This is a genomic window from Magnetospirillum gryphiswaldense MSR-1 v2 (assembly GCF_000513295.1).
GTDB classification, from domain to species: domain Bacteria; phylum Pseudomonadota; class Alphaproteobacteria; order Rhodospirillales; family Magnetospirillaceae; genus Magnetospirillum; species Magnetospirillum gryphiswaldense.
This window is the reverse complement of record NC_023065.1, coordinates 2206835-2261405: the sequence shown is the minus strand read 5'-3', so window position 1 is coordinate 2261405 and position 54571 is coordinate 2206835. Positions and strand designations below refer to the sequence as shown.

Here is a 54571-nt window from a genome sequence, read left to right as displayed (position 1 = left end):
CTTGGGCAAGGCGGCGCCGCCCACGGTTTACCGGGCGTTGGAGTTCCTGCTGGCCCATGGGCTGATCCACCGCATCGAAAAGCTCAACGCCTTTGTCGGCTGTGCTCATCCCGGTCACGATCAGGCCGGTCAATTCCTGCTGTGCCGGCAATGCGGGCGTGCCGCCGAGTTGAATGACGCCGGCATCGAGGCGGCGGTACGCGATGCCGCCCGGCGTCATGGCTTCGAGATCGCCACCTTGACCGTCGAGGCCGAGGGCTTGTGTCCCGCCTGCCGGGGGGAAAGCCCATGAGCGCGCTGGTCCGCCTGGACGACGTCAGCGTCAGCCATGACGGCGTTCTGGCCCTGTCGGGCATCACGCTGACGGTGGAACCGGGCAAGATCGTCACCGTTATCGGCCCCAATGGCGCCGGCAAATCCACCCTGGTCAAGGTCGCCCTGGGGCTTTTGGTGCCGCAATCGGGCACGGTGACGCGGCGGACTGGATTGGTGGCCGGTTATGTGCCGCAGCGCCTGGACATCCCCGCCTCCTTGCCGCTGTCGGTACGGCGTTTCCTGCGCATGGCGGCAGGCAAGGGCGATGTGGCGGCGGCGCTCGACCGGGTGGCCGCCGGTCATGTGATGGGCCGGCAGGTGCGCGATCTGTCGGGCGGCGAATTGCAACGGGTGATGCTGGCCCGCGCCTTGCTGCGCCAGCCCGATCTGTTGGTGTTGGACGAGCCGGTGGGCGGCGTCGACATGGCCGGGCAGGCGGAAATCTACGACCTGATCGCCGGTCTGGCCCGCGACGAGGGGCGCGGCGTGCTGATGGTCAGTCACGATCTGCACGTGGTCATGGCCGCCACCAACGAGGTGGTGTGCCTGAACCGCCACGTCTGCTGCGCCGGCCACCCGGAAAACGTCGCCCGTCACCCGGAATATCTGGCCCTGTTCGGGCCGCGCGTCGCCGCCTCGCTGGCGGTCTATACCCATGTGCATGACCACGCCCATCGTCCCGACGGCACGGTCGAGCACATCCACGTTCACGGACCGGATTGCCGCCATGGATGAGTTTCTGCTGCGCGCCTTGGCCGCTGGACTGGGCTTGGCCCTGGTGGCCGGGCCGTTCGGCTGTTTCGTCGTCTGGCGGCGCATGGCCTATTTCGGCGATACCTTGGCCCATTCCGCCTTGCTCGGCGTGGTGCTGGGCATGGTGGCGGGCCTGTCGCCGTCCCTGGGCATCGCCGTGCTGGCCGTGGCTCTGGCCGTGGTACTGGGGCTCAGCCAGGGGCAAAAGAAACTGGCCTCCGACACGGTGCTGGGCATCGTCTCGCACGGGGCGTTGGCTGCCGGTCTGGTGGCGCTGTCGCTGCTGGACGATGTGCGCGTCAATCTGGTGGGCTGGCTGTTGGGCGATATCCTGGCGGTGGGCTGGATCGACGTGGCGGTGATCTGGGGCGGCGGTGCCGTCGCTCTGCTGGCCCTGTGGAAGCTGTGGCCGTCCTTGCTGGCCACCACCATCGATGAGGATCTAGCCGCCGCCGAGGGCCACGACGTCACCCGTGCCCGTCTGGGTTTGATGCTGCTGATCGCCCTGGTGGTGGCCGGGGCCATGAAGGTGGTGGGCGTGTTGCTGGTCACCGCACTGCTGATCGTCCCCGCCGCCGCCGCGCGGGCCTTGGCGCGGACACCGGAACAGATGGCGCTGTGGGCCTCGGCCCTGGGCATGGTGGCGGTGGTTTGCGGTCTGGGCGGAAGCTGGCGCTTCGACACGCCGTCCGGCCCCTCGGTGGTGCTGGCGGCGGTGGTGCTGTTCGGGCTGGTGCGCCTCAGCCGGCGGTAACCTTTTGCCGGTTCAACCGGCGCTAACCTTCTGCCGGCTCAGCCGGCGATGACCCGCTTCAGCATGGTGAAGTCGTCAACCACCAGATCGGCGCCCAATTCATTGGGCGGCACGCGGGAATAGCCGAAACTCAACACCACCACCGGCACCTTGGCGCCCTTGGCCGCCAGCACGTCGTTGATGGAATCGCCCACCATCACCGCGTCCTCGTGGTTGATGCCTAGGCGGTCGAGCACGGCATTGATATGGGCCGGGTTGGGTTTCAGCGCCGGGGCGTCGTCGCCGCCGACCACCACGGCGAAGAAATGATCCAGGCCCAGAGCACTCAGGATATCGTGGGTGGCCTTGGTTGGCTTGTTGGTGCATATGGCCAGGATCAGCCCCTTGGACCGCAGATATTCCAAGGTTTCGATGACGCCGGGCCAGGGCTTGGTTAGGTCGGTGGCATGGGGCTCGTAATGATCGAGGAAGCGTTGCAGATAGGGGCCGACATCGGGGCCGGGCAGGCCGCCGCGGGCATTGAAGGCCCGTGTCACCAAGGTACCAGCGCCATCGCCGACCATGGGGCCGACCTCGGTGTCGGGCAAAGCCGCACGATCCCAATCGGCGAGAGTCTTGTTCACCGCCACCGTTAAATCGGGCAACGAATGGATAAGAGTGCCGTCCAAATCGAAAATCGCCGCCCGTCTGACCCGGTTCATTGAAACCTTCCGCAATAAAGATTGACTGGCCCATACCGTTCCTTTGTGGCACTTTCCGGCGATCACCGCAACCGCTTGGGTATTGATCGCTTTGGACCAGGGCACATCCGAACTCGCTGTCATCGTCCTTGCCGCCGGCATGGGCACGCGCATGAAATCCGACCTGCCCAAGGTCATGCATCCCCTGGCCGGACGGCCGATGATCCAGCATCTGATGGAAACCGTGTCGGGGCTCGACCCGGACAAGGTGGTGGTGGTGGTCGGCCCCGGCATGGACGTGGTGGCGCAAGCGGTGGCTCCGGCCCAGACCGTGGTGCAGACTGAGCGTCTGGGCACCGGCCATGCGGTCATGCAGGCGCGCGACCTGCTCAAGGATTTCCACGGCGACGTCCTGGTGCTGTATGGCGACACGCCGTTGATCACCAAGGCCACCTTGCAGCGCATGCTGGCCGAGCGCCGCAATGCCGACAAGAATCCGGCGGTGGTGGTGTTGGGCTTCAAGCCCGTCGATCCCGGTCATTACGGGCGTCTGGTGGTCGGCGCCGAGGGGCTGAAGGCCATCGTCGAGTTCAAGGACGCCAATCACGACCAGCGCGAAATCCCGTTGTGCAATTCCGGCGTCATGGCCTTTGACGGCGCCTGCCTGTGGGACCGACTGGCGCGCATCGGCAACGACAACGCCAAGGGCGAGTATTATCTGACCGACGTGGTCGGTCTGGCCCGCGGTGACGGTGCCAATTGTTCCTTTGTCTTGGGCGACGAGCAGGAATTGCTGGGCGTCAATTCGCGCGCCGAACTGGCCGGGGCCGAGGCCATCATCCAGGGCGAATTGCGTCGTGCCGCCATGGATGACGGCGCCACCTTGATCGATCCGGCCAGCGTGTGGTTTTCCTGGGATACCCGCCTGGGCCGCGACGTGATGGTGTGGCCGCACGTGGTGTTCGGCCCCGGCGTCACCATCGGCGATCATGTGGTGATCAAGGGCTTCTGTCATTTCGAGGGCTGCACCATCGCCGACGGCGCCGATGTCGGCCCCTATGCCCGTCTGCGCCCCGGTGCCGAGATCGGTGCCGCCGCCCATATCGGCAATTTCGTCGAGGTGAAGAAATCGGTGATCGAGGCCGGCGCCAAGGTCAACCACCTGTCCTATATCGGCGACGCCCAGGTGGGGGCGGATGCCAATGTGGGGGCGGGGACCATCACCTGCAATTACGACGGTTTCACCAAGTCGTGCACTGAAATCGGCGCTGGCGCCTTCATCGGTTCCAATTCGTCGTTGGTCGCCCCGGTCAAGGTCGGCGCCCGCGCCATGATCGGCGCCGGTTCGGTGATCACCAAGGATGTATCCGATGGCGCCCTGGCCGTGGGCCGTGGCGCTCAGATGGAGGTGGCCGGCTGGGCCGACCGCTTCCGCGCCGCTAAGGCGGCGGAAAAGGCCAAGAAGCAAGGGAAGTGATCCATGTGCGGCATCGTCGGTATCATCGGTAAGGATCTGGTCGCGCCGCATCTGGTGGAGGGCCTGAAGCGGCTGGAATATCGCGGTTACGATTCCGCCGGCATCGCCACCTTGGTCGCGGGCAAGATCGAGCGCCGCCGGGCCGAGGGCAAGCTGATCAACCTGGAACGCCTGCTGGTGACCCAGCCCCTGGGCGGCATCATCGGCATCGGCCATACCCGCTGGGCCACTCACGGCGTGCCGACCGAACGCAATGCCCACCCGCACGCCACCGCGCGGGTGGCGGTGGTCCATAACGGCATCATCGAGAATTACGCCGAGCTCAAGGCAGAACTGACCGCCTGCGGCCATGTGTTCGAGAGCGACACCGACACCGAGGCGGTGGCGCAACTGATCGACTTCTACCTGGGCCAAGGCAAATCGCCCGAGGATGCCACCAGCGCGGCGCTGAAGCGCCTGCACGGCGCCTTTGCCCTCGGCATCATCTTCGCCGACCGCCCCGATCTGCTGATCGCCGCGCGTGAAGGCAGCCCGCTGGCCATCGGCTATGGCGACGGCGAGATGTTCCTGGGCTCCGACGCCCTGGCCCTGGCGCCCTTGACCCAGAAGATCAGCTATCTCGCCGATGGCGATTGGGCGGTGTTGACGCCCTCCAGCGTGGTCATCCGCGACCGTGAGGACAAGGTGGTCAAGCGCGAGGTGCGGTTGACCCAATTGTCCGGCGCCCTGATCGGCAAGGGCCAGCACCGCCATTTCATGATCAAGGAAATCTACGAGCAGCCGCAGGTGATCGGCGACACGCTGAACACCATGCTCAACCCGGCCAGCCGCACCATTACCTTGCCGGATTTGCCGTTTGATCTGGCCTCGGTCAAGCGGGTGACCATCGTCGCCTGCGGCACCTCGTACTACGCTGGTTCGGTGGCCAAATACTGGATCGAGAAACTGGGGCGGGTGCCGGTGGAAGTGGAAATCGCCTCGGAATTCCGCTATCGCCAGCCGGTGCTGGTGCCCGGCGACATGGCGGTGTTCATCTCGCAATCGGGCGAAACCGCCGATACCCTGGCGGCGCTCAGGTATTGCCGCGATGCCGGCCTGCACACCGTGGCCCTGGTCAACGTGGCGGAAAGCACCATCGCGCGTGAAGCGACCACCGCGCTGTTGACCCAGGCTGGACCGGAAATCGGCGTCGCCTCGACCAAGGCCTTCACCACCCAATTGGTGGTGCTGGCCTGCCTGGCCATGGGCATGGCGCGGGCCAACAACCGCCTGGACGCGGCCGAGGAAGCGCGATTGTCGCAGGCCCTGGCCGAAGTGCCGGCGCGCATCGCCGAGATGCTGCGCGGCGAGGACAATATCCGCCAGATCGCCGAAGACGTGGCCCAGGCCCGCGACGTGCTATATCTGGGCCGTGGCCCCTGCTACCCCATCGCCCTGGAAGGGGCGCTGAAGCTGAAGGAAGTCAGCTATATCCACGCCGAAGGCTATGCGGCGGGCGAGTTGAAGCACGGCCCCATCGCGCTGATCGACGATCACGTGCCGGTGGTGGTGCTGTGCCCGTCGGACGATCTGTACGACAAGACGGCGTCGAACGTGCAGGAAGTGATCGCGCGTGGCGCCAAAGTAATCTTCATCTCCGACGCCGAAGGCCTGAGCAAGCTGGCGGTCAAGCCCATGGCTTCGTTCCAGATGCCCCCGGTCGATCCCTTCGTCGCCCCCATCCTGTACGCGGTGCCGGTACAGGTGCTGGCCTATCACGTCGCTTTGGCGCGCGGCACCGACGTGGATCAGCCGCGCAATCTGGCCAAGTCGGTGACGGTGGAATAGTCCGCCAACCGGATCAGTGCCCCACCTTCCGCCCTGATGTCGAAGGCGTGGCCGGACAGGGCCCAGCGGATGGCGATGCCCTGGACCAGGGATAGCATCATCCATGCCCGTTGATCGGCATTGTCGGGCGGGGTGTTGCCGGCGCTGATCGTTTGGCGCAGTTCGGAATGGAACAGCCCCATCAGCCGCATGATGGTCTGGCGCAAGGGCGGGTGGCGGGCCTGCAATTCCGGCGACAGCAGCACCAGCGGCACGGCGGGGTGGGCGGCGATAAAGGCGAAATGGGCGTCAAGCAAGGCGAACAGGCGCTGTTCGGGCGGCTTGTCGGTGGTGCTTTCCCTCCAGACCCGGCTCAGGGATTGCACCAGTTGGTCGATCACCGCGTCCCAGATATCACCCTTGCGCGGGAAGTGCTTGAAGATGGCCGGCTGGCTGATCCCCAGCCTATTGGCGATGGCTTCGGCGGTGATGCGGTCGGGGCCCAGTTCGGCGGCCAGCAGCAGGGCGGTTTCGATGATTTCCGCCCTGCGTTGTTCGCCGGTCTTGCGCGGCGTCATGATGGTTCCACCAATATTCCGTCGCGCAGGACGTGCAGGGCGTCGAAGCGGGCCATGATCTTTTCGTCATGGGTGACGACGATGACGCTGGCCCCTTGCTCCCGCGCCACCTTGCGCAGCAGGTCCATGACGATGCCGGCGCGTTCCGAATCCAGGGCGGCGGTGGGTTCATCGGCCAGGATGATGCGCGGGCTGTTGGCCAAGGCACGGGCGATGGCCACCCGCTGGGCCTGTCCGCCCGATACCTGCGACGGCATGGCCTGCGGGCGTTCCACCTGAAGATAGTCCAGCAATTCGGCGGCGCGGCGGCGTGCTTGGGCCTTGGTCCGGCCTGCCAGGGTCAGCACCACCTCGATATTTTCGCTGATGGTCAAAAACGGAATGAGGTTGTGGAACTGGAAGATGAAGCCGATCTTTTCCAGCCGCAAGCGTCGCAGGTCGCGGCGCCGCCAGCCGCCGTCATAGACGGTTTCGCCGTCAAGGATGATGCGGCCCTGATCGGGCTCGACGATGGCGCCGATCAGGTTGAGAACCGTGCTTTTGCCCGAGCCGCTGGGACCAAGCAGGCCGATCACGGTTCCGGCCTGGATGTCCATATCCAGCGGCTTCAGGGCATCGACGCGGGCGCTGCCCTCGCCGTAATGTTTGGCGACACCGCGCAGACTGACCAACGGAGCGGGAGATGCGGTCATGGTCAGCCCCCCAAGGCTCGGGCCGGGTCGATGCGCAAGGCCTGACGGACCCCCAACAGGCTGGCCAGGGCGCAGACCACCACGACCACCGCCGCCAGAACGGCGATATCGCCGGCCTCGACGATGACCCGGCGGGGGAAATAGCCGGCGACGGCGGTGATCAGGCCGGCACCGGTGACGAAACTGATGCCGCCCATCAGCAAGGCTTGCTGCACGATCAGCGCCAAGATGGTGCGGTCGGGGGCGCCGATCAGTTTCAAGGTGGCGATCTCGCGTATTTTATCCATGGTCATGGTGTGGATGATCAGGGCGATGATCACCGTCGATACCGTCAGCAGGACCACGGTGAACATGCCGATCTGTTTGCGGGCTTTATCGACCACCGCGCCCAGCAACAGGTTTTCCTGGTCTTGTTGCGACAGGGCGGACAGATGCTTCCAGCGTTCGACGGCGGCGACGGTGGCGGCGACGTCGCCATCGGGGGTCAGGCGGGCCAGGATGGCGTTGACCTGATTGCGGTTGGCGGTTTCGCCCCGCGCCGCCTGTTGACGGGCGGCGCCGCCCAACAGTTGGAATTGCAGCTTCTGCGCATCCTTCAAGGTCATGTAGATCACTGGGTTGCCGGCGGAATCCACGTGGCCGGCGGTGCGACCGACAATTGTGAAATCGTCGCCGCCCAGGCGCAGGGTGCTGCCCAGTGCCAGTCCCGAGCGACGGTCCGCGATCAGCTGGAAATGGCTGCGGTCGATGGGCTGGCCTTCGATCACCCCTTGCGGTTGCCCCGGTCGCCCGGGTTCATAGCCGATGACGAACAATCGCTGCCGTCGGCCATCGGTTTCGATCTGCACCGATTGATAGGTGACGGCCCCGGCCTCGGCGATGCCGGCTATTCTGGCGATGGCGTTGCGGGTGTCATAGGTCAGGCGCGACGATTCGGCAAAGGGGCCGCGGGTGCCGCCCTCGACCACCCACAGATCGGCCTGGGGGGCGCGGACCAGGACCAGGGCATCGGCCACCAGACCGCGATAGATGCCGATCATGGAGATGACCACGCCCAACAACAGCGCCAATCCCAGACAGGTCAGGATGAAGCGGCCCAGATGATGGCGGATATCGCGAACAGCCAAATTCATGGCCGATCGCCTTCGGTGCTGACCAGGATTTCCGCCTGTTCGCCCAGATGGAAGCCAGCGGGGAGGGAATCGAAGGCGACGTGAACCTTGCGTTCTTCCGAGACACGGTCGTTCTCGATGTCGATGCGGGCGATCCGCCCGCTCAGGGGCTGACCGGGGCGCGAGCGCAGGGTTATGGTCGTCTTCTGGCCGATGGCCAGCCGTCCGGCCAGGGATTCGTCGACAAAGGCGCGGACCCAGACGGTGGACGGATCGATAACGGTGAGCGCGATCCCGCCAGGGGCCACCGTCGCCCCCTTTTCCAGCAGGCGTTCAACCACCAGGGCCGGGAACGGGGCGGTCAGCGTGAACTTGTCGAGCACCGCGCGCTCAAGCTGGATGCGGGCTTTCGCCGCCTCGGCGGCGCCGCGGGCGGCTTCCACGTCGCTGGCGGCAACGGCGACGTCGGCGGCGGCGACGGCTGATCCGGCCTCGGCGTCTTCTGCCGCTTCCTGCGACACCGTGCCGCGCCGTACCAGGGTCTGGCGGCGGTCATTGATGCTGCGTCGCTGGGCCAGCAGCGCCTTGGCCCGGTCCAGTCGAGCCTTGGCTTGGCCCTGGGCGGCTTCGGCCTGCCGCAAATCGGCTTCGGCCTGGGCCAGCCGTGCCGATTGCTCGGACGCATCGAGACTGGCCAGAACCCGTCCGGCCTCCACCGTCTGCCCTTGGTCGACGGCCATGTCGGTCAGGCGTCCGGCCACCTCGAATCCCAGGCGGGCCAAAACCTTGGCCTCTACCGTTCCCAGCCCGTAGACCTGCGTGCGGATGTCGCCGGCGGCTTGGGCCGCCGAGGGAAAGCCGCTCTCCGCCATCAACAGGGATGTCAGGATGATGGCGATAAAGGGGGAGGCGGTGGTCGAAGGCCGCTTTTTCATGGCATGATCCGCTGGTAAGTAAGTGCTAACTTACTAACACCCGACCGCTGCTCGGGTCAAGGCCCGACATTCTGATGTATGCTGGATGCATCAATGGGAAAGGCGCTATTTTCTCTGTAAAGATCAAGGGGGTAGGTCATGGATAAAATCAGCGCCACTGCGGTTCCGGCCTCGCTTTCCGATCGCGTCAGGCGGATCAATCAGCATCTTCATCGCTTCGATTCGGCCCGCGACGAGTTCCGCGCCCGCCTGGATGCCCTGGCTCGGGTGGTCGAGGCGGTGGCGGCTTAATCCTTGTCGCAAGCCCCATCTTTTCCCAGCCCCACCTGATCGGCGCGGACGTCGATCAGCGCGGCACGGCGGGCGACATAAGACGATGGTTTCGCGGCCGAGCGTTCCAGCGGGTTGGGCAGCACGGCGGCCAGCAGCGCCGCCTCGCGCGCGGTCAGGGCGGCGGCAGGTTTGCCGAAATGGCGGCGTGATGCCGCCTCGGCTCCATACAGGCCGGGGCCGAATTCAGCGATGTTGAGATAGACTTCCAAAATCCGCCGCTTGGGCCACAGGGCTTCCAGATACAGCGTCAGATAGGCTTCCAGCCCCTTGCGGATGAAGGTGCGGCTGGGCCACAGATACAGGTTCTTGGCCGTCTGCATGGAAATGGTGCTGGCCCCCAGCACCGTGCCGCCTTCGCCATATTTTTCGATGGCGTTGTCGATGGCGTGCCAGTCAAAGCCCCAATGGGTGCAGAATTTGCCGTCCTCGGAACCGATCACCGCCCGGCGCAGATGCGGCGAGATGGCCTCAAGGGGCTGCCAATCCTTGTTCAAATCGTGCCCCTGGGCCAGACGGATCAGCATCAGCGGCGTCACCGGCGGCGGCACGAAGCGATAGACCAGGGTCAGGCCCAGCGGTGCCGCCACCAACACGACGAAGACAGCCTTGGCCAGCAGCGGCCATAATCGGGAGACGGAAAAGCGCGGCACGGCGCCAGCCTATGGTGGTCGGCGGGCGTCAGGCCCGCCAGGGGATCAATACCGTACGCTTCGACAAATCCCGCGTCACCTTTTGGATGAAGGGGATTTCGTACTGTCCGCGCAGGGCCAGCACCGGGTCGGTGGTGCCGCTGGCCAGCAGGCTTTGGTTGATGACCCAGGCGAACGGGGTAATGCCGGCGCGGGCGAGGTCGGCTTGCAGGCGTTCGGCCTCGTGCACCGGGGTGGCCTCGGCCAGGGTGACGATGATGGTCTTGGTATACTCGGCATCGCGCAGGCGCGGCAGCAGGTCGCGCACCGCCTCGGGTATTTCCGCCTGGGTACGCAGCACCTCGCGGTGATAGGCCTGGGCGGCGTCCAACAGCAAGATGGTGTGGCCGGTGGGCGCGGTGTCGAGGACGACGAAGCGGTCGCGGCCCTGATCGACGGTGCGGGCGAAGGCGCGGAAGACGGCGATTTCCTCGGTGCAGGGCGAGCGCAGATCCTCTTCCAGCATGGCACGGCCGGCGGTATCCAGGTCGGCGCCGGCCTTGGCCAGCACCTCGTCGCGATAAAGGGCGACCTCGGCTTCCGGGTCGATGCGGGTGACGCTCAGGCCAGGGATATCGGCCGCCACCGCGTCCGCCACATGGGCGGCGGGGTCGGTGGTCGACAAGGTGACGGCGTGGCCGGCCCGGGCCAGGGCGGTGGCGATGGCGGCGGCGATGCTGGTCTTGCCGACGCCGCCCTTGCCCATGGTCATGATGATGCCGTGGCCGGTGGCAGCGATCTCGGCGATCAGGCCGTCGAGGCCGGGCGGCAATGCGGGGTAGGCCGCGTTCAGGGGCGCGGCGGCGGGCGGAAGGGGATGGCCCAGGGCGCGCAACGAGTCGAGGCCGACCGTGCCCTTGGCGACATAGCCGATTTCATGGCGCGGCAACGCGGCCAGGGCCGGGGGCATGGCGGCCAGGGAAAGGGCGGCGCGCGCGGTCATGGCATCGGCGATGGCATCGCCGGAGTGAAGGGCGGTGAAGATGCCGTTGACGGCCAGCCGCAGATTGCTCACCCCCAGCTCGGCCAGTTCGCCCCGGGTCCGCTCGGCCTCGCGCAGCGCTGACTTTTCCGGGCGACTGACCAGGATGATGGTGGTGGAGGCCGCGTCGGATAATTGCGCCACGGTAGCGGCATAAAGCGCCTTTTGCTTTTCCAGCCCGGCCAGCGGCCCCAGGCACGAGGCGCCGCCGGTGGACGAGGCGATGAACTCGGTCCACGCCGACGGCAGGGTCAGCAGGCGCAAAGTATGGCCGGTGGGGGCGGTGTCGAAGATGACGTGGTCGAAGGTGCTGGTGGCCGAGGCATCGCCCAGCAGCTTGGCGAATTCGTCGAAGGCGGCGATTTCCACCGTGCAGGCGCCGGAAAATTGCTCTTCCATGCTGGCGATGGCGGCTGGCGGCAGGATACCGCGATAGGGGCCGACCATGCGTTCCTTGTAGTCGCGGGCGGCGGCTTCGGGGTCGATGTTGAGCGCGAACAGACCCGGGGCCCCGGCGATGGCGGTGGGCACACCGGTAAGCTGGGTGCCCAACACTTCATCCAGGTTCGAGGCCGGGTCGGTGCTGACGATCAGCACCCGCTTGCCGGCCTCGGCCAGGGCCAGGCCGCAGGCGCAGGACAACGAGGTCTTGCCGACACCGCCCTTGCCGGTGAAGAAAGCGTGGCGGGTGGCGATGATCGGCAAGGCGTTCATGATGGCGTCCTTAACAGCACCCGGATTTGGGCGAGCAGCACGAGGCGGTTTCCTTGACGGTGATCTTGGGCTGGGCGGTGCCCAGGCCCAGCTTGGCCGCCAATTGCGCCCGGGTCGGATAAAGGCCGGTGGAAATGATGTGGCCGTCCAGGACGATGACCGGCAGGCGATCCATGCCGGCCTCCATTTCCTTGACCACGTCAGGATTGGCGGCGAAGGCCTGGGGCTCTTGGCCCAGATTGTAGCGCACCACCTCGATGCCGTGTTCCGCCGCCCATTTCAGATCGGCGGCGAAGGCCACCAGGGCCGGATCGACTTCGGGGCCGCACACGCCGGTGGAACAGCACATGGCGGGGTCATAGACTTCAAGCTTGGTCATGATGATTTCCCTTCATACCAATCCTTCGAGGAATTGACGATTTTCACCACCGACAGCATGACCGGCACCTCGATCAGCACGCCGACCACGGTGGCCAGCGCCGCCCCCGAATGGAAACCGAACAGCGAGATGGCGGCGGCCACCGCCAGTTCGAAGAAATTACTGGCGCCGATCAGCGCCGACGGGCCGGCGACGCAATGGGCGACGCCCAGCTTTTTCGACAGCAGATAGGCGAGGCCGGAATTGAAATAGACCTGGATGGTGATGGGCACCGCCAGCATCAGGATGACCAGCGGCTGGGCGATGATCTGTTCGCCCTGGAACCCGAACAAAAGCACCAAGGTGGTCAGCAGCGCCGCCAGCGACACCGGCCCCAGCACCGCCAAGGTGGCGGCCAGTGCCTGCGGACCACGGGCCAGCAGCGCCTTACGCCAGATTTGGGCGATGATCACCGGGATGACGATGTAAAGCACCACCGACAGCAAAAGCGTGTCCCATGGCACGGTGATGGAGGACAACCCCAGCAGCAGGCCGACGATGGGGGCGAAGGCGAAGACCATGATCAGGTCGTTGAGCGCCACCTGCGACAAGGTGAAATGGGGCTCGCCCTTGGTCAGGTTGGACCAGACGAAGACCATGGCGGTGCACGGTGCCGCCGCCAGCAGGATCAGACCGGCGATGTAGCTGTCGATCTGCTCGGGCGGCAGCCAGGGCCGGAACAGGGTGCTGATGAAGATATAGCCCAACAGCGCCATGGAAAACGGCTTCACCGCCCAATTGATGAACAAGGTGACGCCGATGCCTTTCCAGTGCTCCTTGACCTGATGCAGGGCGCCGAAATCGATCTTCAGCAGCATGGGGATGACCATTAGCCAGATCAGTACCGCCACCGGCAGGTTGACCTGGGCGATTTCCATGCGGCCGATGGCCTGGAACGGCGCCGGGATGAAATGCCCCAGCGCCACCCCGACGACGATGCACAAGGCCACCCACAGCGTCAGGTAACGCTCGAACACATTCATGGGGGCTTTGGCCGCGGCTTTACCGGCCACTTCGCATTGGGCGGACATCTTACACCTCTGCCGCGCGGTCGGGGCCAAGGGCGATCAGGCGTTCGATCTTGGCTTTGATCATGTCGTAGACCTGACGGAACACCGTCAATTTCTCCTCGTGGCTGCCTTCGGCCGCCGCCGGGTCAGGGAAACCCACATGGACCTTGGACGGATGACCCGGCCAGATCGGGCACACCTCGCCGGCGGCGTTGTCGCAGACGGTGATGACCAGATTCATTTGCGGCGCGTCGGGCAGCGCGAATTCGTCCCACGACTTCGACCGCAAACCATCGACGGCATGGCCTTTTTCCCGCAGCACTTCGATCGATAACGGATTGACCACGCCGGTGGGCTTGCTGCCGGCGCTATAGGCCTTCCAGGCGCTGCCGCCCAGATCGTTGATCAGGCATTCGGCCAGGACCGAACGGGCGGAATTTCCGGTACACAGCACCAGAACATTAATGGTCATGGTCAGCTCCCCTTGCCGATGTCGTTCAGGCGCTTTTGCAGTGTCAGCTTGTCGAGGCCGCGCATGGGCAGGGCGGCGAAAATCTGGATGCGGCTGGCCAGCATGCGCATGACTTCCGCCGTATGGGCGGCTTTTTCCACCTCGGTGCCGACAAAGCCCACCGGGTCGGGCACGCCCCAATGGGCGGTCATCGGCTGGCCCGGCCAGATCGGGCAAACCTCGCCGGCGGCGTTGTCGCAGACGGTGAAGACGAAATCCAGGGCCGGCGCCCCCGCTTGGGCGAACTCGTCCCAGGATTTCGAGCGCAAACCGTCGGTGGGATAATTGGTCTTCTTCAGCAGGGCCAGCACGGTCGGGTCGATCTCACCCTTGGGGTGGCTGCCGGCGCTGAAGGCCTTGAACTTGCCCGACAGATCGGCGTTCAAGATGGCCTCGGCCATGATCGAACGGGCGGAATTGCCGGTGCACAGGAACAGGACGTTATAGACGTGGTCGGTCATGGCGATGCCCCGCAACAAGTGGTTGGGGCCTGAGACGTCAAGTCCAGGGCCGCCCGGCCCTGGTCGCACAGCACCTGCAACGGCACGGCATTGACCTGGACCAGCAGGCGGCGGTCGGCGGCGATAGTGGGATCGTCGTCGAGAGAGGCCGCCAGCAGGGTCAGGAAACCACGGGCATGGGCATTGAAGTCACGTTCGGCCAAGCGGTAATAGACCCACTTGCCGTCGCGGCGACTTTGCACTAGGCCGGCGGTCTTCAGTGCCGACAGGTGTTTGGACACCGTGGCCACCGCCAGCCCCAGCACCGTGGTGATCTGGCAGACGCACAGCTCGCCGTTTTCCAGCAGTTTGACAATGCGCGCCCGGCTGGGATCGGCGATGGCTTTGGCGGTGATCTCGAAGGTCTCAAGCATGACGCCACGCTAGTATCATTTCGTTGTTATGGAAAATGATACATTTATTACGCCGTCAAGGCAAGCGCAACCGCTCACGGCCAAGGCCGTGCCGGTTGCGCGGCCTGCTATTTAGGGGGTCAGCAATCCCTGCCGTTGGACCGCTTCCACTGGGCCACCGGTTTGGCGGCGGGGTCGGTCATGTAGGGGACGTATTTGCGGTCCTCGCCCAGGATGTGAGTGACCAGCCAGTCCTGGATCAACTGGAACAGGCGCTGGGCGTCGACGTTTTCGCCGTTCTGAATGTCGGATTTCAGGGCGAAGACCACGTCGTACATGCTGTCATGCAGGGCTTTGTGCGCTTGCCAGTCGGGGTAGCCGGCCCGCTTCATGTCCTGTTCTTCCTGGCTGAAGTGGACCAGGACGAAGTCTTCCAGCTTGGCCATCACCGCCAATACCTTGTCTTCCGGCGCGTGGGTTTCCAGCAGTGGATGAAGATCGTTCAGGCAGTCGATGATCATCTTGTGATGATCGTCCAATGCGTCCGAACCCACCGACATTTCGGCGGTCCATTCAACGAAGTTCATGATCTAGCCTTCCATCAGCACACGAAGATGAGCGGCCACACAGGCCGCCAGGGCGCGGGTTTCATAGCCGCCTTCCAACACCGAGACCACCCGGCGTTGGGCATGGGTACGGGCGATGCCCAGAAGTTTTTGCGTCAGCCACTCGAAATCGGCCACCTGTAGGCGCAAATGGGCCATGGGGTCGGCGGCGTGGGCGTCGAAGCCGGCGGAAATGATCAGGAAGTCGGGGGCGAAGGCCTCGAGCTTGGGCAGAATGATGTCGGTGTAGGCGGCGCGGAAGACATTCGACGCGGTGCCCGCCGGCAAGGGCACGTTGACCACGGTGCAGCCGCCGGGCGGCCCCACTTCCTCGACCTTGCCGGTATAGGGGAAGGCGTCGTCCTGATGCGACGAGGCATAGAAGGTGCCGGGCTCGTTCCACAGCACGTCCTGGGTACCGTTGCCGTGGTGGACGTCGAAATCGACCACCGCCACCCGTTTGAAGCCGTGCTGGTCGCGGGCGTGCAAGGCGGCGATGGCGGCGTTGGAAAACAGGCAAAAGCCCATGATGGCGTTGCGTTCGGCGTGGTGGCCGGGCGGGCGGGTGGCGCAAAAGGCGTTGCGGCTGCGCCCGGTCGCCACTTCGTCGACGGCGGCGATGGCGGCGCCGGCGGAATGAAGCGCGGCCTCGCCCGAGCGCGGCGAGACGAAGGTGTCGCCGTCCAGCTCCACCGATCCCTCGGCCGGGATCGAGTCCATCACCTGATCGTAATGGTCCTGGGTGTGGGCGCGCAGAATCTGCGCCAAGGTGGCCTTGGGCGCCTCTTCACGCGGGACATACATGAACTCCTCGCGGTCGAGGATGTGGCCGATGGCCCGAAGCCGGTCGGCACATTCCGGGTGGAACTCGCCGGTGTCATGCTCCAGGCAGATGGGGTGCGTATAGATGACGGTGGAGGACAAAAGCGGATGCTCCCTCGGTCTGGCGGCTTGGCGCCGCTCGGGGCCCGGCATCGGGACCGGACGATATACCTTAGAATAAGAAAAGGCGGAAAGGGAGTCGATATGGATTGTTGCCGGCGCAACGGTAATTGCGGGGCATTTCATTGGTTGCCGTCGCCGAAATTGAGTGCGGGTGGGAAAAATCACCTGTCAGGAGATATCCGCACGGCCCTACAAGGTTGTGGATGGATTTTTTGTTCCATTCAAACGACTGATTGTGGGTGTGCAGTGTCTAATGGACGTTTTTGCTTAACATTGATATGGTGATGCTGATATATTATTTATAATCATTTGTTTACAAAATATTTAAATGTTTATATGTTTTGTTTTTATTTTGTAGATTATTGCTGGTTGGTGAGGCGTGTAATGATTGGCTTATTGTATTTCAGTCACGCGCACAACGATATGTCTTCCGCTGACCTGACGGCTTTGGTCCGGGGGGCTCATGCCCGTAACCAGGGGATTCATGTGACGGGTATCCTGATGTATCACCAGCGTATGTTCATGCAATATCTGGAGGGTGAAGAGGCTGTGGTTCGCGCTCTTCTGGACCGAATCCGTCACGATGAACGCCACCACGACGTGCGGGTGGCATTCGAGGATTTCATCGAGGAACGCCTCTTTCCTGATTGGGCCATGGCCCTGGTCGATTCCCAGCGGCTTGGTGAAGAGGAGCGGACATTGTGCCGCAATCTGATCGATGCCGTGCCCGGCAATGATGTGCCCTTGCGCCTGTTATTGCGCGATATGGTCAGTGATTTTCAGAGAATCGCCGAAACCTCACCCTGATTCATCGGGTGTGGTGGGGTTTGGCGTGTTCGAAATTTAAAATAAATCTAATAATTATATTTCATCGCTCTATCTATTATGGCGTATTCGTCTGTATGTGTTGGTTGTTTGTGTGGCGTATTGGTATTTTGTGGGGTGAATACTTTTTTATTTTTGAGGACAGATTGTGAATTCTGGTAGTCATACCTGGGTTGCCGTGGCCGTCCTGATGGTGGCCGTGGGCCATGCCGTCTTTCAGTATCTGCGCTGAACGCCAAGGCCCGGCCGCGCATCGCGTGGCCGGGCCTGTATCCGTGTCCGAGGCTGATCGGACTTAATTCAGGAAGTTGATCAGCGACATCTCGCGAACCTTGGACAAGGCCTGATAGCCGGCTTCCAAGGCGCGCTGGTCGTCCAGCAGCAAGGTGATGGCTTCATTCTTATCGACGTTTTCCATGGAGATGATGCGGTCGTCGAGGAAGCCGATATAGGATTGATGCTTTTCCGTCTTGGTCTTGATCAGGTTTTGCGTCACCCCCAATTGCGACCGCACCGATTCCAGATCGCTGGATTCTTCCGTGCCGAAGGGGGCGCTGTTGCCGGCGGGATGCAGCATGGAATCGCGGATCAGGTAGCGAGCCTGCTCGACCCGTTCCATGTTGTTTTCCAGGCCGCCGGCGGTACCGTAATTGCCCTGGGCGATCAGGCCCATGGCGCGGAAGGCTTTTTCAAAGGCCGGATCAGAGGCGAAGATGCCGATGGCGACGGTGCGGTCCTGGTCGATGCGCTGCTCGATGGAGATGTTGTCGCCCTTGTACCAGGATTCCGAGGACAAGGTGGCGGCGACCGTTTCGGTGGCGCCGACCTTGACGCTTTCCACCGTGATGGTGTCGGGCGGGCCGGCGGCGATGGACGACACCTTGTAGCTGCCGTCGTTGCTGGTGGTGCCGGCGACGGTGAACACCTGTCCGACGGCGAAGCCGGTGGTGCTGGACACCTGGATGGTGTCGGTACCGGGGGTAAAGGTCAGGTTGCCGTTCAGGACGTTGGGGGTGGTGGTGTTGCCAGCCGGGTAATAGCTGATGGTGGCGGCGCTCGGCCCCTCGGTGGTCAGCTGCGACACCTTGATCTGGGTGCCGGTATTGGCCACCACCGTATAGGACTGGTTGTTGGCGCCCGAGGCACCGGCGGCGGTGATCTTGCTGCCCACCGGGAATTGCGACAAGGTGCCGGCATTGGCGGCGGTGATGGTGCCGTTGGCGGCATTGAAGGTCAAATTGCCGGTGGTCGCCGTCTTGGTGACGGTGTCCACCATGTGGGCGTCACGGGTGGTCGGATAGGTGACGCTGAAACCGTCGTAGATATCCTTGAAGGCGTCGTGGGTGGCGGCGGGCAATTGCACCGGTTCCTGCGATACCAGGCCGCCCGAGAACAGGTATTTGCCGTCAGCGCTGCTGGACAGATACGACTGCATGTCGATCATCGACTGGAAAGCCAGGGTCTGGATCGATTCGATGTCTTGTTGGGTGCGGTTCTTGTTGGTGTAGAAGGTTTCCAACCGGTCGCGGAAGGTCTTCATGGTCTTTTCCACCGCCGTCAACGACACGTCGGCTAGACCGATGGTGGTTTGCAGCGAGGCGTTGTTGTTGATGAAGGCCTGCGAGCGCGCCTTTTCGTTCTCGAAATTGATCAGCCGGTTGGCATCGGCGGAAATGCCGGTGTAGTTGGGCGACTTCTTCTCGGTGACCACCTGAAGGGTGCGCATGTTGACGCGTTCCTGCACGGCGGTGATGCGTGACAGGTAAAGCTGATTGGAGCCATAGGTTGCGACGCGGGTCATGGCATCCTCCGTCAGTTAATCATCGCGGTGAGCGTTTCCAGCATTTCCTGGAGTACGGTGATCACCTTGGCGGTCGCCGAATATGCCTGTTGGAAGTCAATCATAGCCGACACCTCTTCGTCCAGATTAACCCCGCTGAACGAGGTATTTTGGAAGTCCAGCGACTGGCTTAGGGCGGTTTGGTATTCAAGCTGCTTGGACGAATGTTCGGCATCGCGGGTGACCAGAGAGATGGTCGCGGCGCCGTATTCGCTCAGGGAATAATTGCCGGCATAAAGCCCGCCGGCGCTTTGCATGGCCCGCTTGTTGCCCATGGCGTCGGCCATGGCCAGGGCGGTGCTGTTGTCGCCTTCCGAGATATAATAGCCGTTGAGGTCGGCATTCCACTGCACGGCGCCGCGGCCCATCTTCTCCGGCCCCGACATCAGATCGGCGCGGACGCTGATGGTACCGGCGGTACGGGTGGCCGCCGGCTTCATCTCAAGCTCGGTCAACAGGTTGTTGTTGGAAATATCCAGCGTCGACGACAGGAAGACTTCCTTGTTTTCCGCCTGGACCACGCGCAGGCGATAGCCCGAACCCTCGGGGATGACCGAGGCGCTGACCCGTTCCACCTTGTTCATGCCCAGGCTCGCCTCGAGCGAGCCGCTGGCCATGGCGCCGCCGGTGATGGAAACGGTCAGTTCCGCCCCGGCGGTGCTGTGCAGGCGCAGGCGATAGCCGTCGCCGTCCTGGATCACCGAGCCGACCACCGTTCCGGAAGTCAGCTTGCCGGCGATTTCCTCCATGGTGACGGCGCCGGGGCCGACGGTGGCGGTGGAAACCTGGCCGCTGGTATTGGTGACGCTGATGGTGGCGGCGCTGGTCAGGGTGAAAGTGGTCTGGGCCAAGCTCAACGGCGCCGATTCGGTGGTGCGACCGTAGCTGTTGATGATGTCGGCGATGTCTTCCAGGCTGGACCCCGCCGGAATGGACATGTTGGGGCCCAACTGGCCGGTGCCGTCCAGGATCTTCAGATCCCGCGTGGTGCTGGTCTTGAAGGTGGACGGCAGGATGTTGGAATCCTGGATGGAGTTCTGGTTGGAATTGGAGAAGAAGTCGTTGAGGCCGAAGAAATTAGCGAAGCCCTTGACGGTCTGGTCAACGGCGCCGTCGCCGTCGACGTCGAAGGAAATGGTGGCGTCGGTGGCGGCGGAGCCGTCGGCGGTGGCGGTCTGGTCGCGGAAGGCCAGGGATTTGTTGGTTACCCCCAGGTCGATGACCATCTTGCCTTCACTGTTGAGGTTGACCGAGGCGGTGCTGTAACCCTGCGCGCTCAGCCATGCCTCGACGTGGGCGCTGACCTCGTTGACGCTCCACTGGTCGTGGTCGCCCTTGGCTTGGAAATCGGACAGTGACCGACCGGTGCCGACGGTGGCGGCGGTATAGGAACCGGAATAATTGGTCTGCATGATGGTGTTGAGCGTGGTCTGCTGGGCTTCCTTGCCGTCGCTGCCGAACACGGCGATGACCACATCCTCGGTGCCCGACAATTGGATGGTCTGGCGCGGATTGACCTTTTCCACCGTGATGTTGGCACCGCCACCGCCGACGCTGACCACCCGATAGGTGCCGTTGTTGCTGCTGTCCTCGGCGCTGTCGACGCTGAAGGTAGTTCCGGCGCTCATGGTGGAAAACGGCGTGCCGGCACTGGCGGTCATGGTCGTCTGCCACGGATTGGTGCCGCTGGCGGCGATGGACAGGCTGGTATAGCCGGCGCTGGTCACGGTGGTGCTGCCGAACATGAAGCGGGCGGCGGTGTCGGCGGCGTTGGGGACGACCTGGCCTTGCTTGGCGAAAGTACGGCTGCCTTCGTAGCGATAGGACGGATTGGGGTAGGAGGTGCCGCGGTTGTGCGCCTTGTTGACCTCTTCCAGCATGGTCTGGGCCGCCTCGTCCAGGCTGGCTTGCAGATCGGTCACCGTCTTGTCGCGCATGTCCAACAGCGCGCGCAATTTGCCGCCCTTGACCAGCGGGGCCAGATCGTCGGTACCGCCATCCACCGAAATCTTGTTGAACTGGCCGCCGGCGGCGGTCATCCAGGTGTCGATGCGGGTGTTGGCGGTATAGGAGAGCGGTTGGTCCTGGTTGTCGACCAGCATCTCGCCCGAATTGGTGTAGACGATCATCGAGCCGTCCTGGCGATGGTAGTACTGGACGTCGATGTACTGGGCCAGATCGGTCAGAGCTTGGTCGCGCTTGTCTTCCAGGTCGGTGGTGCCGGTGGCGACGGCGGAGTTCTTGACGATCTTCTGGTTGAGGTCGTGGATGTCGGACAGTTTGTCGTTGATCAGTTGGACGGTGGTCTCGATTTCGCGGTCGGCTTCCAGGCGCAGGCTCTGCAATTGGTCGGTCATGCGGTCGAACAGATCGGCCACGTCCTGGCCGGTCTGGACCGAGGACCATTGGATGGACGGCTTGTCCACCTGGGTGCCCAGCAATTCGAAGGCTTCGTACAGGTCGTTGAGCTTGTGCGAGATGGACGAATTATCGGCGACGTTGCCGAACAGATCGTCGATACGCGGATAATAGCTGCTTTCCACCTGCAGCTTGCCCAGTTCGGCGGTCTGCTTGCGGATGTCCTTCAGCAGGCCTTCATTGATCTGACGGGTGACCGAGCCCACCTGCACGCCGGCGCCGAAGCCGTTGAGAACCCGGGATTCCTGGTTCATCACCTTGCGGACGTAACCCTTGGTGTTCACGTTGGTGACGTTCTGGGCGACGGTGTCCAGGGCGCGCTGGTTGGTGAGCAGACCGGAGAGTGCCGTGTTCAGTCCGAGGGTGAGTGCCATGGCCGGTCCTCCCGTTACAGGGTCTGGTTGAAGGCCAGCGAATTCTGCTCGCCGGTGCCCTGGTTGCCGTACTGGCCGGCAGGGCCGTAATGGACGGAATTGGTGGTGTTGGCCTTGACGGCGTTGACCATGGCGTCCATCAGCATCTGGGTGGCGTCGATCTCGGCCCGCAGACGCAGGGCATTTTCTTCCACCAAAGCCTTCAGCCGCAGGCCCAGGGCGGTCAATTCTTCCTTCTGCTCGGGCTCCAGCGTCTCGGCCAGATGCGGGTCGTCGGCCAGGGGGGCGATGGCGTTTTCATAGATGCGGGCCAGGGCCGTCTTGTTGTCGGTCAGTTCGCGCACGGTGCGGGAATCGTGACGTATCAGTGCCTCGTTTTCGAATTCCAGCAATTCGCACAGGTTGGTGCAGGCCCAAACGATGTCGTCGATGTTAAGAACGGTCTCGGTCATCGCTTAAACCTCCTGAGTCTGCAACATCGACCGGGTGACCTGATCGGCCAGGCCGATGCCACCGGGGCGGTTGGAGACCATTTTCGCATATTCGTCCAGCAACATGGGGCGAAACATGGCTTCGGCATGGCCACCGCCGAACGGGCCTTCTTCGGTTTTGATACCGCTGAACATGTGTTGCAGCATCTGGCTCATGAACATGGTTTCGAATTGCTTACCCACGGCCTCGGCCTGTTCGCGGCTGGCGGCATTGGTGTTGACGGGGCGCGGGGCGCTGGCGGCCAGTTGGGCGGTGTCGGTGTTGATATTCATCACATCACCTCGATGTCGGCCTGGATGGCCCCGGCGGCCTTGATGGTCTGCAAGATGGCGATCAGGTCGCGCGGGCTGATGCCCAGGGCGTTCAGACCGGTCACCAGATCTTGCAGGGTGACGCCGTGGGGGACGACCATCAGCTTCTTGCCCTGGCCCTCGTCCACTTCGATGTCGGTGCGGTCGACCACGGTGGTGGTGCCGGTGGTCGAGAACGGCGACGGCTGCGACACCTGCGGGGTTTCGGTGATGCGCACGGTCAGCTGGCCCTGGGCGACGGCGACGGTGCTGATGCGCACGTTCTCGCCCATGACGATGGTGCCGGTGGCGTCATCGATGACGATCTTGGCCACCTGATCGGGCTCGACCTTCAATTGTTCGATGTCGGTCAACAAGCCGACCACGTTGCCGCGATAATCGGGGGGGACGACGATCTGCACGGTGCTGGGATCGGTGGGCCGCGCCACCGTGCTGCCCAAGAAGGCGTTGACGGCCTGGGCGGTGCGGTTGGCGGTGGTGAAATCGGGGTTCCTCAGCGACAGCTTGACCGATTCCAGGTGGGCCATTTCAAACGGCAATTCGCGTTCGATGATGGCGCCGTTGGCGATCTTGCCGGTGGTGGGGATGCCCTTGCGCACCGAGGTGGTGCCGCCGCCGCCGGCACCGCCGCCCGAGGCGGTGAAGCCGACGCCGGCCAGACCGCCCTGGGCCACGGCATAGATTTCGCCGTCGGCGCCGACCAACGGGGTGACCAGAAGGGTGCCGCCTTCCAGCGACTTGGCATCGCCCATGGCGGCAACCGACACGTCAAGACGGGTGCCCTGGCGGGAAAAGGCCGGCAAGGTGGCGGTGACCATGACGGCGGCCACGTTCTTGGGCTTGACGGTGGCGATGGTGCCACCCTGTTCGCGGATGTTGACGCCCAGGCGTTCCAGCATGGCGACCAGGGATTCCTTGGTGAACGGCGCGTTGGTCAGGTCGTCACCGGTGCCGGCCAAGCCGACCACCAGGCCGTACCCGACCAAAAGGTTGTCGCGGACGCCTTCGTAATCGGCGATATCCTTGATACGTGAGGCGCCGTAAGCGACGGGCGGCATGGCCAGGATGGTCGCCGCCACCAGACCGGCAGCCAGGACAAAGGCCCGGATGGCGGTGGTGGAAGCGGCTTTGGTTTTGGCGATACGGCTCATGACGACCTCGATGGCAACGCGACGGATAAAATGGTCGCGTTTATCAATGCGAAGTCCGTGCCAAACATTTTATCTATTAAAAACAATTGATTATGTGGTGGCGAGCGGGTTTTTAACCGGGTTTGCCCGGCAAAACTTGCCGCGCACCCGGCAGAAATAGCGGCTTTCACCGCAGCGCCAGGAAAGCTACACTGACGGGGTATCCAACCAACCCACAGCCATTGGGGTTCCATGAAGGTTTCTGGGGTCGGTTCGGGAGCCGCCGCGTCCGGCGGTGCCCGGCGCGTCGGTAAGGCCGACGGCAAGAAAGGCGAATTCAAGCAAGCCCTGGTCAACGCCATGGAAACCATGGATGACGTCTACGCGGCGGAAGCGCCGGCGGCCATCGGTGCCGTCGACGCATTGCTGGTGGCTCAGGCGGTGGGCGATTCGACCGATCGCGAGGCCCGCCAGCGCCACATCCGCCATGCCGAGGACATCTTGGATAAGCTGGAAGAGTTGCGCCACGGCCTGTTGCTGGGCACGGTGCCGGAATCCAAGCTGGTGAACTTGGCCGACATGGTGCGCTCGCGCAAGGAATCCTGTCCCGATCCGCGTCTGGCCGCCCTTCTTGACGAGATCGAATTGCGGGCCGAAGTGGAAATCGCCAAGCTCAGCCGCGGTCGCTGAAGCCCCGGTTTGATCCGGCATCGAACCCAACCTGAACATCGGCGCTTGCGGTAGGGTGGGTCACCCCATATATTGCGTCCCGACTTGACCGAACCGACATCAAATCGGGGGATTGGATGACCGTGACGCTGCCGCCGGATTACCGCCCGTCCGAGGACGAGCCCTTCATGAACGAATCCATGAAGGAATATTTTCGCCAGAAGTTGCTTGCCTGGCGCTCGGAACTGCTGCGCGAATCCGATGAAACGCTGGCCCACCTGCAAGAAGGTGGCTTGCAGGAACCTGACATCGCCGACCGTGCCTCGGCCGAAACCGACCGGGCGCTGGAATTGCGCACCCGTGACCGCGAGCGCAAGCTGATCGCCAAGATCGATGCGGCGATCGAGCGTATCAACGACGGTTCTTACGGCTATTGCGAGGAAAGTGGTGAGCCCATCACCATTCGCCGCCTGGAGGCTCGCCCCATCGCCACCTTGTCCATCGAGGCGCAGGAACGGCACGAACGGATGGAGCGGACCCACCGCGAGGACTGATTTTTATCGTCTTTAATCGCCCTGGTTTTAAAAAGGCCCCGCATTGCGGGGCTTTTTTCGTTTTTGCCAGACATTTCGATCCAACATGCGGGTGGTTGTTGAAACACAAACATAATGCCTATAAATTGACCTGAGTGTCGGGGTGTGCACAAAAAATAGACTTTGGGGGATGCGATGTCTGAGCCGGAACGAATTCTTGAGCTGACCCGTGCGGTCCACGATGTGGCCAACGATAAGATTCAAGCCATCAAGAAAGTCACTGGCACCACCCGTATCCTGTCGCTGAACGCGCTGATCGAGGCGACTCGGGCCGGTGAGGCGGGCAAGGGCTTCGCCGTCGTCGCCAATGAAGTCAAGAACGTCTCGCAAAGCATCGACACCATCACCCAGGCGCTAGAGGGTGAGTTGTCGTCCACCATCCGCGACCTGATGAGTCTGGGGCAGACTCTGATCAGCCAGTTGCGCGGTTCGCGTTTGGCCGATCTGGCGCTGAACATGATCGAGATCATCGACCGCAACCTGTATGAGCGTTCGTGCGACGTGCGCTGGTGGGCGACCGATTCGGCCATGGTCGATTGTCTGGCCCGCCGTGATGCCGGCACGGCTGCTTTTGCCTCGCGTCGGTTGGGGGTTATCTTGGATTCCTACACCGTCTATCTGGACCTCTGGGTGGCCGATGCCGATGGCCGGGTGGTGGCCAATGGTCGGCCTGGACGCTATCCCAATGTGGTCGGTACCGACGTGTCGGGACAAAAGTGGTTCTCCGATTCCATGAATACCGCCAGCGGCAACGATTACGCCATGACCGACGTTGCGGCCAATGCCGCCTTGGGCGGCGCCTTGGTCGGCACCTACGCCACCGCCATCCGCGAGGGCGGCGAGGCTGATGGCAAGCCCTTGGGGGTTTTGGGTATTTTCTTCGATTGGCAGCCGCAGGCCGAGACTGTGGTCAAGGGCGTGCGTCTGCGCGACGAGGAAAAGGCGCGCACCCGCTGTCTTCTGGTCGACCGCAACATGAAGGTGCTGGCGGCGTCGGACGGTGTTGGGGTGCTCAGGGATGTCGTTCGTCTGCAAACCGGCGGCGGCAACATGGGCGCTTACGTGGATGAGTTCGGCAATGTGGTCGGCTATGCGCTGACGCCCGGCTACGAAACTTACGAGGGCATGGGCTGGTACGGCATCATCATTCAGCAACCCGTCGGCGACGGCGTCGAGGATATTCCGCGTCACTGATGACCTGGGGCGGTTACCGCCTGTGCACGCAAGCCGGCAGGTTTTGTTGCAGCAGATGGGCGAACAGGCGGTATTCCTCGGATCGGGCGGTGGTGCGGCGCCAGACCATGTCGATGGGGCGCGAGGGGGCGCCGACGGCGAAGGGGCGTACGGCGACCTGATCGTCGCCCAAGGCCTCGGCCTGGACGTAAAGGGCTGGCAACAAGGTGGTGCCCAGGCCGGTGGCGACCATCTGCCGCAACGAATCCAGCGAAGTGGCGCGAAAATCCGGATGCTCGGTCGCGCCTGAGCGTCGGCACAAATCCAGCGCCGGGTCGCGCATGCCGTCACCCACTTCCAGCATGATGAGATTTTCGCCGGCCAGATCGGCGGGGGCCAGTTTGGCCCGTTTGGCCAAGCGGTGCCCCAGCGGCATGGTCAGCCACAGCGGTTCGTGGAACAAGGGCGTCACCGTCAGGTGATCGTCGCCCTCGGGGGCGGCGGAAATCAGCAGGATATCCAGGTCGCCCTGGGCCAGTTCGGCCAGCAAGCGCTCGCGCGGTTCCTCGCGCAGATACAATTTCAGTTCGGGGAAGCGTTGGCGCAGTTCCGGCAGGATATGCGGCAACAGATACGGCCCCAAGGTGCGCAAGACGCCGACGCGCAGCGTCCCCGATAACGGCGCCTGGGCTTGGCGGGCCAGATCCTCAAGCTCGGCGACGTCGCGCAGCACGGTCTTGGCCCGCGCCGCCATGTCGCGCCCGATGGGGGTCAGCAGCACCTTGCGTCGGGTGCGCTCGACCAGCATCACCCCCAGATGCTCTTCCAGTTGGGAGATTTGCGCCGACAGGGCCGGCTGCGACACGTGCAGCCGCTCGGCCGCACGGCGAAAGTGCAGGGTTTCGGCCAGGGCGGCCAGGCATTGTAATTGGCGAAAGCTGATCATGGATCACTGATAACAATTTACTATCAATATCTCAAGATATATCGATTAGAATTATCACAAAGAAGGGGGCATAGTCTCAATCACGGACAACAGCCTAATGGAGACGACGATGTCCATTCTTCGCCCCGCTTCGGATACCGCCAGCGCCTATTACAAGGCCATGCGCGAGACCGCCTTGCTGTCGGGAGAAGACGAGGCGGAGCTGATCCGCCGTTGGAAGGACGAAGGTGACGAGAAAGCCCGCACCCGCCTGCTTTCCGCCCATCTGCGGCTGGTGGTGAAGACCGCCGGCCAGTTCAAGGGCTATGGCCTGTCGGGCGCCGATCTGGTGGCCGAGGGCAATCTGGGGCTGGTGCGCGCCTTGGAAAGCTTCGATCCCGGTCGCAATCTGCGCTTTTCCACCTATGCCCAGTGGTGGGTGCGCGCGGCCATGTTCGAATATGTGCTGAAATTCTCGACCCCGGTGAATTTCGGTCTGTCGGCGGAACGCAAGAAGCTGTTCTTCAAGCTGCGCGGCATCAAGGCGCGGCTGACCGGCCCGTCGGGCAACGCCCTGTCGGTGGCGGAAACCGCCCAGGTGGCCGACGAATTGGGGGTGCGCGACCAGCGCGTCGCCGAGATGGAACGGCTGTTGACGCAAAGCCCGCGTTCGCTCGATGCCCCGGTGGGGGAAAGCGGCATTCCGTTCGGTGAATTGCTGGCCGACGACAGGCCGTCCGTCGAGGAAACCCTGGGCGAGCGCCAGGAACTGATGTACCGACGCGAATTGTTGAAGCATGCCTGGGAAGGGCTGACCGAGCGCGAGCGCGACATCGTCGCCCAGCGCACCTTGCGGGAAAATCCGCTGCGGCTCGAGGATCTGGCCCAGCGTTACAACATCAGCCGCGAGCGGGTGCGCCAGATCGAGGGTTCGGCCCTGACCAAGCTCAAGGCGTTGGTCCGTGCCGCCGAGGCAAAACTGATCCCCAAGACGCGAACCGCCTGACTATTGCAATCTGCCGCTTTACTCCGCTTTAATTCTGTCGTTTCACTCCGCCGCCGCGCCTTCGGGTGCGGCGGCTTTTTTTGGCGTTTCCGACGGTAGCAAGGTGGCGGTGCAGGCGATCATCACCGCCGAACCGGCCAGCAGCAGGAACAGAAGCTCGAAGCCGCCGGTCATGCCGCGGATCAGCGATACCAGCGGTACCGCCAGCCCCGAGACGCCGAAGGACAGGACGAATTTCAGGCCGAAGGCGGTGCCGCGCCACTTGGCCGGCGTGTATTTGTTGAGCAGCAGGTTTTCCGCCGGAATACCGGCCATGTTGAAGACCACCGCCAGCATGGATGCCGCCACCAACGGCAGACCGCTGCCCCAGGCGACCAGGGCGAGAAGCGGCGCTTGCACCAGGGCGGCGACCATATAGACGGTCTTGGCCGGATAACGGTCGGCCAGATGGCCGGCGACCACCTGCATCAGCCCGGCGACCAGATAAACGGCGGTGACGGCGAAAGCGGCCCCGGCGACGCCGATGCTGCCGTCCAGGCGTTCGGAAAACAGCTTGGGCAGGGCCGGTTGGGTCGCCTGATAGATCAGCCCGGCGCACAGCATGGTCACCGTCAGCACGATGCCGGCGCGGATGGTGTCGCCCTTGCTGGCGGCGGTGGTGGGGGCGCGATCGGCCTTGGTTTCCACCACCAGGCCGCGATGCAGGAACCACAGGAAGACCAAGCCGGTCAGTACGACCGCCGCGCCGGGCAGGATGAAGGCATGGCGCCAGCCGATGGTTTCGATCAAACCGCCGGCGATCAGGCCGGCCACCGCCGGGCCGATGCCGCCGAAAACGCCGTTGAAGCCGATGGCCTTGCCCTTGTCGACGGCGTTTCGGAGCAGCCAGGAAATCCCCACCGGATGGTAGATGGAGCCGAACAATCCGGTGGCCGCCAAAGCGATGCTCAGCCCCAAGGCGCTGTCGGTCAGCCCCACCGCCATGGCCGACAGACCCAGGCCGATGAAGAACACCGCCATCATGCCCAACGTCGACCAGCGATCACCCAGCCAGCCGGCAGCGGGAGCGAGCACGCCGTACAGCAGTTTGGCGGCGATGATCAGCGCCAGAACCTGCTCGTACGGCAAGCCCAATTCGCCCGGCAGCACCAGGGCGACGATATAGAAGATGGGCTCGAACACATGGGCGTAAAGATGGCCGATGCACGAGAAGGACAATGCGGCGCGCGCCTGGGCGGGGGTGGTGGTCATACCGCGCACACTGCCAGAAGGGAGGAGGTCGGGGCAAGGGAAGGACGTATAATGCTGCTAAAGATAGAGGTACGGCTTTGGCGAAAGACTGTATTCTGACTAAGAGTTGTCAAAGGAGCTCAGACCCGGCGTGTCTGGAAAAACCAGCCTGATAGACCATCTTTTCCTGCGGTTGACCATGGTCGCCGGCATGGGGTTGGTGTTGCTGTGTCTGATCTGGGCGGCGGTGGAATTCGTCGAGTTCAACCGCCGGTCCGGCGATCTGCGGGACGCCCAGCAGCACAGCAACCGGGTTTACCTGAAGCGGATGATCGATGATGTGATGGAAACCATCGCCTTCGAGCGTCATCGCACCGAGGCGAGGGTCGAGGCATCCTTGCGCGGTCGGGTGGACGAGGCGGAAGCCATCATCGGCAATCTGCTGAAGACGCAACAGGGTAAGAGCCGGGCGGAACTTGAATCCATCGTGCGCGAGACCTTGCGTCCCATCCGCTTCAATAACGGGCGGGGCTATTACTTCGCCTTCGATCTGAACGGTATCGAAAAGCTGTTTCCGCTGCGCCCCCAGTTGGAAGGCACCAACATGCTGGGGCAGACCGGGGCCAGGGGCGAATTCGTCGTCTATGACATGCTGCAACTGGTCCAAAAGAATGGCGGCGGTCTGTACCGGTATTATTGGGCGCAGCCGGGCAAGCCCGGCAACGATCACCTGAAATTCGCCTATGTACGTCTGATTCCTGACCTCAACTGGGTCGTCGGCACCGGCGAATACGTCGAGGACATGGAAGCCGACATCAAGGCTGAATTGCTGGAACGCATCGGCCATATGCGCTTCGACCAGGACGGCTATATCTTCGTCAGTCAGTGGGACGGGCTGTCGCTGGTGGGTTCGCTCAAGGGCACCAACAGCCTGCAATCCCCCCACCAGGGCGTGCGTGACGGCACCATCCAACTGATCGCCACGGCCAAGGCCGGCAGTGGTCTGGTCACCTATTCCATGACCGACTTCAAGGGCGGTTCGGTGGAAAAGACCAGCTATGTGGCCGGTATTCCCGATTGGCAATGGTTCGTCGGCGCCGGCATGACCCATGACCGCACCGAGGCCGAGATCACCCGCCAGCGGCAAATATTGGTTCAGGGACTGGGGATCAAGGCGGTCATGGCTTTGCTGGCGACGATACTGATCGGAGTTGTCGCCTTGCTGATCATGCGGCGGACGTCACGGCGGACCGCCATGGATGCGCAGATTCTGACCCGAGCCATGGCGGAGGCGGCGGATTCACCGCATCCCATCGACACCACGGCCTTGCGTTTTGCCGAGCATCACGGCTTCGCCCTGTCGGCCAACCAACTGATCATTCGGCGGCAGCAGGTGGAAAAACAGTTGCTGGACCGCACCGCGCAATTGGAACAGACCAACGCCGATCTTGAACGGTTTGCCTATGTGGCGTCGCACGATCTGCAGGAACCCTTGCGCACCATCGGTCTGTTCCTGCAATTGCTGAAGCGAAGGGTGGGCGATACCCTCGACGCTGAATCGCGGGAATACATCGATTTCGCCGTCGGCGGCGCCGACCGCATGCGCAACAATATCCAGGGATTACTGGCCTATTCGCGCAGCACCCATCACGGCGACGAGCGGGTGCAAACCGACATGGATGCCTTGCTGGCGCGGGTGATCGGCGACTTGTCGGCGACCATCGCCGCCACCGGCGCTCATATCGAGGCGGCGGCCCTGCCGGTTCTGCGCATCAATCCCGACCAGATGTCGGCTTTGTTCCAGAATCTGATCAGCAATGCTCTGCGCTATCGGCATCCGGAACAGACGCCAGAGGTGAAAATCAGCGCGGTTTCCCGTGGCGACGGCGTGTGGGAGTTTGCTGTTGCCGATAACGGCATCGGCGTGCCTGATGATTACCGCACCGCTATTTTCGAGCCTTTCCGTCGCTTCCATCCCCCGGGCATGGAGGGTGGTTCGGGCATCGGCTTGGCCCTGTGCCGGCGCGTTGTCGAAGCTCATGACGGCAAGATCTGGGTTGATGCGGACGCGTCGGGCAGCACCTTCCGCTTCACTATTAACGGTTAATCCGGTCGTTTCAGGCTGAAATGGAAGCTGGTGCCTTCACCCGGTGTCGATTCCACCCAGATGCGACCGCCGTGGCGCTCCACCACCTTGCGGCAGATGGCCAGGCCGATGCCGGTGCCGGGATATTGGTTGCGCACGTGCAAGCGCTGGAAGATGCCGAAGATGCGCTCGAAATATTCGGATTCGATGCCGATGCCGTTGTCGGAAACGGTGAAGATGGCGTGGCTGGCGTCGGTGGTGGCGCTGACCCGGATCACCGGCGGCACGCCGTCGCGGTGGTATTTCAATCCATTGCCGATCAGGTTCTGGAACAGGCGGATCAGGTGCGCTTCCGCCGCCAGCACCGCGGGTAGCGGCGAGACGATGGTGACGGTACCGCCGCAATCTTTGATGCCCGTTTTCAGGTTTTCCACGGCGATGCGGGCGGCGTTTTCCGCCTGGGTGGGAACCAGGACCAAGCCGCGGCCAATGCGGGAATATTCCAGCAGGTCCAGAATCAACTGATCCATGCGGGTGACGCCCTCGCGCGCATAGGTGATGAACTGGCGGGCGTCGTCATCCAGGTGCTGGCCATAGCGCCGCTCCAGCAAGGCGACATAGCTTGAGACCTGACGCAACGGTTCGCGCAGGTCGTGGCTGGCGACATAGGCGAATTGTTCCAGGTCTTCGTTCGAGCGTTCGATCTCGGCCACATAGGATTTGATCTTCTGTTCCGCCCACACCTGCTCGCTGATATCGCGGGAATAGACGGCGACGCGACGGACCACGCCGGCATTGTCCTTGAGCGGATAGATGGAATTGGACAGGTGACGCCCGCTCCGGACATCGGTGGTCACCACCGGCTTGCCCGCCACCACCACGCCGGCGACGGCGATACGGCGTTCCTCCGCGACCTGGGGCGGGAAATAATCCCACAGACTGGTGCCGGGAACCTGAAGCGGATCGACGCCGAAGCGGGCGGCGAAAATCTGATTGCAGCCCCGCATGGTGCCGTCGACGTCGAACAGCATGCAGGCATCCGACGATGCGTCCAGCAATTGCCGCGATGTCTCCTCGGAGGTGCGCAACTGCTCTTCGGCCTGACGCCGCAAGCCGATTTCGCGCAGCAAGCGGCGGTTGGCCAAGGCGAAGCTGCCCAGCAGGATCAAGGCGAGAATCAGAGAGCCGCCGCCCCACAGGGCGACGGCGCGCGGGTCCAGGCCGCCGGGTTCGCGGTTGCCCAACCAGCGTTGGCGGATTTCGCGGTGTTCCTCGGGGGTGATGCTGGCCAGGGCGGCATCCAGCGCCTGGGCCAGTTCCGGCCAGTCGCCGCGCACGCCGAACGACAATTCCGCCGGTGACAGCGCCGCCGGAGCGGCAATCTTCAGATTGGTATAGCCGCGGTTTTCCATGTGCCAGATGGCTACCGGCAGCACGCCCACATAGGCATCGGCATCCCCTTGCGACAGGATGCGCATGGCCTCTTCGCTGTTGGCGACCGGATTCAACAAGATGGCCGGATGGTTCTTGCGCAGTTCGTCGGAATACCAATAGGAGCGCTCGGTCACGACCTTACGTCCGGTCAGATCATCGAGCGAGCCGATGAAGCCGGATTCCTTGCGCACGACGATGACCACCGGAAAGGTGGTGTAGGGGCGGGTGAAGTGGAGATGGGCACGGCGCTCGTCCGTCGCCCGCATGGTCGGCTGGATGTCGACGCCGTCACCAGTGGGCAGCCGGCCCAGCAATTCCGAGAAGTTGGCGATGTCGGCGGGTTGGATGGTCAGGCCCAATTTGCTGGTGACCAGCCGCAGGTAATCGGCGCTGATCCCTTGGGTTTCTCCCTGATCTTGCAAAATCAGCGGCGGCCAGTCGCCGTTGAGACGGACGCGGACCGTCTGATGTTGGTCCAGGAAGTGGCGGAGATTGGGGGCGAGGCCGGGCACCTCCGCCCAGGTCGGCGAAGCGAGGGGGAGCAGTATGGCGATCAGAAAAAACCAACGTGCAAGCCGCATGGCACATCCCACAATCGTCTATTGTCACTGTGACGATGAAAAGGGGGATGTGGCAAGCGCCAATGGTCCGCTAGGCCGGCCTCAGATGCCGGCCCCCTGGTCGATCAGTCCGGTCTGGCGCTCGACCTCGGTCAGCAAGGTGTGCAGGCTTTTATCAAGAAAACCGTCGGTTTCCAGGCGGCGCACGGTGTTGATCAGGTAATCACGGTTCAAGCCGGCGCAGCCTTGCGCGTCCATGATGATGGAGGCGGCCTTTTCTAATTCCAGGTCGCCGGCATAATGGCGGTGGCGCTGATCGGCGACGAAGCAATAGGCCGGCACCTTGCTGCCGTCATCCAGGCCGACCTTCAGGGTCTTGGCCACATAGGCATAGCCGACCAGTTCGCGTTCATTCAGGTACTCGACGGTGATGGCGGCCTTGGCGGCGGCGACGCGAAAGGCCACGCCCCGGCACGAGCCGCCGCGATCCAGGCCCAGCACCAGGCCGGGGTGATCCGGCGTGCCGCGATAATGCAGGGAATACAGGCAGAACGACCGGTGCCAGCCTTTCAGCAGCGCGGGCCGTGCCTCGACGAACTCGAAGCCGGGTCGCCACATCAGCGAGCCATAGCCGAATACCCAAAGATCGCTGCTTGCGTCGGACGTGGTCATTTTTATGCGCTGTCGCTATTGTGCCGGCTTCGCGCCAGTTCAGGAAGCCGCACCATGACCGAGACCGCCGCCGCCCGCCAGTCAGAAATGACGCTCAGCGATCAGGATCGCCGCGGATTGTATCGGACCATCCTGGGGCGGCGTGACGTGCGCGGCCAGTTCCTGCCCGATGCCATCGACGATGGCGTGTTGGCCCGTATCCTGGTCGCCGCCCATCATGCGCCGTCGGTGGGCTTCATGCAGCCGTGGAGCTTCATCATCATCCGCAGCCCGGAGCAGCGTGCCCGCGTCAAGGCGGCGTTCGACCGCGCCAATACCGAGGCGGCCCTGATGTTCGACGGCGAACGGGCGGAGAAGTACCGCGCCCTCAAGCTCGAGGGCATTTTGGATGCCCCGGTCAATTTGTGCATCACCTGTGACCGCGACCGTGCCGGCCCGGTGGTGCTGGGGCGCACCCACATGGCCGAGATGGATTTGTATTCCACCGTCTGCGCCGTGGAAAACCTGTGGCTGGCGGCACGGGCCGAGGGCCTGGGGGTGGGCTGGGTCAGCATCATCGAGCCCGCCGCCTTGCGGACCATTCTGGACTTGCCCGAGCGGGTGGTGCCGGTGGCCTATCTGTGCCTGGGCAAGGTCAGCCATTTCCTCGCCCAGCCGGAGCTGGAGAACAAGGGCTGGCGCAAGCGGCTGCCGCTGGAGGAGTTGGTGGCCTTCGACCGCTTCAACGGCCCCGGCGGGGCCGGGGACGAGGCATTCATCGAGCGGATGCGCCAGGCCCAGCAGGCGGCGGAAAAGGGCGAACTGGCCTGAAATCAGCGGCGTCGGAACAGACACCAGCAGAATTTCTGCCCATTGCCCGCAGGCGTCCGATGCTCTTCCCGGCTTTCGTCTTCCAGCACGAAATCGGGGCCCAGGATGGCCGACAGGCTGGCGCCGTCATGGCCCATCACCGGCAGGCCCGAGCAGGTGCGCGGCCCGTCGGGGGCGAAGGTGGCGATGACCACCCAGCCGCCGGGGGCAAGGGCGGTACGCAGCACCTGAACATAGGCCTGCTGTTCCTGGCTTTGGGTGAGAAAGTGGAAGACGGCGCGGTCGTGCCACAGCTCGAACAGGCCGGGCACCGGCCGCCATCGGGTGACGTCTTCGCAAATCCAGGTGATGTCGTCGCCGAGGCCGCCCAGATCGTGGTGGGCCTGGGCCAGGGCAGCCTCGGAGATATCCAGCACGGCGACGTTGCCGAAGCCCTGTTGCGCCAGGCAGCCGGCCAAGGGGGACCGACCGCCGCCGACATCGATGATACCCGCGCCCTTGCGCAAACCGGCGATTTCGATCAGCCGCAGCGACGGGGCCGGGTCGCCCTGGTACCAACTGACCTTGTCAACGTCCTTGGTCGTCCATACCTGTTGCCAATGGGCCTGACGGGTTTCGTGATCGCTCATGGCGTTGCTCTCGGTGATGGGCTGATACAGTAATACGCGCCCGCGCGGTGCGGTCATACTGGAAATCCATCGCCCAAGGTCGTATAGAGTTCGCTTCGCTTCTCGCGTTTGCGGGAAATATCGTCGTTTGTCGTGTCGAGGATGGTTTGATGGCTGACGTGTGGACCCCGGATTCCTGGCGCACCAAGACCCTGCATCAGGTTCCCTCCTATCCCGATCAGGCCAAGCTGGCCCAGGCGGAGGAAAGCCTGTCGCTTTCACCGCCTTTGGTGTTCGCCGGCGAGGCCCGGCGGCTGAAGTCGGCCCTGGCCAAGGTGGCCGACGGCAAGGCCTTCCTGTTGCAGGGCGGTGATTGCGCCGAAAGCTTCGCCGAGTTCCGCGCCAACAACATCCGCGACACCTTCCGCGTCATGTTGCAGATGGCGGTGGTGCTGACCTATGGCGCCGCCATGCCGGTGGTCAAGGTCGGGCGCATGGCCGGCCAGTTCGCCAAGCCGCGTTCCGCCGACAATGAAACCATCGACGGCGTGACCCTGCCCAGCTATCGCGGCGACATCATCAACGGCATCGAGTTCACCCCCGAGGCCCGCATCCCCGATCCCGACCGCATGCTGCGCGCCTACAATCAGTCGGCTTCGACGCTGAACCTGCTGCGCGCCTTCGCCCAGGGCGGCTATGCCGACCTGCACAAGGTGCATCAGTGGACCTTGGGTTGCGTCGAAGGCTCGTTGCAGGGCAAGCTGTACCAGGAAATGGCCAATCGCCTGTCGGAAACCCTGGCTTTCATGGAAGCCTGCGGCATGACCAGCGAAACCACCCCGCAGATCCGCGAGACCGAGTTCTTCACCTCGCACGAAGCCCTGCTGCTGCCCTATGAACAGGCGCTGACCCGGGTCGATTCGACCTCGGGCGACTGGTACGATTGCTCGGCCCACATGCTGTGGATCGGCGAGCGCACCCGCCAGCTCGATGCCGGCCATGTGGAATTCCTGCGTGGGGTCAAGAACCCCATCGGCTTCAAGGCCGGCCCCGGCATGTCCGGCGACGACCTGCTGAAGTTGATCGACGCCCTCAACCCGGAAAACGAGCCGGGCCGTCTGACCGTCATCACCCGCATGGGGGCGGAAAAGATCGAGGAAAAACTGCCCGCTCTGGTCCGCCATATCCAGCGTGAGGGCCGTTCGGTGGTGTGGTCGTGCGATCCCATGCACGCCAACACCGTCAAGGCCACCACCGGCTACAAGACCCGCGAATTCGACCGCATCCTGGCCGAAGTCCGCGCCTTCTTCGCCGTGCACAAGGCCGAGGGCACCCATGCCGGCGGCGTCCATTTCGAGATGACCGGCCAGGACGTCACCGAATGCGTCGGCGGCATGCGCGCCGTCACCGAAGCCCGCCTGGGTGATCGCTACCATACCCATTGCGACCCGCGCCTGAACGCCAATCAGGCGTTGGAATTGGCCTTCCTGATCGCCGATCAGCTGAAGACCGAACGCCTGAATGGCCAAGCCATGCAGCGCGTTATCGCTGGCTGATCCATTATCGCTCCCCCCCGGTACAGCCGGGGGTGGAGCGATTCTTTATCTTGGGTTAACGAAAATATTGCCTCGGTCGCACCGCCGGGCCTATGGTGTTGCCGTCAATGACGATGGCAACAAAAGGATGGTGCCATGTCGGGGATCAGGCAAAATCTGCGCAAGATATTGATCGGGCTGGTGTTTTTCAGCCTGCTGGCGGTTGTCGCCGCCCCCGCTTCCCACGCCGCGGCCAGCCGCGCCACCGCGGTGCAGCCGCCGCGCCAGGGCTTGGCCGATCTGATCCGCAAGCCGACAAAAAAGCCGGAACAAACACGAATTGCCAGCCGACAAGACGAGTTGCCCCGCCCGCTGTCGTCGGTCGGGCTGCTGCGCTGACCTAAGCTTTCGTCCATCTCGATACAGCGTGATTCTGATCTATTTGTTGAGAACACGAGTCAACAATTCCTGGGAGGACAGGCATGAGCATTTCCATTGGGAACCTGCGCGCCACCGCATCCTGGAACCGTACCAGCCGTTTCTGGCTGGCCTGGCCGCAGGCCACCGGCCATCGGGACCACGACGATGCCGCCCGTGACGACAGCATTGCCCTGGCGCAATTGCTGGCGGTCCACGCCCCGGTGACCATGGTGGCCACGCCCATGGACGTGGTGCAATGCTCGTTGCAGATGCCCGCCGGGGTGATGACCTTGGCCGCCGATGCCGGCTCGTCCCTGTTGGCGACACAGCCGGTGTGGCTGGCCGATGCTGCCGGAACGGTTCTGGCCGGGGTGGCCAGCGACAGCTTGGCCGGGCGCGATCTGGCCCAGGCCGCCGGGGTGCAGGTGGTCGATCTGCCTGCCGGCTGGCAGGGCGATCTGATCGAGACCGACGGCGAGGGCACCGCCATGGTGCTGGCCCGTCTGGCCGAAGGGTTGGTCGGTGGTCGGGTCGAGGCGGAACGCCTGCTGGCGGAAAAGTTGGGGATCATGCAGGTGATCTGGCTGAACGACCCGGGGGCGGGGCGGGTGCCGGCGCGTTATCTGGCCCCCGGCGTGGTGGCGGTGCCCGGTGGTCACGATGCCAACCATCCGGCCTTTGCCGCTTTGTCGGCCAATCGCGATCTGCTGCGTGCCGCCTCGGACCGGGTCGGGCGCAATTTCAAGGTTCTGGATTTGCCGTGCCCCAGCCGGCAGCGCGGCTGCTATTCCGACTGCATGGTCGCCGGTGATCTGGTGGTGGTGCCGGAATTCGAGGAAAGCCGCGATGCCCAGGCCTTCGCCCAGGTGGTGGCGGCATTGCCCGATTCGCGGGTCATCGCCTTTCCCGCCACCCACCTGGCCGGGCCGGGAAATGGTTTGGGCCGGACCGTCCTGGCCCAGCCCAAGATGAACTGATATTTGTAAACCTAATGCAGCTCGGCCCGGATTTTCTGGCGCAGCACGTCGATGGGGACCAACTCGTCGCCCTGCTTCAGGTGCCAGAAGGTCCAGCCGTTGCAGGCCGGGGCGTTCTGCACCAGGGCGCCCACCTTGTGGATGGAACCGCGATGGTCGGCGCTGATCAGGGTGCCGTCGGCGCGCACCTTGGCGGTCAGGCTGTCCTTGCCGTTGCCGTAGAGCACGGTGCCCACTTCCAGCAGGCCGCGCTCGACCACGGTGCCGAAGGGCACGCGCGGTTCCGACTTCTTCGACGGCGTCGATAGCAGCGACAGCTCCGACACCGGGCGCACCTTGCTGATGCGCTCCTGTGCCGCCTTGATGTAATCGGGATCACGCTCGCAGCCGATGAAATGGCGCTTCAGCTTTTTCGCCACCGCGCCGGTGGTGCCGGTGCCGAAGAACGGGTCCAGCACCACGTCGCCGGGTTTGGTGGTGGCCATCAACACCCGGTACAGCAGCATTTCCGGCTTTTGCGTCGGATGCACCTTGGTGCCGTCATTCTTCAGCCGCTCCGATCCGGTACACAGCGGGATGGTCCAGTCGCTGCGCATCTGCAAATCGTCGTTCAGGGCCTTCATGGCTTCGTAGTTGAAGGTATAGCGGCTTTCCGCCGATTTGGCGCACCAGATCAGGGTTTCATGGGCGTTGGTGAAGCGGGTGCCGCGAAAGTTGGGCATGGGGTTGGATTTGCGCCAGACGATGTCGTTGAGCATCCAAAAGCCCAGATCCTGCAAGCTGGCGCCGACGCGGAAGATGTTGTGGTAGCTGCCGATCACCCACAACGCGCCGTCATCCTTGAGCACGCGGCGGGCGGCGGCCAGCCAGCGGCGGGTGAAGTCGTCATAGTCGCGGAAGCTGTCGAAACGATCCCAATCGTCATCGACGCCGTCGACGCGGCTGTTGTTGGGGCGCAGAAGCTCGCCGCCCAACTGAAGGTTATAGGGCGGGTCGGCGAAGACCAGATCCACCGATTTGGCGGGCAGGGCTTCCATTTGGGCGATGCAATCGCCCTGCAAGATGGTGTCGAGTGGCAGTGTCATTCGACTACTTTGAGTCAAATGCCAGAGTCCGTCAAGAACCTATTGGAATCAATGAATTCTTAACTATTGGGCCACAGCCACCGCCAAGTCCTGCGCCGATTGCTCGAGGAAGGCGAAGACCTGATCGGCGGGCATGGGCCGCGCCACCAGATAGCCCTGGGCCTCGTCGCAATGGTGGTGATGCAGCAGGTCTTTTTGCCCGTGATCCTCGACCCCTTCGGCCACTACCCGCAAATTCAGCGAATGGGCAAGGCCGACGATGGTGGAGACCAGCATGGTGTCGCGGGAATCGGTGCCGATATCGCGCACGAACGAGCGGTCGATCTTGACCGAATTGACCGGCAGCGCCTTCAGATAAGACAGCGACGAATAGCCGGTGCCGAAATCGTCGATGGCCAGACTGACCCCCAAGGCGGTCAATTGTTCCAGAATACTGGTCTGTCCCAGGCCGGCTTCCATGGCGAAGCTTTCGGTGATTTCGAGGACCAGCATGTTCGCCGGCAGGCCGGTCTGGGCCAGGATACCGGCGACCAGGGTGGGCAGGTCGGGGTTTTTCAGGTCAAGGCTGGACAGATTGACCGCCATGGTCACCGGATAGCCGCGCGCCAAGCATTGCACCCCCATGGTGCAGGCCTGTTCCAGCACCAGAAGGTCGATTTGGGTGATCAGCCCCAGTTCCTCGGCCAGGGGAATGAAATCCATGGGTGGGATCAGGCCGAGACTGGGGTGGTCCCAGCGTACCAGCGCCTCGAAACCGGCGATGTCGCCGCCCCTTAATTGCAGCTTGGGCTGGTAATAAACATGGAAGGCGCGGGAATCGATGGCGCCGCGCAGCGCCCCTTCCATGTCCAGCCGGCGTTCCTGGCGCAAGGTCATGTCGGCGGCATAGAACTTGTAGCGGCCCTTGCCTTCGGCCTTGGCCTGGTACATGGCGGTGTCGGCGTGCTTCAACAGCGTTTCGGCGTCGTTGCCGTCGATGGGGTGCAGGCTGATGCCGATGCTGGAGCCCACATAGACCTCGCGGCCTTCCAGGATGAAGGGGGCGGCCAGCGAGGTCAGAATCTTGTCCGCCACTGGCACCACGTCGTTGATTTCATCCAGGCGTTCCAGCACCAGGGCGAATTCGTCGCCACCCAGACGGCAGATGGTGTCGGATGAACGGGTGCAGGCCTTCAGCCGCCGCGCCACTTCCACCAGCAGCGAATCGCCGGCGCGGTGGCCGATGGTGTCGTTGACCTTCTTGAAGCCGTCCAGGTCCAGGAACAGAACGGCGATCTTGCGCCGTTCGCGATTGGCCAGGGTGACGGCATGGCCGAGACGGTCGCGGAACAAGGCGCGGTTGGGCAGGTCGGTCAGCGGGTCGTAATGGGCCAGATGCTCGATATGCTGCTGGCTTTCCACCTGGGCGGTGATGTCGGTGAAACTGGCGACGTAATAGCGCGGGCGATCCCGGCCCGGTTCCATCAAGGCGGCGATGTTTTCGCGAGCGACGAAGATGGAGCCGTCCTTGCGTCGGTTCTTCAATTCGCCCTGCCACGACCCGGTGGACAGCAGCGATTGCCACATCTGGGCGTAGAAGTCGTCGTCGTGGTGATAGGACCGCAGCACATTGGCCTTGTGGCCGATCACTTCGTCGGGCTGATAGCCGGTCAGCTTGGTGAAGGCCGGGTTGATGCGGACGATGGTGCCGTCGCCGGTGGTGACCACCAGCGCTTCCAAGGCATTGGCGAAGACGTGCTCGGCCAACCGGTTTTCATCCTCGACCCGGGCCTGTTCTTCCAGCCGCGCCAGGGTGCGGCGGGTGACGAAGACCAGCGCGGCCAATCCCACCAGCCAGACCAGGGCATGGGTGACGACGATGGCGCCCAGCGCCTTTTTCTCGGCGGCGAGGAAGGGCTGCAAGGGTACGGAAACGCTGACCGCACCGCGCACCGTGCCATTGGCGAGGCCCAGGTGCCCGTGACACTTCTGGCAGCTTTCCTGCATGATGAAGGGGGCGATCAGACGCAGATAGGGGGCGCCGTCGATGGTTGCCCGCTCGATGATTTCCTTCGCCGTGCCGTCGGTGAACGCGCGGATGGCCTGGGCTTCCCAGGGATCGGCCTTGTTTTCCGGGTTCAGATAAACCTCGCCGACGATCCGGCCCTTGATCCCGTACATGGAATCATAGTCCTGCATCATCTGCCGCAGCATATAAGCCGGGTTCATCAAGGTCAGGGTGCGGCCATCGGTGGTGGTCAGGTCGCGGTCGGGAAGGTGGCTCATCCACGGGCTTGGCGGCGTCCGCTCGTCGGGGATGACGTAAACGCCGCCGTGGGACGAGGCCCATTGGCGATAGGCCAAATCCTTGTTGAAGGCGGATCGGGCCGAGCCCACGGCCAAGTCGCCGGTCAAGGCGGTCTGTCGGTCCAGGTTCAACCAGGCCGATCCGCCGATCAGCAGCGTCCACACCCCAAGCAGGATTGCTGCATAGCGCAAAACCATGGGGCGAAAAGCACCAGTGGAAGTATTGCTTTGCGTATTCACTTTAGTTTGTCTTCCGTACCCCGATGAAAGACATTAACACCGCAAAAAGAATACGGGTATGGAAATATGATGCCTGTAACTTATAGCAATTGAAATTGCGCGACTGGAGCGAAGCTGGTGCGGTGATGCGGGGTTGGCCCCAGCCGTTTCAAGGCCTCCATATGGGCCTTGGTGCCATAGCCGGCATTGGCGGCCCAGCCATAGCCGGGAAAGTCCAGATCCAGGGCCGTCATCAGGCGGTCGCGGAATACTTTGGCGATGATTGAGGCGGCGGCGATGGACAGCGATTTGGCGTCGCCGCCGATGACGCAATGGGCCGGGCAGGGCAGGGGCGGCGGGCGGTTGCCGTCGACCAGGGCATGGTCAGGGACCGTTCCCAGACCATCGACGGCGCGAGCCATGGCCAGGAAGGTGGCCTTCAGGATATTGAGACGGTCGATTTCCTCGACACTGGCCTGGGCGATGGCGAAGCGGCAATGCTGGCGGATCAGGATGTCCAAATGCTCTCGCTTTTTCGCGCTCAGTTTCTTGGAATCGTCCAGGTGTGCCGCCAATTCCGCCGGCAAGGTGGCGGGATCGATGATGATGGCCGCTGCCACCACCGGACCGGCCAGCGGTCCGCGACCCACTTCATCGATACCGGCGACCATGCCGCCCAGGGCGGTTTCCAGCGACAGATCAGGCATCGTCGGACTTCTTGCGCTGGATCAGCCGACTGGCGATACGGGCCTCGCGGCCGAAGGCCTGGGCCAGCATGTCGTACAGGCCGACGGCGCCGGTTTCGGCGGCCGTGTGCAGGCGGCGCATGGCCAAAAGCCACAATGGGCTAAGCACCAGCGACAGCACGGTGACCGCCACCACCAGCTTGGTTTCGGTGCCGGTGATCAGCTTGGCCGCCTTGCCGACCTCGGCCAGCAGAAAGGAAAACTCGCCGATCTGGGCCAAAGATACGCCGGCGACGAAAGAGAGCCGCCAGTCCTGACGCAACAGCCGGAGCGCGGCGACGTTGAGAACGGTCTTGAACACGGTGACCATCAGCAACAGCGTCAGAACCTGCCCCAGATTCTTCCAGATGAAGCGGATATCCAGCAGCAAGCCGATGGACAGGAAGAACACCATCAACAATACGCTTTGCACCGGTTCAGCGCTTTTCAGGATGGCTTCGCGCTGGGTCGAATTGCCGATGACCACCCCGGCGAGAAAGGCACCATAGGCCGGCGACAGATCCATCAGCCCCGACAGGGCGGCGGCGCCGAAACACCAGGCCAGCGCCGTCAGCGGCCCCAATTCGCCGCTTTTGGCCAGCCGGCTGGTCACCGGCAGGCGAATCCGCTTCCTGACCAACAGCCAGAACAGACCGGCCAGGAAGGCGACCGAGAACACCACCTTGGCCACGTCCAACGGCACGATGCCCTGGCGCTGCATGCTGCCCAGAAACAGCATCATCGGCACCACCGCCATGTCCTGGGCGATCAGAATGCCGACGACGGTGCGGCCCACCGGCTTGTCCAGATCGCCGGAACTTTCCAGCATCTTGATGACCACGGCGGTGGACGACACCGCCACGGCGAAGCCCAGCACCATGGCCAGGCCGAAGCTCCAGCCCATCAGGTGGCGGAACAGCAAGGCGGCGCCCACCGATCCGGCGATCTGGATCAAGGTGGCGACCACCGCCACCTTCCAGCCCTGGATGAAGCGGCGCAAATCCAGCTCGATGCCGATGACGAACAAAAGCATCAATACGCCGAATTCGGCCAGGGTCGAGACGGCGTCGGGGTTGCTCACCAGTTTCAGCCCCGACGGCCCCAGCACCACCCCGGCCAGGATATAGCCGACGATGGCCGGCTGGCGCAGCCGGGTCATGATGACGCCGCAGGCCAGGGCGGCCAGGGCGACGATGGCGGCGTTGGTCAGTTCGGGGTGATGCAGTTCCATGGGCTGGGTTTTAACATGAAGACAGTGGCGGGATTATGTCATTTCTCGCCGATTTCCGGGGCCAGCAGCACATGGGCCATCAGCCGGTCCACCGGGCTGAAATCGTCGGTCAGGTCGGGCACCCGGGCTTCTTGCACCTTGGCCCGGACCTGATCACCCCGCAGCCGCAGCCAATGGCGGTAAAAGAAGCGGTTGGAGCGCAGTATGGCGGTGTCGCTGGCCCGGTCCGAGGCCAGCACCAGATAGGTGATGCGCTCGCCTTGGGCCATCTCGTCGCCGTCCACCCACACTTCGACGGCGGCGAAATCGTGGGCCAGGGTTTGCAACAGGGCGAACAGAAAGCGCGGTTCGTGCCGGGCCTCGATGACGTTGATGGCATAGAAACCACCCGGTTTCAGCCGGGCGGCGATCTCGGTGTGAAATTCGCGGGTGACCAGATGCGGCGGGATGCCGATATCGTGGAAGGCATCGCCGAACACCACGTCGAATTGCGGTACGCGCGGCAGCGATTGCAGCGCCAGCCGGGCGTCGCGGTGATCGACGATCACGCCCTTGGCATCGGGTGCCAGCCATAATCTGTCCTGGGCGATGCGGGTGACCTGGGGGTCGATCTCGGCCACATGCAGATGCGGGCGGGCGAAGCTTTGGCTCCAGGCGCGCGGCAGGGTATAGGCGCCGCCGCCGATGAAGAAGGCGTCCAACCGGTCGCGGCCAAAACGCCGTGCCGCCATCTCGTCGCTGAAATGCAGATAGGACGAATGAAACAACGTCGGCTGGGCGCGATCGTTGATGCCGTGGCCCAGATGGTCGAGCACCAGAACGGCGCTGTCACGCCCGCTTTGGCCGCTGAAATCCTCGACCCGCAGGCAGTAATAATCGCTTTCCACCGCGCAGGGCGAGGCCAGGGCCTGGGGGATGGCGGCCAGGGCGGTTGCCGTCACCACCAATCCACCCAACAGGGCGACGAATGCGCGGCGCTGTCCGGCCAGCAGCGCCAGGGCCAAGGCGGTGTACAGCCCGGCCACCGACAGCACGGTGCCGACCGAGCCGATCAGCGAAATGAATACGTAGCCGGCGGCCAGGGTGCCGAGGATGCTGCCCGCCGCCCCCAGCGCGTACATGCGACCGATGGTGCGCCCGGTGTGGGTGGGGTCGGTATCCACCGCCAGCTTGGTCAGGATGGGCGAGACGATGCCGGCGAACAGCGACGGCAGCAGGAACAATCCCGCCGACAAGGTGACGATGGCGGTTACCGGATGGATGCCCACGGCCAGCAAGGGCGCCGCCCCCAGGCGCAGCAGCGGCAAGGCGGCGACGCTGGAAAGCGCCGCCAGGGCCAGGGCGATGCCGGCGCGGCGTCGCGCGGTGGCGGCGGGCAAGGTGCCTTCGGCCAGCCGCCCGCCGATCCAGTGGCCGATGGTCAGCCCGGCCAGCACCACCGAGATGATGGCGGTCCAGGTATAAAGGCTCATGCCCACATAGGGCGCCAACAGCCGCCCGGCGACGATTTCCAGCACCAAAGCCGCCGCCGACGACAGGAACAGCACGGCACCGTAAAGGAGCGACAGAAAAAAGGATGGCTTTGCTTGCATGGGCAATTAAAAACCAGGGGAAAGCGGGACGGAAAGACTATATCATCAAATCATCATAAAGCAGGGGGCAACCATGCGTGTGCTGGCTTTTGTGCTTTTGGCCCTGGTGCTGGCGGCTCCGGTCGGCGCCGCCGAGACGTCGTTTGCCGATCCGAAACCCAGCTGGGACAATCCGCGCAAGGTGGTGCTGCAATTGACCGTGGACGAAAACCGCCACGTCAACAATGTCCTTTATAACGCCATCAACATCCAGAAATTCTATGGTCAGGACAACGTCAAGGTGGCGGTGATCGCTTTTGGTCCCGGCGTGCGGGCGCTGCTGAAGACGGACAGCAAGGTGGCGGAGCGGATCGCGTCGCTCAAGGATTACGAGGTTGAATTCGTCGCCTGCGGCAATACCCTGGACACCATGGGCAAATCGGCTGCCGACTTGCTGCCCGGTATCGCGGTAGCGCCCTATGGCATCCCCGAGATCATGGAACGGCAATTGAAGGGGTGGCAGGTGATTGCCCCTTGATGGGAGGAAGCATGAAAGCGTGGGCACTGGCTCTGTGGGCCGCCTTGACCCTGTTGGTGTCGCCGGCCCTCGCCGACGGCAAGTATCAGGCCAAGATGAACGACGATGGGCTTTACCATCAGGACTGGTTCATCAACTCGTTTTTGGACCTGAAAGAGGACATGGCCGAGGCGACCAAGGCCGGCAAGCGTTTCGCCATCATCTGGGAACAGAAGGGCTGCCCCTATTGCCGCGATGTCCATACGGTGAATTTCGCCGATGACAAACTGCGCGAGTGGATCAAGGGCCGCTATCACATCTTGCAGCTGAACCTGTGGGGCGACCGCGAGGTAACCGATTTCGACGGCCAAGTGCTGCCGGAAAAGGAACTGGCCCGCAAGTACCGCGTCAATTTCACTCCCACCATTCAGTTTTTCCCCGAGACAGCGGCGGAAACCCAGGGCAAAAAGGGCGAGGCGGTGGAAGTGGCGCGCATGCCGGGTTATTTCCGCAATTTCCATTTCCTCGCCATGTTTGAATATGTCTGGGACAAGCGTTATGCCAAGGGTCAGGATTTCCAGCGTTATATCCTGGAAAAGTCGACGCAATAGTCTGATCGGCGGCGTGCTGGGGCTGGCGGCGCTGCTATGGGCGGTGCCGGCCTGGGCCAACCAGTTGCGCATCCTGACCTGGGCCAATTATCTGTCGCCTCAGGTGGTCGCCCGTTTTCAGCAGGAAACCGGCATCAGCGTCACCGTCGACACGGTAACCAGCTATACCGCCATGATCGCGCCGCTTCTGGCCGGCAATCAGGTCTATGACGTGGTGTTTCCCGCCGATTTCCAGGTCACCGAACTGGTGGCGCAAGGATTGCTGGAACGGGTCGGGGTCGACCGTCTGGCCAATTTCTGGAATGTGGATGACGTCTGGCGCGCGCGCGCCTTCGATCCGCGCAACGAATACACCATTCCCCATGTCTGGGGCACCACCGCCTTTGCCGTCGATACCGCCGTCTATGGCGGCAACATGGATTCCCTGCGTCTGGTGTTCCAGCCGCCGCCGTCCCTGGCCGGGCGCATGGCCGTGGTCGACAGCGGCTTCGACATGGTGCAACTGGCTCTGGTGTGGCTGAAATTGCCGCGCTGCTCGACCCAGGCCGACAACATCGACAAGGTGCGGGATCTGTTGCTGCCCATCTTGCGGCGGGTTGCGGTGGTCGGCTCGGATCGGATCGTTCAGGACATGATCGACGGTCGCTATGCCCTGGCGGTGATGTGGAACGGCGATGCACTGATGGCACGCAAGCGGCGGCCAAGCCTGCGCTATGCCAATCCGGTGGAAGGGTCGCTGGTGTGGAGTGACGTCATTGCCGTCGCCAAGGGCGCGCCCAACCGGGCCGGCGGTCAGGCTTTCCTGTCGTTCATGATGCGGCCCGAGATCGCCGCCCAGCAAAGCAATTTCAACGGTTACGCCAATATGATCCGGGGCGCCGAGGCGTTCATGGACCCTGGTCTGCTGAATGCGCCGGAAATTATCACGCCGCCGTCTTCGGCCCTGGATTTCTTCACCCATTGCGGCAACGGCGCCGAAACACAGCAGGAAGCCATCTGGAGCGCGCTTTTGCGCGAGGCGGGAAAGTAACTCCCTAGCCCAGGCTTTGGAACGCCGGCACGCTTTGCAGCAGCCAGTTGCCGACGACATTCATATTGCCCGACAGGATCAGCAGGCCGGTGACGATCAGCAGGGCGCCGATGATCAGTTCAACCACGCGCATATGGCGGCGGAAGCGGGTCAGGAACGACATGAACGGGCGGGCGGCGGCGGCGGCCAGCAGGAAGGGCAGGCCCAGCCCGGCGGCATAGGCCCCCAACAGCGCCGTGCCATACCAGACGCTGTCGCCGCCGGCGGCCAGCATCAGGATGGTGGCCAGGATGGGGCCGACGCACGGTGTCCAGCCGAAGGCGAAAGCCAAACCCAGGACGAAGGCGCCGACCAGTCCGGCCGGGCGTTGCTGCACGTGCAGGCGCTTCTCGAAATTGAGGAAGGCGATGCGCAGCACGCCCATGTAATGCAGGCCGAAGACGATGATGACCAGACCAGCGGCCACCGACAGCCAGCGCATGTTGTCCATGATCACCCGGTTGAGCGCCGAGGCCGAAGCCCCCATGGCGATGAACACGGTGGAAAAGCCCAAGACGAAGGCGATGGCGGCGGCCAGCACGCCGCGCTGGCGCCGTTCCGTCAACTGATCCAGACCGACCCCGCCCAAAAAGCACAGATAGGCCGGGATCAGCGGCAAGACGCAGGGACTGAGAAAGCTGAGGGCGCCGGCACCGAAGGCGCCGGCGAAACTGACGTCGAAACCGTTCATGTTCAGCCGCCCATCACCTGAACCGCCCGGTTGCCGTCGAACTTGACGCTGGGGTGTTTTTGCAGCCAGCCGGCGACCACATCCCACACCGGCGGGCCCTGGGTGCCTTCGTTGACGCTGGCCCAGCCGGACACCACGTAGGACTTGCCGGCCTCGATCTTCTCGCCGGTCTTCAGCAAGGTCATGGCGCTGATGCGGCTGCCCATGGGCTTGGTGATGTCGATGCGATAGCCCATGCCGCCGACCCGGACCATGTCGCCGCCTTGCTGATAATAGGGATCGGGGTTGAACAGATTGTCGGCGACGTCTTCCAGGATATCCTTGAGCAATTGTCCGGTCATGTCCGAGCGATAGGCGTTGGGATAGGTGATGGCGGTCTGGTTGTAGACGTCTTCCATGGTGATGTCGGAACCCGGCGGCAGGCTGGAGCCCCAGCGGAAGCCGGGCGACAGCGAAATCTGCGCCTCGCGTTCGTCCAACAGCGCCTGACAGATCAGGTCGTCGAAGGTGCCGTTGAAATTGCCGCGCCGGTACAGAAGCGATTCGGTGCGCGCCAGCTTGCGGCCCAGAACCTCGGCGTGGGGGGCGCGGATCTTGGCGATCAGCGTCGCCATTTCGGTGTCGGGGGTAATGGCGTCGGAAAACACCGGCATCAGCTTGAAGGCGTAGTTGACCACCTTCTTGTTCTTCACCTCCAGGTCGAGGCGGGCGAGGAACTTGCCGTGCGAGCCCGAGGCCACCAAAAGCGTGTCGCCCACCTTGACCACGCCGGGGATGGCGTCGTGGGTGTGCCCGGTCAGCAGCACGTCGATGCCCTTGACCCGTCCGGCCATCTTGCGGTCGACGTCGAAACCGTTGTGGCTGGCCACCACGATCAGTTCGGCACCGGCGGCGCGGGCGGCATCGACCCGTTTCTGCATGTCTTCGTCACGGATGCCGAAGCTCCATTTGGGCATCATGTAACGGGGATTGGCCACCGGGGTATAGGGGAAGGCCTGACCGATCACCGCGATCTTGACGCCGCCCTTTTCGAAGGTGGCGGTGTGGGGGAAGACGTCTTCCTCCCATTCGGTGTCCTTGACGTTTTGGGCCAGGAACGGGAATTTCAGCTTGGCCACCAATTCCTTGACCCTGGCCTCGCCATAGGTGAATTCCCAGTGCGGCACCATGACGTCGACGCCCAGCAGGTTCATGGCGTCGACCATGTCCTCGCCCTTGGTCGCCAGCGAGGTATAGCTGCCCTGCCAAGTATCGCCGCAATCCACCAGCAAGGTGTTGTCGGGGCGCTGGGCGCGGATGGCCTTGATCAGGGTGGCCATGCGGTCCAGGCCGCCGACCCGACCATAGGTCTTGGCCAGGGCAGAGAAATCCTCATGGGTCAGGGCATAGGCCTGCGGGCTGCCGGCCTTCAGACCATAGGCCTTGAGGAATTCCTTGCCGCTCAGATGCGGCACCAGACCGCGGGCGGCACCCACCCCCAGATTGACCGATGGCTCGCGGAAATAAAGCGGCATCAGCTGGGCGTGGATGTCGGTGAAGTTCAGCAGCGTCACCTGCCCCACCGGCTTCATCTCCAACAGGGAAGCCTGGGTGATGTCCTGGCGGGCGCTGGCGCGGGCCAGGGGCGCACCCCCGGCAAGCACGGCGGTGGCGGCGGCCACCTGCAAGAAATCGCGGCGGGTCAGCATGGGCGTTCATCCTGGGGGGGAGTGGCGGGGAAGGGGGCAGCCTTCCCCGCCAGAGGTCATTTGCGGACAGCCGGGCTTTCGACCCGCAGACCGTTGGCACGCCATGTGGCGTACATTTCAATCACGGTGTTTTCCAGGGAATCGACGGGATAGGGCTCGGCCCGGACTTCCTCGAAACAGCCGCGGATACGCTTTTGCGCGCTGCCCAGGGTCTGCCATTTCAGCCGGTACTGGGGAAAGCCGTTGGGCATGCCCTGGCTCAGCAATTCAGAGCGCATGTGCAGGCCCGACAAATCCTCGTGGCAATGCTTGCAGGCGATGTCGCTCATGCCGCGGCGCTCATAATAAAGTCGCCGGCCCATGTCGAAGTAAGGCGCCGCCGGTCCATCGGTCTGCACCGCCAGCGGCATGCCGCGCGACTGGTGCTTCACATAGGTGGCCATGGCGTTATAGGGCTTGGAATCGAACTTGTAGGCATCGGCGCCCATGCGTTCGGTGCGGCACTGGTTGATCTTCTGTTCCAGCGTCAGCAGCATGTTCGCGTGCGGGTCGAAGCGGGGATAGACGGTGCCCACCCCCTTCATGCTTTTTTCCGCCTCGCCGTGGCAATCCTTGCACGACTTGCCGGCCTTGCCTTCGGCCTTGGACCACAGCTTCTTGCCGTCCTCGACCCACAAGAAGCCGGGATTGCTGAAATCGTCATCCTGCATGGCCCGGGTTTCCGGCTCGGCGAAGGTATAGCCCGAGCGCTTGTCGCCGGCCATATAGGGGGCCATCTTCGGGTCCTTGGGGTCGAAGGGCGGGTCCGCCTGGGCGACCGGGCTGGCGGCCAGGGCCGCCAGGGTCGCCGCCATCATCATCTTGCGCATGGGCCTTCCTCCGGCGTGACGTCACGCCACCGTGATCTGTTGCGAGGCGGCATAGACCTGGCCGTCATCGTCGTGCCATTTCAACTCGACGGTGCCGCTTTCGGTGGCGGTCAGGAAGAACGAGCAATAGGGATTGGCCGACACCGCCGCCGCCCAATCGGACCAGAACACCTGCTTGCCGTTATAGGTGACGGTGAACTTGTTGATGATCTTGCGCGGGATCGGCTTGCCGTCCTTGTCCTTGCGCTGACCGGATTCCATGTCGTGGTCGATGGTGGTCTTGACCTCGAACACTTCGCCCTTGGCGGCGGAGGCGGGCATCTTGACGCGGGGAGTGGGCATTGTTTCGTCTCCTCAGAACTGAACTCAGCCGCCGCAGCCGCCGATGGTGACCTTGATTTCCTGCGACACCTGCCAGGCGGTGCCGTCCGACAGCAGCGCCACCGCCTGCACGTTCTGGGTCTTGCCCAGACGCATGCGCATGGACACTTCCGCCTTGCCGGTGGGGGTGAAATAGAAGCTGGCCACGCCCGGGCTGGGGTTGCCGTCGGCCATGACATGGATGGCCTTGACATAGCTGGCTTCGGTCATCGGGCTGTCGACGGTGACGGTGAAGGGTACCGTGTTGCCGTTTTCGGCGATCTGCGGCAGCTTGATCTTGACCTTGCCGTCCTGCGGCTTGACGCCGCCGATCAGCTTGGAAACCATTTCATCTGCGGCGGCCTTGTCGGCCCGGGCCAGCTTGGGGGCCACCGCCATGGCGGCGGCGCCGGCGCCGATCCCGGCCAGCACGGTGCGGCGGTTCAGTTGGGACATGCCTTGCTTCTCCTGGTTTGAATAAAAGCTATTTCAGGGTGGCCAGATAGGCGACCACATCCTCGACCTCTTGCGCGGTCAGAACCGTTTGCCCCTTCAGGTTGGGCGGCAGCCGGTTCAGATCCTTCTTGAAGAAGGACGGCATGGGGGTGTCGGGGTTCAGCACCTTGGGGTCGGCGATGCGCAGGCGCAGTTCCGGCGGCTGAAGACGCGATCCCACCCCGGCCAGATCGGGGCCGACATCGCCGTGATCGGCCTGTTCGGGAATGGGCATGACATGGCACGACAGACACAGCCCCTTGCCGGCGGCAAGCTTGCGCCCGTTGACGGGGTCGCCGGCTTGGTCGGTCAGAGGCGCCAGACGCGAGACGTCGTAATAGCCCCGTTCGGGGGCTTTCTTTGGCGATGCGGCCTGGACCAGGACAGGCAGGGTCAACGCCAGGGCGACCGTGACGGCCCCCCAGGAGATGGGTTTGAGCATGGATCCTCCCGTGTGGCCATGTGGGCCTTGCATTCTTCAGCTTTGGCCGGCTTTAGTCTAGCCGGTCCTTTATATGCATAGTTCACGACTTTAATATATAAATCAATACTGATTCTATTGTGCGGGTGCGACCTGTAATATTGTGCAGGTGCACAATGGCGGAACCCGATGCCCGCAAGAAGCGCACAGCCTTGTCGAAGGTCAACGTCCATTCGTCATATCAGGCTTCAACCGGATGGTTTTCCGCCGTTCATTACGGGTAAAATACCCCCTGTATGAGCTGTCTGCTGGGGAGCGGACGGTGCCATCGGGGATCGGTTCGCCATGAGTATTTCTTCCGCCGCCACCGGTACTATTGCCGGCCAAGACAACGTCCTGACCATGGCGGTCCCCGACGGGGCACGGGCGGTGACCTTGCCGGCGGGCGCCAATCTGGCCGAGGCGCAGTTCATCCGCCATGGCGGCGATCTGGAAATCGTGCTGCCCGACGGGCGTCACATCGTCCTGCCCGATTTCTTCGATGGCTCCGGCTCTGTGTCCTTGACCACCGCCGACGGCCAGTCCCTGCCCGCCGATCTGGTGGCGCGGCTGGCCGGGCCGCTGGCGCCGGGGCAATTCGTCCAGGCCGACGGTGCCGGCGCCGGTCTGGTGCAGGTGGGCATGGTCGACAAGCTGAGCGGCACGGTCACCGTGCGCCATGCCGACGGCACCACCAGCACCCTGAGCGAAGGTGGGGCGATCTATCAGGGTGACGTCATCGAGACCAGCCCCAGCGGCGCCGTCGGCATCGTGCTGGCCGACCGCTCGACCTTTTCGCTGGGGACCAGCGGGCGCATGGTCATGGACGAGTTGGTCTATGACCCCAAGACCCAGGACGGCCACGCCAGCATGTCGGTGCTGAAAGGCACGTTCAGCTTTGTTTCCGGCCAGATCGCCCATGCCGGCCCCGATGCCATGCAGGTGCGCACCCCGGTGATGACCATCGGCGTGCGCGGCACCACCGTCGCCGGCCAGGTCGGCGATAACGGCCAGACCAGCGTCGCCCTGGTGGGCGACCCCAGCGGCGGCGTCGGCCAGATCACCTTGTCCAATTCCATGGGCACCCAGGTTCTGAGCCAGCCCAATTCCATGGTGTCAATCCAGTCGGCTTTCACCCCGTTCGCGCCGCCGGTCATCGTGCCGCCGGGGGTGATCGCCAGCACCTTCGGCTCGGCCATCAATTCGCTGCCGGTGCCGCCGGCGCAAAACAGCATGGAATGGAACACGGTGCCGGGTCAGAACCAGCCGGCACCGGTGCAGCAAATCCAGTCCCGCCCCGAGGCTGGGTCCACCATTCAGGTGGACAGCCCCAGCGGCAATACCCAGGTGACCCCTGCGGCACCACAGAATACCGCGCCGCAGGAGACGGCGCCGCAAGGTGCTGCTCCGCAAGAGAGCCAGCCGCAGGGCACGGCGCCACAGGAGACGGCACCGCAGAACACCACGCCGCAGGAAAAGGCACCCCAAGGTGGGACGGATGCCGGCGGTGACGGAGCAAAGGCGGCTGCCGCCACCGGGGCCGAGGCTGGTGCCAAAGCGGGAACGGGAACCGAAGCACCTGCCAGTACCGGTACCGGTACCGGGACCGGCACCGGCACAGGTACCGGAACGGGGGGCGTCACGGGAACGGGAGCCGAAACAGGCACGGGGGGCGGCGCTGGAACGGGTACTGGAACCGGCACCGGAACCGGAACCGGAACCGGCGGCAGCGGCACGGGAAGCGGAAGTTTCCCCTGGTACACCTCCAACCCGATCCCCGCCGGCAGTTCGGGCGGGCCGGTGGTGGTGACCACCATTTCCCAGGTCATCCAAACCACTTCGACCGCCAATGGCAGCGCGCAATCCTCGTCCACATCGGGGGCGGCGGCGACCGGCGGTGACGAAACATCGACATCGACGACAGCGGGTGGGACGTCCACCCAGCAGCAGGTCATGGCGTCGATTCAGCAGGCGGCCTCGGGCGATGTCCCGGTCGGCACCGGTGCCGGTGCCCAATCCACCAATGATTTGGTCAAGCAGGCCATTCAACAGGCGATCGGCGGCGGTACTATCGGCACCGGCACCACCGGCCCGTCCGGTTCGTCCAGCGGCGGCGTCAGCTCGGATCTGGGGCAAGATACCCAGACACCCAATACGCCCACCAACACGACGCCGACCACCACCAACGGGCGTCTGGTCGATGGCCCCATCTATAACGCCGAAGTATTTTTGGATGTGGATGGCGACGGCGCTTATGACAGCGGCGAGCCGGTCACTTTTACCGACGCCAATGGCTATTACACCCTGGCCGGTGCCGGCGCTTATCAGATCGTGGCCAAGCCCGGCGGCGTCGATACGGTCACCGGCCACGTCATCCAGTTCACCATGAAGGCGCCGGCGGGCTCGACCATCGTCTCGCCGCTCACCACCTTGGTGGCTGAATT

General features: G+C 63.6%; 55 protein-coding genes (2 of these 55 cut by a window edge). 20 read left to right on the top strand and 35 right to left on the bottom strand.

The genetic code is table 11. The annotated features are described in order from the left end of the window. The 3 genes in view from MGMSRV2_RS10625 to MGMSRV2_RS10615 are tightly spaced (each overlapping or abutting the next) and all read left to right on the top strand, a layout consistent with a single transcriptional unit that may run on beyond the window. Positions 1-292, top strand: partial view of a Fur family transcriptional regulator gene (locus MGMSRV2_RS10625; protein WP_024080361.1) — the 3' portion only. Its footprint begins 173 nt before the window's first position; 292 of the gene's 465 nt are visible here — the last part of the coding sequence; the start codon falls outside the window, past its left edge; its stop codon occupies positions 290-292. Then, positions 289-1050: an ATP-binding cassette domain-containing protein gene (locus tag MGMSRV2_RS10620; RefSeq protein ID WP_024080360.1), complete on the top strand. Its 762-nt coding sequence runs from the start codon at positions 289-291 to the stop codon at positions 1048-1050. The genes MGMSRV2_RS10625 and MGMSRV2_RS10620 overlap by 4 nt, the downstream gene beginning before the upstream one ends. Next, the gene (locus MGMSRV2_RS10615; protein WP_041633572.1) at positions 1043-1822 is read left to right on the top strand and encodes a metal ABC transporter permease; all 780 of its coding nucleotides are present in this window, start codon (positions 1043-1045) and stop codon (positions 1820-1822) included. The genes MGMSRV2_RS10620 and MGMSRV2_RS10615 overlap by 8 nt, the downstream gene beginning before the upstream one ends. 38 nt (positions 1823-1860) lie before the next feature. Here MGMSRV2_RS10615 and gph read toward each other — a convergent pair whose 3' ends face one another. Further along, entirely contained in the window at positions 1861-2523 is a 663-nt protein-coding gene (gene gph, locus MGMSRV2_RS10610) for a phosphoglycolate phosphatase (RefSeq protein WP_024080358.1), read from the bottom strand. A 91-nt stretch (positions 2524-2614) separates the two neighbouring features. Here gph and glmU point away from each other — a divergent pair, with 91 nt between their 5' ends. Continuing rightward, a complete protein-coding gene (glmU, locus tag MGMSRV2_RS10605; RefSeq protein ID WP_024080357.1) occupies positions 2615-3979 on the top strand; it encodes a bifunctional UDP-N-acetylglucosamine diphosphorylase/glucosamine-1-phosphate N-acetyltransferase GlmU in 1365 nt (454 codons plus the stop codon). A gap of 3 nt (positions 3980-3982) precedes the next feature. After that, positions 3983-5806: a glutamine--fructose-6-phosphate transaminase (isomerizing) gene (gene glmS / locus MGMSRV2_RS10600; RefSeq protein WP_024080356.1), complete on the top strand. Its 1824-nt coding sequence runs from the start codon at positions 3983-3985 to the stop codon at positions 5804-5806. On the opposite strand, the gene MGMSRV2_RS10595 is transcribed toward glmS, so the two are convergent. From MGMSRV2_RS10595 to MGMSRV2_RS10580, 4 genes are read right to left on the bottom strand one after another with little or no spacing between them, the layout of a single operon-like run. Beyond that, positions 5767-6363 (bottom strand): TetR/AcrR family transcriptional regulator, encoded by a 597-nt coding sequence (locus tag MGMSRV2_RS10595; protein ID WP_024080355.1) that lies wholly within the window; start codon positions 6361-6363, stop codon positions 5767-5769. The genes glmS and MGMSRV2_RS10595 overlap by 40 nt on opposite strands. Next, on the bottom strand, positions 6360-7055 hold the full coding sequence (locus tag MGMSRV2_RS10590) for an ABC transporter ATP-binding protein (RefSeq protein ID WP_024080354.1): 696 nt from the start codon (positions 7053-7055) through the stop codon (positions 6360-6362). The genes MGMSRV2_RS10595 and MGMSRV2_RS10590 overlap by 4 nt, the downstream gene beginning before the upstream one ends. A 2-nt stretch (positions 7056-7057) precedes the next feature. Continuing rightward, the gene (locus MGMSRV2_RS10585; protein ID WP_024080353.1) at positions 7058-8188 is read right to left on the bottom strand and encodes an ABC transporter permease; all 1131 of its coding nucleotides are present in this window, start codon (positions 8186-8188) and stop codon (positions 7058-7060) included. Beyond that, positions 8185-9102 (bottom strand): efflux RND transporter periplasmic adaptor subunit, encoded by a 918-nt coding sequence (locus MGMSRV2_RS10580; RefSeq protein ID WP_024080352.1) that lies wholly within the window; start codon positions 9100-9102, stop codon positions 8185-8187. The genes MGMSRV2_RS10585 and MGMSRV2_RS10580 overlap by 4 nt, the downstream gene beginning before the upstream one ends. A gap of 138 nt (positions 9103-9240) precedes the next feature. On the opposite strand from MGMSRV2_RS10580, the gene MGMSRV2_RS21425 reads away from it, so the two are divergent. Further along, positions 9241-9393: a hypothetical protein gene (locus MGMSRV2_RS21425; protein WP_024080351.1), complete on the top strand. Its 153-nt coding sequence runs from the start codon at positions 9241-9243 to the stop codon at positions 9391-9393. Here the strand turns inward: MGMSRV2_RS21425 and mtgA are convergent. The 9 genes from mtgA to MGMSRV2_RS10540 all read right to left on the bottom strand — a co-directional run bounded on the left by mtgA (position 9390) and on the right by MGMSRV2_RS10540 (position 16141). After that, the gene (gene mtgA / locus MGMSRV2_RS10575) at positions 9390-10085 is read right to left on the bottom strand and encodes a monofunctional biosynthetic peptidoglycan transglycosylase (protein WP_024080350.1); all 696 of its coding nucleotides are present in this window, start codon (positions 10083-10085) and stop codon (positions 9390-9392) included. The genes MGMSRV2_RS21425 and mtgA overlap by 4 nt on opposite strands. A 28-nt stretch (positions 10086-10113) precedes the next feature. Beyond that, on the bottom strand, positions 10114-11820 hold the full coding sequence (gene arsA / locus MGMSRV2_RS10570) for an arsenical pump-driving ATPase (RefSeq protein ID WP_024080349.1): 1707 nt from the start codon (positions 11818-11820) through the stop codon (positions 10114-10116). Positions 11821-11830: 10 nt separating this feature from the next. After that, on the bottom strand, positions 11831-12199 hold the full coding sequence (arsD, locus tag MGMSRV2_RS10565) for an arsenite efflux transporter metallochaperone ArsD (RefSeq protein WP_024080348.1): 369 nt from the start codon (positions 12197-12199) through the stop codon (positions 11831-11833). After that, positions 12196-13221 (bottom strand): ACR3 family arsenite efflux transporter, encoded by a 1026-nt coding sequence (gene arsB / locus MGMSRV2_RS10560; RefSeq protein ID WP_041634369.1) that lies wholly within the window; start codon positions 13219-13221, stop codon positions 12196-12198. Before arsB ends, arsD begins: the two co-directional genes overlap by 4 nt. Before the next feature lie 49 nt (positions 13222-13270). Then, the gene (locus MGMSRV2_RS10555) at positions 13271-13720 is read right to left on the bottom strand and encodes an arsenate reductase ArsC (protein WP_024080346.1); all 450 of its coding nucleotides are present in this window, start codon (positions 13718-13720) and stop codon (positions 13271-13273) included. Between the two features lie 2 nt (positions 13721-13722). Continuing rightward, positions 13723-14220 (bottom strand): arsenate reductase ArsC, encoded by a 498-nt coding sequence (locus MGMSRV2_RS21615; RefSeq protein WP_041634368.1) that lies wholly within the window; start codon positions 14218-14220, stop codon positions 13723-13725. Further along, positions 14217-14633 carry an ArsR/SmtB family transcription factor gene (locus tag MGMSRV2_RS21610; RefSeq protein ID WP_024080344.1) on the bottom strand — a complete coding sequence of 139 codons (417 nt, stop codon included), beginning with the start codon at positions 14631-14633 and terminating at the stop codon, positions 14217-14219. The genes MGMSRV2_RS21615 and MGMSRV2_RS21610 overlap by 4 nt, the downstream gene beginning before the upstream one ends. Positions 14634-14752: 119 nt before the next feature. Next, positions 14753-15199 (bottom strand): bacteriohemerythrin, encoded by a 447-nt coding sequence (locus tag MGMSRV2_RS10545; protein ID WP_024080343.1) that lies wholly within the window; start codon positions 15197-15199, stop codon positions 14753-14755. A gap of 3 nt (positions 15200-15202) precedes the next feature. Beyond that, entirely contained in the window at positions 15203-16141 is a 939-nt protein-coding gene (locus MGMSRV2_RS10540; protein WP_041634366.1) for a histone deacetylase family protein, read from the bottom strand. Positions 16142-16498: 357 nt separating this feature from the next. Here MGMSRV2_RS10540 and MGMSRV2_RS10535 point away from each other — a divergent pair, with 357 nt between their 5' ends. Continuing rightward, positions 16499-16969, top strand: a complete 471-nt coding sequence (locus tag MGMSRV2_RS10535; RefSeq protein WP_084028041.1) for a BLUF domain-containing protein — start codon at positions 16499-16501, stop codon at positions 16967-16969. Positions 16970-17282: 313 nt separating this feature from the next. Here MGMSRV2_RS10535 and MGMSRV2_RS10530 read toward each other — a convergent pair whose 3' ends face one another. The 5 genes from MGMSRV2_RS10530 to MGMSRV2_RS10510 are packed head-to-tail and all read right to left on the bottom strand — an operon-like array spanning position 17283 to position 23573. Then, complete coding sequence (locus MGMSRV2_RS10530) at positions 17283-18788, bottom strand: flagellin (protein WP_024080340.1); 1506 nt, start codon at positions 18786-18788, stop codon at positions 17283-17285. An 11-nt stretch (positions 18789-18799) separates the two neighbouring features. Further along, complete coding sequence (flgK, locus tag MGMSRV2_RS10525) at positions 18800-21619, bottom strand: flagellar hook-associated protein FlgK (RefSeq protein WP_024080339.1); 2820 nt, start codon at positions 21617-21619, stop codon at positions 18800-18802. Between the two features lie 14 nt (positions 21620-21633). Next, positions 21634-22071 (bottom strand): flagellar protein FlgN, encoded by a 438-nt coding sequence (locus tag MGMSRV2_RS10520; RefSeq protein ID WP_024080338.1) that lies wholly within the window; start codon positions 22069-22071, stop codon positions 21634-21636. Positions 22072-22074: 3 nt separating this feature from the next. After that, the gene (locus MGMSRV2_RS10515) at positions 22075-22383 is read right to left on the bottom strand and encodes a rod-binding protein (RefSeq protein WP_024080337.1); all 309 of its coding nucleotides are present in this window, start codon (positions 22381-22383) and stop codon (positions 22075-22077) included. Then, positions 22383-23573, bottom strand: coding sequence for a flagellar basal body P-ring protein FlgI (locus tag MGMSRV2_RS10510; RefSeq protein ID WP_024080336.1), 1191 nt, complete (start codon positions 23571-23573; stop codon positions 22383-22385). Before MGMSRV2_RS10510 ends, MGMSRV2_RS10515 begins: the two co-directional genes overlap by 1 nt. Before the next feature lie 231 nt (positions 23574-23804). Between MGMSRV2_RS10510 and MGMSRV2_RS10505 the strand changes: the two genes are divergently transcribed. The 3 genes from MGMSRV2_RS10505 to MGMSRV2_RS10495 all read left to right on the top strand — a co-directional run bounded on the left by MGMSRV2_RS10505 (position 23805) and on the right by MGMSRV2_RS10495 (position 26008). Next, entirely contained in the window at positions 23805-24242 is a 438-nt protein-coding gene (locus MGMSRV2_RS10505; protein WP_024080335.1) for a flagellar assembly protein FliX, read from the top strand. A gap of 116 nt (positions 24243-24358) precedes the next feature. Continuing rightward, complete coding sequence (gene dksA, locus MGMSRV2_RS10500) at positions 24359-24775, top strand: RNA polymerase-binding protein DksA (protein WP_024080334.1); 417 nt, start codon at positions 24359-24361, stop codon at positions 24773-24775. Positions 24776-24949: 174 nt separating this feature from the next. Next, on the top strand, positions 24950-26008 hold the full coding sequence (locus tag MGMSRV2_RS10495) for a methyl-accepting chemotaxis protein (RefSeq protein ID WP_024080333.1): 1059 nt from the start codon (positions 24950-24952) through the stop codon (positions 26006-26008). Between the two features lie 13 nt (positions 26009-26021). Here MGMSRV2_RS10495 and MGMSRV2_RS10490 read toward each other — a convergent pair whose 3' ends face one another. Further along, entirely contained in the window at positions 26022-26933 is a 912-nt protein-coding gene (locus MGMSRV2_RS10490) for a LysR substrate-binding domain-containing protein (RefSeq protein ID WP_024080332.1), read from the bottom strand. A gap of 109 nt (positions 26934-27042) precedes the next feature. On the opposite strand from MGMSRV2_RS10490, the gene MGMSRV2_RS10485 reads away from it, so the two are divergent. Then, positions 27043-27918, top strand: a complete 876-nt coding sequence (locus tag MGMSRV2_RS10485) for an RNA polymerase factor sigma-32 (protein ID WP_024080331.1) — start codon at positions 27043-27045, stop codon at positions 27916-27918. Positions 27919-27960: 42 nt separating this feature from the next. Here MGMSRV2_RS10485 and MGMSRV2_RS10480 read toward each other — a convergent pair whose 3' ends face one another. Then, a complete protein-coding gene (locus MGMSRV2_RS10480; protein WP_024080330.1) occupies positions 27961-29169 on the bottom strand; it encodes an MFS transporter in 1209 nt (402 codons plus the stop codon). A gap of 130 nt (positions 29170-29299) precedes the next feature. Here MGMSRV2_RS10480 and MGMSRV2_RS10475 point away from each other — a divergent pair, with 130 nt between their 5' ends. Continuing rightward, positions 29300-31255, top strand: a complete 1956-nt coding sequence (locus MGMSRV2_RS10475) for a cache domain-containing protein (RefSeq protein WP_144084293.1) — start codon at positions 29300-29302, stop codon at positions 31253-31255. Here the strand turns inward: MGMSRV2_RS10475 and MGMSRV2_RS10470 are convergent. Continuing rightward, the gene (locus MGMSRV2_RS10470; RefSeq protein WP_024080328.1) at positions 31252-33249 is read right to left on the bottom strand and encodes an ATP-binding protein; all 1998 of its coding nucleotides are present in this window, start codon (positions 33247-33249) and stop codon (positions 31252-31254) included. The two genes, MGMSRV2_RS10475 and MGMSRV2_RS10470, sit on opposite strands and share 4 nt — an antisense overlap. A gap of 81 nt (positions 33250-33330) precedes the next feature. Then, positions 33331-33900, bottom strand: coding sequence for a gamma-glutamylcyclotransferase (locus MGMSRV2_RS10465; RefSeq protein WP_024080327.1), 570 nt, complete (start codon positions 33898-33900; stop codon positions 33331-33333). 54 nt (positions 33901-33954) lie between these two features. Between MGMSRV2_RS10465 and bluB the strand changes: the two genes are divergently transcribed. Beyond that, positions 33955-34710, top strand: a complete 756-nt coding sequence (bluB, locus tag MGMSRV2_RS10460) for a 5,6-dimethylbenzimidazole synthase (protein ID WP_024080326.1) — start codon at positions 33955-33957, stop codon at positions 34708-34710. Between the two features lie 2 nt (positions 34711-34712). On the opposite strand, the gene MGMSRV2_RS10455 is transcribed toward bluB, so the two are convergent. Further along, positions 34713-35396 carry a class I SAM-dependent methyltransferase gene (locus MGMSRV2_RS10455; protein ID WP_024080325.1) on the bottom strand — a complete coding sequence of 228 codons (684 nt, stop codon included), beginning with the start codon at positions 35394-35396 and terminating at the stop codon, positions 34713-34715. 92 nt (positions 35397-35488) lie between these two features. Here MGMSRV2_RS10455 and MGMSRV2_RS10450 point away from each other — a divergent pair, with 92 nt between their 5' ends. The 3 genes from MGMSRV2_RS10450 to MGMSRV2_RS10440 all read left to right on the top strand — a co-directional run bounded on the left by MGMSRV2_RS10450 (position 35489) and on the right by MGMSRV2_RS10440 (position 38250). Continuing rightward, positions 35489-36874, top strand: a complete 1386-nt coding sequence (locus MGMSRV2_RS10450) for a class II 3-deoxy-7-phosphoheptulonate synthase (RefSeq protein ID WP_024080324.1) — start codon at positions 35489-35491, stop codon at positions 36872-36874. Positions 36875-37009: 135 nt separating this feature from the next. Beyond that, positions 37010-37252 carry a hypothetical protein gene (locus MGMSRV2_RS10445; RefSeq protein WP_024080323.1) on the top strand — a complete coding sequence of 81 codons (243 nt, stop codon included), beginning with the start codon at positions 37010-37012 and terminating at the stop codon, positions 37250-37252. Positions 37253-37335: 83 nt separating this feature from the next. After that, entirely contained in the window at positions 37336-38250 is a 915-nt protein-coding gene (locus MGMSRV2_RS10440) for an agmatine deiminase family protein (protein ID WP_024080322.1), read from the top strand. 11 nt (positions 38251-38261) lie between these two features. On the opposite strand, the gene MGMSRV2_RS10435 is transcribed toward MGMSRV2_RS10440, so the two are convergent. The 5 genes from MGMSRV2_RS10435 to MGMSRV2_RS10415 all read right to left on the bottom strand — a co-directional run bounded on the left by MGMSRV2_RS10435 (position 38262) and on the right by MGMSRV2_RS10415 (position 45388). After that, positions 38262-39335: a site-specific DNA-methyltransferase gene (locus MGMSRV2_RS10435; protein ID WP_024080321.1), complete on the bottom strand. Its 1074-nt coding sequence runs from the start codon at positions 39333-39335 to the stop codon at positions 38262-38264. Positions 39336-39398: 63 nt separating this feature from the next. Beyond that, a complete protein-coding gene (locus MGMSRV2_RS10430) occupies positions 39399-41819 on the bottom strand; it encodes a putative bifunctional diguanylate cyclase/phosphodiesterase (RefSeq protein ID WP_024080320.1) in 2421 nt (806 codons plus the stop codon). Positions 41820-41941: 122 nt separating this feature from the next. Continuing rightward, positions 41942-42547: a ribonuclease HII gene (locus MGMSRV2_RS10425; RefSeq protein ID WP_024080319.1), complete on the bottom strand. Its 606-nt coding sequence runs from the start codon at positions 42545-42547 to the stop codon at positions 41942-41944. Next, entirely contained in the window at positions 42540-43796 is a 1257-nt protein-coding gene (gene magA, locus MGMSRV2_RS10420) for an iron transporter MagA (RefSeq protein ID WP_024080318.1), read from the bottom strand. Before magA ends, MGMSRV2_RS10425 begins: the two co-directional genes overlap by 8 nt. 38 nt (positions 43797-43834) lie before the next feature. Next, positions 43835-45388 (bottom strand): fused MFS/spermidine synthase, encoded by a 1554-nt coding sequence (locus MGMSRV2_RS10415; protein WP_024080317.1) that lies wholly within the window; start codon positions 45386-45388, stop codon positions 43835-43837. A gap of 73 nt (positions 45389-45461) precedes the next feature. On the opposite strand from MGMSRV2_RS10415, the gene MGMSRV2_RS10410 reads away from it, so the two are divergent. From MGMSRV2_RS10410 to MGMSRV2_RS10400, 3 genes are read left to right on the top strand one after another with little or no spacing between them, the layout of a single operon-like run. Then, a complete protein-coding gene (locus MGMSRV2_RS10410) occupies positions 45462-45905 on the top strand; it encodes a DsrE family protein (RefSeq protein WP_024080316.1) in 444 nt (147 codons plus the stop codon). Positions 45906-45916: 11 nt separating this feature from the next. Next, entirely contained in the window at positions 45917-46495 is a 579-nt protein-coding gene (locus MGMSRV2_RS10405; RefSeq protein ID WP_024080315.1) for a thioredoxin family protein, read from the top strand. Next, a complete protein-coding gene (locus MGMSRV2_RS10400) occupies positions 46443-47525 on the top strand; it encodes an ABC transporter substrate-binding protein (protein ID WP_024080314.1) in 1083 nt (360 codons plus the stop codon). Before MGMSRV2_RS10405 ends, MGMSRV2_RS10400 begins: the two co-directional genes overlap by 53 nt. A 4-nt stretch (positions 47526-47529) precedes the next feature. Here MGMSRV2_RS10400 and MGMSRV2_RS10395 read toward each other — a convergent pair whose 3' ends face one another. The 6 genes from MGMSRV2_RS10395 to soxX are packed head-to-tail and all read right to left on the bottom strand — an operon-like array spanning position 47530 to position 52109. Next, positions 47530-48255 carry a cytochrome c biogenesis CcdA family protein gene (locus tag MGMSRV2_RS10395; protein WP_024080313.1) on the bottom strand — a complete coding sequence of 242 codons (726 nt, stop codon included), beginning with the start codon at positions 48253-48255 and terminating at the stop codon, positions 47530-47532. 2 nt (positions 48256-48257) lie between these two features. After that, entirely contained in the window at positions 48258-49943 is a 1686-nt protein-coding gene (soxB, locus tag MGMSRV2_RS10390; protein ID WP_024080312.1) for a thiosulfohydrolase SoxB, read from the bottom strand. Positions 49944-49999: 56 nt separating this feature from the next. Further along, a complete protein-coding gene (gene soxA, locus MGMSRV2_RS10385; RefSeq protein ID WP_024080311.1) occupies positions 50000-50812 on the bottom strand; it encodes a sulfur oxidation c-type cytochrome SoxA in 813 nt (270 codons plus the stop codon). A gap of 21 nt (positions 50813-50833) precedes the next feature. After that, complete coding sequence (gene soxZ / locus MGMSRV2_RS10380; RefSeq protein ID WP_024080310.1) at positions 50834-51154, bottom strand: thiosulfate oxidation carrier complex protein SoxZ; 321 nt, start codon at positions 51152-51154, stop codon at positions 50834-50836. 24 nt (positions 51155-51178) lie between these two features. After that, positions 51179-51628, bottom strand: a complete 450-nt coding sequence (gene soxY / locus MGMSRV2_RS10375) for a thiosulfate oxidation carrier protein SoxY (protein ID WP_024080309.1) — start codon at positions 51626-51628, stop codon at positions 51179-51181. 28 nt (positions 51629-51656) lie between these two features. After that, a complete protein-coding gene (gene soxX / locus MGMSRV2_RS10370) occupies positions 51657-52109 on the bottom strand; it encodes a sulfur oxidation c-type cytochrome SoxX (RefSeq protein WP_024080308.1) in 453 nt (150 codons plus the stop codon). Between the two features lie 324 nt (positions 52110-52433). Here soxX and MGMSRV2_RS22170 point away from each other — a divergent pair, with 324 nt between their 5' ends. Next, a protein-coding gene (locus MGMSRV2_RS22170; protein ID WP_024080307.1) for a M10 family metallopeptidase C-terminal domain-containing protein crosses the window boundary here: on the top strand, positions 52434-54571 show its start. It continues 8806 nt past the right edge of the window; the window shows 2138 of its 10944 coding nt (coding positions 1-2138); its start codon is at positions 52434-52436; its stop codon lies beyond the right edge, outside the window.

Bases quoted from the DNA above. Each gene is read 5' to 3' on its own strand.
- MGMSRV2_RS10495 (WP_024080333.1), top strand. From the start codon at position 24,950: ATGTCTGAGCCGGAACGAATTCTTGAGCTGACCCGTGCGGTCCACGAT.
- MGMSRV2_RS10435 (WP_024080321.1), bottom strand. From the start codon at position 39,335: ATGACACTGCCACTCGACACCATCTTGCAGGGCGATTGCATCGCCCAA.
- bluB (WP_024080326.1), top strand. From the start codon at position 33,955: ATGACCGAGACCGCCGCCGCCCGCCAGTCAGAAATGACGCTCAGCGAT.
- MGMSRV2_RS10615 (WP_041633572.1), top strand. From the start codon at position 1,043: ATGGATGAGTTTCTGCTGCGCGCCTTGGCCGCTGGACTGGGCTTGGCC.
- MGMSRV2_RS10535 (WP_084028041.1), top strand. From the start codon at position 16,499: ATGTTTTGTTTTTATTTTGTAGATTATTGCTGGTTGGTGAGGCGTGTA.
- MGMSRV2_RS10480 (WP_024080330.1), bottom strand. From the start codon at position 29,169: ATGACCACCACCCCCGCCCAGGCGCGCGCCGCATTGTCCTTCTCGTGC.
- MGMSRV2_RS21610 (WP_024080344.1), bottom strand. From the start codon at position 14,633: ATGCTTGAGACCTTCGAGATCACCGCCAAAGCCATCGCCGATCCCAGC.
- MGMSRV2_RS10450 (WP_024080324.1), top strand. From the start codon at position 35,489: ATGGCTGACGTGTGGACCCCGGATTCCTGGCGCACCAAGACCCTGCAT.
- MGMSRV2_RS10395 (WP_024080313.1), bottom strand. From the start codon at position 48,255: ATGAACGGTTTCGACGTCAGTTTCGCCGGCGCCTTCGGTGCCGGCGCC.
- MGMSRV2_RS21615 (WP_041634368.1), bottom strand. From the start codon at position 14,220: ATGACCGACCACGTCTATAACGTCCTGTTCCTGTGCACCGGCAATTCC.
- gph (WP_024080358.1), bottom strand. From the start codon at position 2,523: ATGAACCGGGTCAGACGGGCGGCGATTTTCGATTTGGACGGCACTCTT.
- MGMSRV2_RS10465 (WP_024080327.1), bottom strand. From the start codon at position 33,900: ATGACCACGTCCGACGCAAGCAGCGATCTTTGGGTATTCGGCTATGGC.
- soxZ (WP_024080310.1), bottom strand. From the start codon at position 51,154: ATGCCCACTCCCCGCGTCAAGATGCCCGCCTCCGCCGCCAAGGGCGAA.
- soxA (WP_024080311.1), bottom strand. From the start codon at position 50,812: ATGCGCAAGATGATGATGGCGGCGACCCTGGCGGCCCTGGCCGCCAGC.
- MGMSRV2_RS10415 (WP_024080317.1), bottom strand. From the start codon at position 45,388: ATGCAAGCAAAGCCATCCTTTTTTCTGTCGCTCCTTTACGGTGCCGTG.
- MGMSRV2_RS10590 (WP_024080354.1), bottom strand. From the start codon at position 7,055: ATGACCGCATCTCCCGCTCCGTTGGTCAGTCTGCGCGGTGTCGCCAAA.
- MGMSRV2_RS10510 (WP_024080336.1), bottom strand. From the start codon at position 23,573: ATGAGCCGTATCGCCAAAACCAAAGCCGCTTCCACCACCGCCATCCGG.
- MGMSRV2_RS21425 (WP_024080351.1), top strand. From the start codon at position 9,241: ATGGATAAAATCAGCGCCACTGCGGTTCCGGCCTCGCTTTCCGATCGC.
- MGMSRV2_RS10400 (WP_024080314.1), top strand. From the start codon at position 46,443: ATGCCAAGGGTCAGGATTTCCAGCGTTATATCCTGGAAAAGTCGACGC.
- soxY (WP_024080309.1), bottom strand. From the start codon at position 51,628: ATGTCCCAACTGAACCGCCGCACCGTGCTGGCCGGGATCGGCGCCGGC.
- MGMSRV2_RS10485 (WP_024080331.1), top strand. From the start codon at position 27,043: ATGTCCATTCTTCGCCCCGCTTCGGATACCGCCAGCGCCTATTACAAG.
- MGMSRV2_RS10530 (WP_024080340.1), bottom strand. From the start codon at position 18,788: ATGACCCGCGTCGCAACCTATGGCTCCAATCAGCTTTACCTGTCACGC.
- MGMSRV2_RS10545 (WP_024080343.1), bottom strand. From the start codon at position 15,199: ATGAACTTCGTTGAATGGACCGCCGAAATGTCGGTGGGTTCGGACGCA.
- glmS (WP_024080356.1), top strand. From the start codon at position 3,983: ATGTGCGGCATCGTCGGTATCATCGGTAAGGATCTGGTCGCGCCGCAT.
- arsD (WP_024080348.1), bottom strand. From the start codon at position 12,199: ATGACCAAGCTTGAAGTCTATGACCCCGCCATGTGCTGTTCCACCGGC.
- MGMSRV2_RS10520 (WP_024080338.1), bottom strand. From the start codon at position 22,071: ATGACCGAGACCGTTCTTAACATCGACGACATCGTTTGGGCCTGCACC.
- MGMSRV2_RS10410 (WP_024080316.1), top strand. From the start codon at position 45,462: ATGCGTGTGCTGGCTTTTGTGCTTTTGGCCCTGGTGCTGGCGGCTCCG.
- flgK (WP_024080339.1), bottom strand. From the start codon at position 21,619: ATGGCACTCACCCTCGGACTGAACACGGCACTCTCCGGTCTGCTCACC.
- MGMSRV2_RS10405 (WP_024080315.1), top strand. From the start codon at position 45,917: ATGAAAGCGTGGGCACTGGCTCTGTGGGCCGCCTTGACCCTGTTGGTG.
- MGMSRV2_RS10425 (WP_024080319.1), bottom strand. From the start codon at position 42,547: ATGCCTGATCTGTCGCTGGAAACCGCCCTGGGCGGCATGGTCGCCGGT.
- magA (WP_024080318.1), bottom strand. From the start codon at position 43,796: ATGGAACTGCATCACCCCGAACTGACCAACGCCGCCATCGTCGCCCTG.
- soxB (WP_024080312.1), bottom strand. From the start codon at position 49,943: ATGCTGACCCGCCGCGATTTCTTGCAGGTGGCCGCCGCCACCGCCGTG.
- MGMSRV2_RS10440 (WP_024080322.1), top strand. From the start codon at position 37,336: ATGAGCATTTCCATTGGGAACCTGCGCGCCACCGCATCCTGGAACCGT.
- MGMSRV2_RS10445 (WP_024080323.1), top strand. From the start codon at position 37,010: ATGTCGGGGATCAGGCAAAATCTGCGCAAGATATTGATCGGGCTGGTG.
- MGMSRV2_RS10595 (WP_024080355.1), bottom strand. From the start codon at position 6,363: ATGACGCCGCGCAAGACCGGCGAACAACGCAGGGCGGAAATCATCGAA.
- dksA (WP_024080334.1), top strand. From the start codon at position 24,359: ATGACCGTGACGCTGCCGCCGGATTACCGCCCGTCCGAGGACGAGCCC.
- MGMSRV2_RS10580 (WP_024080352.1), bottom strand. From the start codon at position 9,102: ATGAAAAAGCGGCCTTCGACCACCGCCTCCCCCTTTATCGCCATCATC.
- MGMSRV2_RS10490 (WP_024080332.1), bottom strand. From the start codon at position 26,933: ATGATCAGCTTTCGCCAATTACAATGCCTGGCCGCCCTGGCCGAAACC.
- MGMSRV2_RS10430 (WP_024080320.1), bottom strand. From the start codon at position 41,819: ATGGTTTTGCGCTATGCAGCAATCCTGCTTGGGGTGTGGACGCTGCTG.
- MGMSRV2_RS10470 (WP_024080328.1), bottom strand. From the start codon at position 33,249: ATGCGGCTTGCACGTTGGTTTTTTCTGATCGCCATACTGCTCCCCCTC.
- MGMSRV2_RS10505 (WP_024080335.1), top strand. From the start codon at position 23,805: ATGAAGGTTTCTGGGGTCGGTTCGGGAGCCGCCGCGTCCGGCGGTGCC.
- MGMSRV2_RS10585 (WP_024080353.1), bottom strand. From the start codon at position 8,188: ATGAATTTGGCTGTTCGCGATATCCGCCATCATCTGGGCCGCTTCATC.
- MGMSRV2_RS10555 (WP_024080346.1), bottom strand. From the start codon at position 13,720: ATGACCATTAATGTTCTGGTGCTGTGTACCGGAAATTCCGCCCGTTCG.
- soxX (WP_024080308.1), bottom strand. From the start codon at position 52,109: ATGCTCAAACCCATCTCCTGGGGGGCCGTCACGGTCGCCCTGGCGTTG.
- arsA (WP_024080349.1), bottom strand. From the start codon at position 11,820: ATGAACGCCTTGCCGATCATCGCCACCCGCCACGCTTTCTTCACCGGC.
- arsB (WP_041634369.1), bottom strand. From the start codon at position 13,221: ATGAATGTGTTCGAGCGTTACCTGACGCTGTGGGTGGCCTTGTGCATC.
- MGMSRV2_RS10515 (WP_024080337.1), bottom strand. From the start codon at position 22,383: ATGAATATCAACACCGACACCGCCCAACTGGCCGCCAGCGCCCCGCGC.
- MGMSRV2_RS10455 (WP_024080325.1), bottom strand. From the start codon at position 35,396: ATGACCGCACCGCGCGGGCGCGTATTACTGTATCAGCCCATCACCGAG.
- MGMSRV2_RS10620 (WP_024080360.1), top strand. From the start codon at position 289: ATGAGCGCGCTGGTCCGCCTGGACGACGTCAGCGTCAGCCATGACGGC.